50 protein-coding genes and 1 pseudogene (1 of these 51 running past the window's edge) are annotated in these 57,671 nt (G+C 71.5%); 15 read left to right on the top strand and 36 right to left on the bottom strand.

Annotation, left to right across the window (positions count from 1 at the left end; translation table 11 throughout):
• Positions 1–215: 215 nt before the first annotated feature.
• The 4 genes and pseudogenes from IE275_RS25030 to IE275_RS46090 all read right to left on the bottom strand — a co-directional run.
• Positions 216–1,898, bottom strand: a complete 1,683-nt coding sequence (locus IE275_RS25030; RefSeq protein WP_189713658.1) for a ribonuclease J — start codon at positions 1,896–1,898, stop codon at positions 216–218.
• A 128-nt stretch (positions 1,899–2,026) separates the two neighbouring features.
• Positions 2,027–2,926 (bottom strand): 4-hydroxy-tetrahydrodipicolinate synthase, encoded by a 900-nt coding sequence (dapA, locus tag IE275_RS25035; protein ID WP_189713659.1) that lies wholly within the window; start codon positions 2,924–2,926, stop codon positions 2,027–2,029.
• 212 nt (positions 2,927–3,138) lie between these two features.
• Positions 3,139–4,518: an FAD-dependent thymidylate synthase gene (thyX, locus tag IE275_RS25040; RefSeq protein WP_229870569.1), complete on the bottom strand. Its 1,380-nt coding sequence runs from the start codon at positions 4,516–4,518 to the stop codon at positions 3,139–3,141.
• A pseudogene (locus IE275_RS46090) lies at positions 4,498–4,788 on the bottom strand (FAD-dependent thymidylate synthase); the annotation flags it as partial. The pseudogene IE275_RS46090 and the gene thyX, both read right to left, overlap by 21 nt.
• Before the next feature lie 198 nt (positions 4,789–4,986).
• Between IE275_RS46090 and IE275_RS25045 the strand changes: the two are divergent.
• Positions 4,987–5,223, top strand: a complete 237-nt coding sequence (locus IE275_RS25045; protein WP_189713661.1) for a hypothetical protein — start codon at positions 4,987–4,989, stop codon at positions 5,221–5,223.
• A 123-nt stretch (positions 5,224–5,346) separates the two neighbouring features.
• Positions 5,347–5,901 carry an SCO5741 family PH domain-containing membrane protein gene (locus tag IE275_RS25050; protein ID WP_189713662.1) on the top strand — a complete coding sequence of 185 codons (555 nt, stop codon included), beginning with the start codon at positions 5,347–5,349 and terminating at the stop codon, positions 5,899–5,901.
• Positions 5,902–6,054: 153 nt separating this feature from the next.
• On the opposite strand, the gene IE275_RS25055 is transcribed toward IE275_RS25050, so the two are convergent.
• The 5 genes from IE275_RS25055 to rpsO form a co-directional block, all read right to left on the bottom strand.
• A complete protein-coding gene (locus tag IE275_RS25055; RefSeq protein ID WP_189713663.1) occupies positions 6,055–6,510 on the bottom strand; it encodes a tetratricopeptide repeat protein in 456 nt (151 codons plus the stop codon).
• A gap of 1 nt (position 6,511) precedes the next feature.
• Positions 6,512–7,264, bottom strand: coding sequence for a 4-hydroxy-tetrahydrodipicolinate reductase (gene dapB / locus IE275_RS25060; RefSeq protein ID WP_189713664.1), 753 nt, complete (start codon positions 7,262–7,264; stop codon positions 6,512–6,514).
• Between the two features lie 26 nt (positions 7,265–7,290).
• The gene (locus IE275_RS25065) at positions 7,291–8,670 is read right to left on the bottom strand and encodes a M16 family metallopeptidase (protein ID WP_189713665.1); all 1,380 of its coding nucleotides are present in this window, start codon (positions 8,668–8,670) and stop codon (positions 7,291–7,293) included.
• Positions 8,667–10,886, bottom strand: a complete 2,220-nt coding sequence (locus IE275_RS25070; protein WP_189713666.1) for a polyribonucleotide nucleotidyltransferase — start codon at positions 10,884–10,886, stop codon at positions 8,667–8,669. Before IE275_RS25070 ends, IE275_RS25065 begins: the two co-directional genes overlap by 4 nt.
• A 350-nt stretch (positions 10,887–11,236) precedes the next feature.
• On the bottom strand, positions 11,237–11,524 hold the full coding sequence (rpsO, locus tag IE275_RS25075) for a 30S ribosomal protein S15 (protein WP_037741887.1): 288 nt from the start codon (positions 11,522–11,524) through the stop codon (positions 11,237–11,239).
• 273 nt (positions 11,525–11,797) lie between these two features.
• Here rpsO and IE275_RS25080 point away from each other — a divergent pair, with 273 nt between their 5' ends.
• Entirely contained in the window at positions 11,798–12,106 is a 309-nt protein-coding gene (locus IE275_RS25080) for a DUF397 domain-containing protein (RefSeq protein WP_189713667.1), read from the top strand.
• A gap of 320 nt (positions 12,107–12,426) precedes the next feature.
• Here the strand turns inward: IE275_RS25080 and eccD are convergent, their stop codons facing one another.
• Positions 12,427–13,932 (bottom strand): type VII secretion integral membrane protein EccD, encoded by a 1,506-nt coding sequence (gene eccD, locus IE275_RS25085; RefSeq protein WP_189713668.1) that lies wholly within the window; start codon positions 13,930–13,932, stop codon positions 12,427–12,429.
• A 327-nt stretch (positions 13,933–14,259) separates the two neighbouring features.
• On the opposite strand from eccD, the gene eccCa reads away from it, so the two are divergent.
• The 6 genes from eccCa to IE275_RS25115 all read left to right on the top strand — a co-directional run bounded on the left by eccCa (position 14,260) and on the right by IE275_RS25115 (position 22,834).
• Positions 14,260–18,231, top strand: a complete 3,972-nt coding sequence (gene eccCa, locus IE275_RS25090) for a type VII secretion protein EccCa (RefSeq protein WP_189713669.1) — start codon at positions 14,260–14,262, stop codon at positions 18,229–18,231.
• Positions 18,232–18,296: 65 nt separating this feature from the next.
• Complete coding sequence (locus tag IE275_RS25095; RefSeq protein WP_189713670.1) at positions 18,297–18,527, top strand: DUF6199 family natural product biosynthesis protein; 231 nt, start codon at positions 18,297–18,299, stop codon at positions 18,525–18,527.
• 178 nt (positions 18,528–18,705) lie between these two features.
• Positions 18,706–19,227 (top strand): hypothetical protein, encoded by a 522-nt coding sequence (locus tag IE275_RS25100; protein WP_189713671.1) that lies wholly within the window; start codon positions 18,706–18,708, stop codon positions 19,225–19,227.
• Positions 19,227–21,557, top strand: a complete 2,331-nt coding sequence (locus tag IE275_RS25105) for a hypothetical protein (RefSeq protein WP_189713672.1) — start codon at positions 19,227–19,229, stop codon at positions 21,555–21,557. The genes IE275_RS25100 and IE275_RS25105 overlap by 1 nt, the downstream gene beginning before the upstream one ends.
• 29 nt (positions 21,558–21,586) lie before the next feature.
• Positions 21,587–22,135 carry a hypothetical protein gene (locus IE275_RS25110; protein ID WP_189713673.1) on the top strand — a complete coding sequence of 183 codons (549 nt, stop codon included), beginning with the start codon at positions 21,587–21,589 and terminating at the stop codon, positions 22,133–22,135.
• Between the two features lie 177 nt (positions 22,136–22,312).
• On the top strand, positions 22,313–22,834 hold the full coding sequence (locus tag IE275_RS25115) for a hypothetical protein (RefSeq protein WP_189713674.1): 522 nt from the start codon (positions 22,313–22,315) through the stop codon (positions 22,832–22,834).
• 71 nt (positions 22,835–22,905) lie between these two features.
• Here IE275_RS25115 and IE275_RS25120 read toward each other — a convergent pair whose 3' ends face one another.
• The 13 genes from IE275_RS25120 to eccB form a co-directional block, all read right to left on the bottom strand.
• Positions 22,906–23,208, bottom strand: a complete 303-nt coding sequence (locus tag IE275_RS25120) for a WXG100 family type VII secretion target (RefSeq protein ID WP_189713675.1) — start codon at positions 23,206–23,208, stop codon at positions 22,906–22,908.
• Between the two features lie 79 nt (positions 23,209–23,287).
• Positions 23,288–23,626: a WXG100 family type VII secretion target gene (locus IE275_RS25125; protein ID WP_189713676.1), complete on the bottom strand. Its 339-nt coding sequence runs from the start codon at positions 23,624–23,626 to the stop codon at positions 23,288–23,290.
• A 76-nt stretch (positions 23,627–23,702) separates the two neighbouring features.
• A complete protein-coding gene (locus tag IE275_RS25130) occupies positions 23,703–24,869 on the bottom strand; it encodes a S8 family serine peptidase (RefSeq protein WP_229870545.1) in 1,167 nt (388 codons plus the stop codon).
• Positions 24,870–24,993: 124 nt separating this feature from the next.
• The gene (locus IE275_RS46850) at positions 24,994–26,724 is read right to left on the bottom strand and encodes a WXG100 family type VII secretion target (RefSeq protein WP_189713678.1); all 1,731 of its coding nucleotides are present in this window, start codon (positions 26,722–26,724) and stop codon (positions 24,994–24,996) included.
• Positions 26,724–27,158, bottom strand: a complete 435-nt coding sequence (locus IE275_RS25140; protein ID WP_229870546.1) for a DUF2563 family protein — start codon at positions 27,156–27,158, stop codon at positions 26,724–26,726. Before IE275_RS25140 ends, IE275_RS46850 begins: the two co-directional genes overlap by 1 nt.
• A gap of 263 nt (positions 27,159–27,421) precedes the next feature.
• Positions 27,422–28,114, bottom strand: a complete 693-nt coding sequence (locus IE275_RS25145) for a contact-dependent growth inhibition system immunity protein (RefSeq protein ID WP_189713679.1) — start codon at positions 28,112–28,114, stop codon at positions 27,422–27,424.
• A gap of 16 nt (positions 28,115–28,130) precedes the next feature.
• Positions 28,131–28,430, bottom strand: coding sequence for an RNase A-like domain-containing protein (locus IE275_RS25150; RefSeq protein ID WP_189713680.1), 300 nt, complete (start codon positions 28,428–28,430; stop codon positions 28,131–28,133).
• Positions 28,431–28,487: 57 nt separating this feature from the next.
• Positions 28,488–29,051 (bottom strand): hypothetical protein, encoded by a 564-nt coding sequence (locus IE275_RS25155; RefSeq protein WP_189713681.1) that lies wholly within the window; start codon positions 29,049–29,051, stop codon positions 28,488–28,490.
• Between the two features lie 17 nt (positions 29,052–29,068).
• A complete protein-coding gene (locus tag IE275_RS25160) occupies positions 29,069–30,820 on the bottom strand; it encodes an RNase A-like domain-containing protein (RefSeq protein ID WP_189713682.1) in 1,752 nt (583 codons plus the stop codon).
• A complete protein-coding gene (locus IE275_RS25165) occupies positions 30,820–31,134 on the bottom strand; it encodes a WXG100 family type VII secretion target (RefSeq protein ID WP_189713683.1) in 315 nt (104 codons plus the stop codon). The genes IE275_RS25160 and IE275_RS25165 overlap by 1 nt, the downstream gene beginning before the upstream one ends.
• Before the next feature lie 39 nt (positions 31,135–31,173).
• Positions 31,174–31,578, bottom strand: a complete 405-nt coding sequence (locus IE275_RS25170; RefSeq protein WP_189713684.1) for a WXG100 family type VII secretion target — start codon at positions 31,576–31,578, stop codon at positions 31,174–31,176.
• 43 nt (positions 31,579–31,621) lie between these two features.
• Positions 31,622–32,860 (bottom strand): type VII secretion-associated serine protease mycosin, encoded by a 1,239-nt coding sequence (mycP, locus tag IE275_RS25175; protein ID WP_189713685.1) that lies wholly within the window; start codon positions 32,858–32,860, stop codon positions 31,622–31,624.
• Between the two features lie 14 nt (positions 32,861–32,874).
• Positions 32,875–34,401: a type VII secretion protein EccB gene (eccB, locus tag IE275_RS25180; protein WP_189713686.1), complete on the bottom strand. Its 1,527-nt coding sequence runs from the start codon at positions 34,399–34,401 to the stop codon at positions 32,875–32,877.
• A gap of 197 nt (positions 34,402–34,598) precedes the next feature.
• On the opposite strand from eccB, the gene eccE reads away from it, so the two are divergent.
• From eccE to IE275_RS25195, 3 genes are all read left to right on the top strand, one after another.
• On the top strand, positions 34,599–35,915 hold the full coding sequence (eccE, locus tag IE275_RS25185; RefSeq protein ID WP_189713687.1) for a type VII secretion protein EccE: 1,317 nt from the start codon (positions 34,599–34,601) through the stop codon (positions 35,913–35,915).
• The gene (locus IE275_RS25190; protein WP_189713688.1) at positions 35,912–36,688 is read left to right on the top strand and encodes a hypothetical protein; all 777 of its coding nucleotides are present in this window, start codon (positions 35,912–35,914) and stop codon (positions 36,686–36,688) included. The genes eccE and IE275_RS25190 overlap by 4 nt, the downstream gene beginning before the upstream one ends.
• A 291-nt stretch (positions 36,689–36,979) precedes the next feature.
• Positions 36,980–40,408: an SCO5717 family growth-regulating ATPase gene (locus IE275_RS25195; protein WP_229870549.1), complete on the top strand. Its 3,429-nt coding sequence runs from the start codon at positions 36,980–36,982 to the stop codon at positions 40,406–40,408.
• 77 nt (positions 40,409–40,485) lie between these two features.
• Here the strand turns inward: IE275_RS25195 and IE275_RS25200 are convergent, their stop codons facing one another.
• From IE275_RS25200 to rimP, 9 genes are all read right to left on the bottom strand, one after another.
• Positions 40,486–41,439 carry a bifunctional riboflavin kinase/FAD synthetase gene (locus IE275_RS25200; protein WP_189713689.1) on the bottom strand — a complete coding sequence of 318 codons (954 nt, stop codon included), beginning with the start codon at positions 41,437–41,439 and terminating at the stop codon, positions 40,486–40,488.
• Positions 41,440–41,678: 239 nt separating this feature from the next.
• A complete protein-coding gene (locus IE275_RS25205) occupies positions 41,679–45,371 on the bottom strand; it encodes a trypsin-like peptidase domain-containing protein (RefSeq protein ID WP_189713690.1) in 3,693 nt (1,230 codons plus the stop codon).
• A gap of 233 nt (positions 45,372–45,604) precedes the next feature.
• Positions 45,605–46,510, bottom strand: a complete 906-nt coding sequence (gene truB / locus IE275_RS25210; protein WP_189713691.1) for a tRNA pseudouridine(55) synthase TruB — start codon at positions 46,508–46,510, stop codon at positions 45,605–45,607.
• A complete protein-coding gene (gene rbfA / locus IE275_RS25215) occupies positions 46,507–46,956 on the bottom strand; it encodes a 30S ribosome-binding factor RbfA (RefSeq protein ID WP_189713692.1) in 450 nt (149 codons plus the stop codon). The genes truB and rbfA overlap by 4 nt, the downstream gene beginning before the upstream one ends.
• Before the next feature lie 45 nt (positions 46,957–47,001).
• Complete coding sequence (locus IE275_RS25220) at positions 47,002–47,295, bottom strand: DUF503 domain-containing protein (protein WP_189713693.1); 294 nt, start codon at positions 47,293–47,295, stop codon at positions 47,002–47,004.
• A gap of 184 nt (positions 47,296–47,479) precedes the next feature.
• Positions 47,480–50,584, bottom strand: a complete 3,105-nt coding sequence (infB, locus tag IE275_RS25225; protein ID WP_189713694.1) for a translation initiation factor IF-2 — start codon at positions 50,582–50,584, stop codon at positions 47,480–47,482.
• 148 nt (positions 50,585–50,732) lie between these two features.
• The gene (locus tag IE275_RS25230; protein ID WP_189713695.1) at positions 50,733–51,047 is read right to left on the bottom strand and encodes a YlxR family protein; all 315 of its coding nucleotides are present in this window, start codon (positions 51,045–51,047) and stop codon (positions 50,733–50,735) included.
• 124 nt (positions 51,048–51,171) lie between these two features.
• A complete protein-coding gene (nusA, locus tag IE275_RS25235) occupies positions 51,172–52,158 on the bottom strand; it encodes a transcription termination factor NusA (RefSeq protein WP_189713696.1) in 987 nt (328 codons plus the stop codon).
• Positions 52,159–52,160: 2 nt separating this feature from the next.
• Positions 52,161–52,718 (bottom strand): ribosome maturation factor RimP, encoded by a 558-nt coding sequence (gene rimP, locus IE275_RS25240; protein WP_189713697.1) that lies wholly within the window; start codon positions 52,716–52,718, stop codon positions 52,161–52,163.
• Between the two features lie 240 nt (positions 52,719–52,958).
• On the opposite strand from rimP, the gene IE275_RS25245 reads away from it, so the two are divergent.
• From IE275_RS25245 to IE275_RS25255, 3 genes are read left to right on the top strand one after another with little or no spacing between them, the layout of a single operon-like run.
• The gene (locus IE275_RS25245) at positions 52,959–53,540 is read left to right on the top strand and encodes a hypothetical protein (RefSeq protein WP_189713698.1); all 582 of its coding nucleotides are present in this window, start codon (positions 52,959–52,961) and stop codon (positions 53,538–53,540) included.
• The gene (locus IE275_RS25250; protein ID WP_189713699.1) at positions 53,537–54,022 is read left to right on the top strand and encodes a ferritin-like domain-containing protein; all 486 of its coding nucleotides are present in this window, start codon (positions 53,537–53,539) and stop codon (positions 54,020–54,022) included. Before IE275_RS25245 ends, IE275_RS25250 begins: the two co-directional genes overlap by 4 nt.
• A gap of 28 nt (positions 54,023–54,050) precedes the next feature.
• On the top strand, positions 54,051–54,962 hold the full coding sequence (locus tag IE275_RS25255) for an aminoglycoside phosphotransferase family protein (protein WP_189713700.1): 912 nt from the start codon (positions 54,051–54,053) through the stop codon (positions 54,960–54,962).
• A 155-nt stretch (positions 54,963–55,117) separates the two neighbouring features.
• Here IE275_RS25255 and IE275_RS25260 read toward each other — a convergent pair whose 3' ends face one another.
• The 4 genes in view from IE275_RS25260 to IE275_RS25275 are tightly spaced (at most 28 nt apart) and all read right to left on the bottom strand, a layout consistent with a single transcriptional unit that may run on beyond the window.
• Complete coding sequence (locus tag IE275_RS25260) at positions 55,118–55,747, bottom strand: hypothetical protein (protein ID WP_229870550.1); 630 nt, start codon at positions 55,745–55,747, stop codon at positions 55,118–55,120.
• A gap of 28 nt (positions 55,748–55,775) precedes the next feature.
• Positions 55,776–56,381, bottom strand: a complete 606-nt coding sequence (locus IE275_RS25265) for a WhiB family transcriptional regulator (protein WP_189713701.1) — start codon at positions 56,379–56,381, stop codon at positions 55,776–55,778.
• Positions 56,378–57,373 (bottom strand): BN159_2729 family protein, encoded by a 996-nt coding sequence (locus tag IE275_RS25270; protein WP_229870551.1) that lies wholly within the window; start codon positions 57,371–57,373, stop codon positions 56,378–56,380. Before IE275_RS25270 ends, IE275_RS25265 begins: the two co-directional genes overlap by 4 nt.
• Positions 57,370–57,671, bottom strand: partial view of an RNA polymerase sigma factor gene (locus tag IE275_RS25275; RefSeq protein WP_189713702.1) — the 3' portion only. The gene runs 289 nt beyond the window's last position; the window shows 302 of its 591 coding nt (coding positions 290–591); the start codon falls outside the window, past its right edge; its stop codon occupies positions 57,370–57,372. The genes IE275_RS25270 and IE275_RS25275 overlap by 4 nt, the downstream gene beginning before the upstream one ends.

Consider the following 57,671-nt stretch of genomic DNA (forward strand, 5'->3'; position numbering starts at 1 on the left):
GTTCCCGCTTTTGTTTCGCGGTTTCCTTTCCGGCGGTTCCGACTTTATCAGAAGTTCTGAGTCGGTTTTCCCGGCCCCTCCCGGGGACTGGTTCCGAAGCACGAAGCTTCCGGGTTCCCGTTCAGGCGGAGCCGTAAACGTACTGGAGCGGGGCGCCCCGATGCAAATCGAGGAGCCCCGCTCCGGGTTCACGCGTACAACCGGTCCTGCGTCGCTCAGACCTCTACGACGACCGGGAGGATCATCGGCCTGCGGCGATAGGTGTCCGAGACCCACTTGCCGAGGGTTCGGCGGATGAGTTGCTGCAACTGGTGCGGCTCGACCACGCCGTCCTGGGCCGAGCGTTCCAGGACCTCGGCGATCTTCGGCATGACATCGCCGAAGGCCGAGTCCTCGATACCCGAGCCGCGGGCCTGGATGTGCGGGCCCCCGGTGATCTTGCCGGTGGAGGAGTCCACGACGACGAAGACCGAGATGATTCCTTCGTCGCCCAGGATCTTCCGGTCCTTCAGCGCCGGCTCGCCGAGGCCGACGGAGAGGCCGTCGACGTAGACGTAACCCGCCTGGACCTTGCCGGAGATTCTGGCCTTGCCCTCGACGAGGTCGACGGCGATGCCGTCCTCGGCGATGACGATGCGGTCGTGCGGGACGCCGGTCAGGGCGCCCAGCTCGGCGTTGGCACGCAGGTGGCGCCATTCGCCGTGGACCGGCATCAGGTTCTTCGGGCGGCAGATGTTGTAGAAGTACAGCAGCTCGCCGGCCGAGGCGTGGCCCGAGACGTGGACCTTGGCGTTGCCCTTGTGGACGACGTTCGCGCCCCAGCGGGTCAGGCCGTTGATCACGCGGTAGACCGCGTTCTCGTTGCCCGGGATGAGGGACGACGCCAGGATCACCGTGTCGCCGGGGACGATACGGATCTGGTGGTCGCGGTTGGCCATGCGGGACAGGGCGGCCATCGGTTCGCCCTGGGACCCCGTACAGACCAGGACCACCTCGTGGTCCGGGAGGTCGTCGAGGGTCTTGACGTCCACGACCAGACCCGGCGGGACCTTCAGGTAGCCCAGGTCACGGGCGATGCCCATGTTGCGGACCATCGAGCGGCCCACGAAGGCGACCCTGCGGCCGTACTCGTGCGCCGCGTCCAGGATCTGCTGGATGCGGTGGATGTGGCTGGCGAAGCTCGCCACGATGATCCGCTTGCGGGCGTTCCCGAAGACCTGGCGCAGGACGTTCGAGATGTCGCGCTCCGGCGGGACGAATCCCGGGACCTCGGCGTTCGTGGAGTCGGTGAGGAGGAGGTCGATGCCTTCCTCGCTCAGCCGTGCGAACGCGTGGAGGTCCGTGAGCCGGTTGTCCAGCGGAAGCTGGTCCATCTTGAAGTCGCCCGTGTGGACGACCATGCCGGCCGGGGTGCGGATCGCGACCGCGAGGGCGTCCGGAATGGAGTGGTTGACCGCGATGAACTCGCAGTCGAAGGGGCCGATGCGCTCGCGGTTCCCCTCCACCACCTCGAGGGTGTACGGGCGGATGCGGTGCTCCTGGAGCTTCGCCTCGATGAGCGCGAGGGTCAGCTTGGAGCCGATCAGCGGGATGTCCGGCTTCTCCCGGAGGAGATAGGGGACGGCGCCGATGTGGTCCTCGTGACCGTGCGTGAGGACGATGCCCTCGATCGCGTCGAGACGGTCCCGGATGGACGAGAAGTCGGGCAGGATCAGGTCGATTCCGGGCTGCTCCTCCTCGGGGAAGAGCACTCCGCAGTCGACGATCAGCAGACGGCCGTCGAACTCGAAGACCGTCATGTTCCGGCCGATCTCGCCGAGGCCGCCGAGCGGGGTGACCCTCAGGCCGCCCTTGGGAAGCGGCGGGGGCGGGCCCAGTTCGGGATGCGGATGACTCAAAAGACTCTCCTCAAACACGCGCGCCACGTACCGGTGGGCACGTGGCGCGCATGACGTTCGTGCAGAAGCAGTTGTCGTGTGGGATCGCAGGCACCGGTGGCCTGCCTATTCAGTTGTGAAGTCTGTTGTCAGAGCTGTACCCCGCCCGCGGCAAGATCGATCTTGAGCTGTTCGACCTCTTCGGAGGAGCACTCCACCATGGGCAGCCGCAGCGGCCCGGCGGGCAGGCCCTGGAGGGCGAGCGCGGCCTTGGTCGTCATGACGCCCTGGGTGCGGAACATACCGGTGTAGACCGGGAGCAGCTTCTGGTGGATCTCGGTGGCCTTCTGGACGTCACCGGCGACGAAGGCGTCGACGAGGGCGCGCAGGTCGGGCGTGACGACATGGCCGACGACCGAGACGAAGCCGACCGCGCCGACGGAGAGGAGCGGGAGGTTCAGCATGTCGTCGCCGGAGTACCAGGCGAGGCCGGAGCGGGCGATGGCCCAGCTGGCGCGGCCGAGGTCGCCCTTGGCGTCCTTGTTGGCGACGATCCTCGGGTGCGCGGCGAGGCGGACCAGCGTCTCGGTGCTGATCGGGACGCCACTGCGGCCGGGGATGTCGTAGAGCATGACCGGCAGCTCGGTGGCGTCGGCGACGGCCGTGAAGTGGCGGTGCAGGCCCTCCTGCGGGGGCTTGTTGTAGTACGGCGTGACCACGAGCAGGCCGTGCGCGCCGGTCTTCTCGGCGGCCTTGGCCAGATCGATGCTGTGGTGGGTGTCGTTGGTGCCGACGCCGGCCACGATGTGGGCCCGGTCTCCGACGGCCTCCAGGACGGCTCGTACCAGGTCCGATTTCTCCGCGTCGCTGGTGGTGGGGGACTCGCCGGTGGTGCCGTTGACGATCAGGCCGTCGTTGCCTGCGTCCACCAGGTGGGTGGCGAGCCGCTGTGCGCCGTCGAGGTCGAGTGCGCCGTCCGCCGTGAACGGCGTGACCATGGCGGTGAGGACCCGCCCGAAGGGGGTCTGCGGAGTGGAGGTCGGAGCCATGGGGAACACGCTACTCGTTGCTCACCCCGTGGTCTTCCCTCGGGGGGTTGCGAAAAGTCAGGACAAATGTGGAGCCCGGTACTGCCTGCTCGGGGGTTCAAGCAGTACCGGGTCCGTTTGATCAGGCTAGATGAACTTCTCTAAATGCCGCAATACGGACACTTCGCTCGGATGACCCGCACATGTGTGCCTGGCCCCAGAACATGCCTTCGCTACGGGGCGACGCGACCGTTGGCATTGAAGGCGGCGTGCGTCAGAGGCATGAGCTTCATCCACTCGGCCTCCATCCGCTCGCCCACCATCTCGATCTCCCGCTGCGGGAAGGACGGCACCTTGGCCAGCTCGTGCTGGGTGCGCAGGCCGAGGAAGTGCATCAGCGAGCGGGCGTTGCAGGTGGCGTACATCGAGGAGAAGAGGCCGACGGGGAGCACGGCGCGGGCGACTTCACGGGCGACGCCGGCGGCGAGCATCTCCTGATAGCGCTCGTACGCCTGAATGTACGACTCCTGCATCGAGCGTTCCATGATCTCGTGCTGTGCTTCGCTGCCCGGCACGAACTCGTACTTGCCCGGACGTCCCTGCTGGACGAGCTTGCGGTCCTCGCCGGGGACGTAGAAGACCGGCTGGAGTTCCCGGTAGCGCCCCGACTCCTCGTTGTACGAGTTGTGCACGACGATGTCGTTGGCCAGGAAGTTGTGCCAGGGACCTTCCACGGAGAGGTCGTAGGTCATCTCCTCGCCGGCCTCCTCGATGGCGACGACCGGGTCCGCGACCGCCTTGGCGCTGTGGCCGCCGCGCTCGGCCCGTGCCTGTTCGCCACCGCTCCTGGCGGTGTGGCAGGGCTCGCACGCGGGAGCGAGATTGCTCTCGTCGAGGGCTCGCGCCAGGTCGCCCGCGACGGGGACGACGTGGTCCAGGGCGAGCTGGTCGCGCGAGAACTCCTGGTCACACAGGTGGCAGGTGTCGACGTCCTTGATCAGCCGCTGTCGCTGCGCGGAGGTCCACACCCCGATGCCGCGGTGCAGGCTCGGCGGGATCGGCGCCTTGGACGGCTCGGGGGCGGTGCCCGCCACCATGACGGCGTCGCCGACGGTGAGCTCTCCCGCCTTGACCCAGCCCTCAGGGGTGAACACGGCGTGATCGACCGTGCAGCGGAGCGCCTTGCCGGAAGCGGTGGTGATCTTGATGAGCGGCTTGACGCCCGACTCGATCACATCGACGATCCTGCCCCGCTGGGCGAGCAGGGTCTCCTCGTCGTAGCACCGCACGTGGTTGCGGCGCACCGACTCGAGCTTGCGAAGACGCGTGCCCGGGTGTTCCTCGCGGAATTCGGCCACGGCGGACTCGGCCGCCTCGCGGTTCTCGTACAGGCCGAGGTAGTGATCGCTCTCCTCGTGCCGGACCTGGGCCGCCCACCTGCCCGCCCGGCTGTTCCACGTCACTCCGCCGGCGGAGTGCGGCAGGCGGTCCTCCGCGCCCAGGTGCCACAGCTCGTGCAGTTCGGCGATGGTCCGTCGACGGGGCCGGCCCGCCTCGCTCTCCAGGGTGATCTCGGTGTCGCCCGCCACGCACCAGCCGACGCGGTGCCGCATGAACTCGCGGAAGACGAAGATCGGGGCGCTGATGAAGAAGGTCATCGAGTTGTGCTCGAAGGGGCTGCCGTGCCGGTCCCGCATCAGGTAGTTGATCAGGCCCTTCGAGCGCTCGGGGTCCTTCGTCAGCTCTTCGAGGGACTGCTCGCCGGCCGTGGAGACACGAGCGGCCCACAGCACGTCGGAATCTGCGGCGCTGTGCTTGACCAGCTCGACGGTGACGTCACTGCGGAAGCTGGGCTTGAGGTCGTCGGCGGGGGTGTCGGTCACGGGTCGGAGGGTCCCTTCCATCACTTCTCTGGGCGGCGCCCACTCTACGGGCCGCCTCTGACATCGGGGCGTTCGGTGCCGGGACCCGACATCTTCGAAGAATTTCCGTGGATTCGGGACAAGCAGGCACCATTCGCGTCACTCGTTCGTCTGTGTCGGTGAAAGCCGTTCGATCACACCGAAAGGAGCGGCACCCCGATGTTCCGCCGGCGCGAACCCGTCCCGTTCGCCTTCCTCGCCGAAACCGACAGGTTCCGCAGCAATGTCACTCGCCCGCCCCGTGAGCGCTCGTCCATGGGCCAGATGGCCGGGGGCTGGCTCCTGGGGCTCACCATCGTCTCCGCGCTGGTGGGTTCGCTGGTCATCGGGATGCCGGCGCTGACCCTCGATCACACCGCGGACACACCGCAGTCCCAGGCGTCCCAGGGACGCTGACGCCTCCACCACCGCCCGAATGCCGTGGGAGATACCCCCATGGCCCCCCGATGGTGGTGAGCGCGGACACGGGCGGATAGCCTCACCGGGCACAGCCCACGCATGGACGAGTGAGGACCAGCCGTGCCCCTGCCCTTCCTGACGGCCGACCGCGCATTCGAGGCTGCGGACGACGTCGCGTTGCCCTTCGAAGACCGTGAGCGCTGGCGGCGCCCCTACCGCCCCGGGCCCTGGCGCGTGGGTGTGGCCGCGCTGGCGCTGCTGCTCGCCTCCTACGTGCTGTTCGCGGCGGTGATCATCGCCGTGACCGGTTCGGTCACCGAGGCCGGTGTGATCCTCGGTGCCTCGCTGCTGGTGATCCTCTGTGCGCTGCGGCTGCTGCGCATGGGTGTGTGGGTGAGCGAGCGCGGGCTGCGGCACGTCGGCTTCCTTCTCACCCGGACGCTGCCCTGGGACCGGGTCGTGGCCGTGCGGACCGTGCAGCAGCCGGTGCGTTGGCTGGGGCTGCCGCGGACCGTGCAGGGCCAGGCGCTGACCCTCGTACGACGGGACCGGGAGGCGGCGGACGTCATGCCGCTGCTGACCACGCACGGGGCGGACTTCCTGGCGCGGGCCGAGGCGTTCGAGCGGGCGGCGGACACCATCGAGGCGTGGGCCTCGGAGAACCGCCGCGTCTGAGCGCCCGTCCGAAGAGTTCCGACACGCCGAAGGGGCCGGTCCGCAGGGGATGCGGGGCGGCCCCTTCGGCGTGGGCAGGCACACGTGCGCGGCCGGCACGAGCAGGGATGAGCAGACGGAGCGGGTGCGCGCGTGCGCGTCACTCGGGTCGGCTCAGGCCGTCTCGATGCGCCTGCCGTCGTGGAGGCTGATCGCGCGCTGCATGGCCTTGCGGGCGCGGGGGGTGTCGCGGGCGTCGTGGTAGGCGACGGCGAGCCGGAACCAGGTCCGCCAGTCCTCGGGTGCGGCCTCGGTCTCCGCCTTGCGGCGGGCGAAGGCCTCGTCGGCGGCATCGCGGTCGATCCGGCCGGCGGGAGTGCGCGGCAGGTCGTCGACCGGGAGGCCTCCCTCGGAGTCCAGCTCGGCGGCGAGGGCGTTGGCCCGGCGGACGAACTGGGTGTTCTTCCAGAGGAACCAGACACCGATGACCGGCAGGATCAGCACCGCGACACCGAAGGTGACGGTGATGATCGTGCCGGACCGTATGAGCATCACACCGCGGCTGCCGACCAGGACGAAGTAGAAGACCAGGACGGCGGCCGTGACGGCGTAGGAGAGCTTGGCGCGCATGTCAGCCCAGGTCCAGGAAATGCTCCAGGCCGAAGGTGAGACCCGGAGTCGTCACCACCCGGCGGGCACCGAGCAGGATGCCCGGCATGAAGCTGCTGTGGTGCAGCGAGTCGTGGCGGACGGTGAGGGTCTCGCCCTCGCCGCCCAGCAGGACCTCCTGGTGGGCCAGCAGGCCGCGCAGCCGGACGGCGTGCACGGGGACGCCGTCCACGTCGGCGCCGCGCGCGCCGTCGAGGGCCGTCGTCGTGGCGTCCGGGGCCGGTGCGGTGCCGGCCGCGCGGCGGGCCTCGGCGATGAGCTGGGCGGTGCGCGTGGCGGTGCCGGAGGGGGCGTCCACCTTGTTCGGGTGGTGCAGCTCCACGACCTCGACGGACTCGAAGTAGGGCGCCGCGATCTGCGCGAACTTCATGGTCAGGACCGCGCCGATGGAGAAGTTCGGCGCGATGAGCACACCGGTCTCCGGGGAAGCGGCCAGCCAGCCCTTCAGCTGCGCGAGGCGCTCGTCGGTCCAGCCCGTCGTACCGACGACGGCGTGGATGCCGTGGCCGAGGCAGTACTCGAGGTTCTCCATCACGGAGGCCGGCGTGGTGAGTTCCACGGCGACCTGGGCGCCGGTCTCGGCCAGCGTCTCCAGCTTGTCGCCCCGGCCCAGGGCGGCCACCAGCTCCATGTCCTCGGCGGCCTCGACGGCCCGGACCGCCTCGGAACCGATCCGGCCCTGGGCGCCGAGGACCGCCACGCGCAGCTTGCTCATCTGTTGTGCTTCCTTACTGGAGTGGATTAGGCGACCGCGTCGTGCAGCCGGGCGGCCTGCTTGTCCTTGAGCGGGCCGATGACCGACAGCGACGGGCGCTGTCCCAGGATGTCGCGGGCCACCGAACGGACCTCGTCCGGGGTCACCTCCGCTATCCGGGTCAGCATGTCGTCGACGGACATCTGCTCGCCCCAGCACAGCTCACTCTTGCCGATGCGGTTCATGATCGCGCCGGTGTCCTCCAGACCGAGGACCGTGGAGCCCCTCAGCTGGCCGATGGCGCGCCCGATCTCTTCGTCGGACAGGCCGTGCTCGGCCACCTGGTCCAGTTCGTCGCGGCAGATCTTCAGGACGTCGTGGACCTGCGAGGGCCGGCAGCCCGCGTACACGCCGAAGAGGCCGCAGTCGGCGAAGCCGGACGTGTACGAGTACACGCTGTAGGCCAGGCCGCGCTTCTCGCGGACCTCCTGGAAGAGCCGGGAGGACATGCCGCCGCCGAGGGCGGTGTTCAGCACGCCGAGCGCCCAGCGGCGGTCGTCGGTGCGGGCCAGGCCGGGCATGCCGAGGACGACGTGGGCCTGCTCGGTCTTGCGGCCGAGCAGTTCGACGCGGCCCGCGGTGCGCAGGGTGCGCCGGCCGTCGCGCGGGGCGATCGGGCCGGCGTCCGGGCTCTTGAGGGCGCCCGCCTTCTCGAAGGCCGCGCGGACCTGGCGTACGACCTTGTTGTGGTCGACGTTGCCGGCGGCCGCGACCACCAGGTGGGTGGGGTCGTAGTGCTTCTTGTAGAAGCGGCGGATGCGGTCGGCGGTGAGGGCGTTGACCGTGTCGACCGTGCCGAGGACGGGGCGGCCGAGGGGGTTGTCGCCGAACATCGTGTGCGCGAACAGGTCGTGCACACAGTCGCCCGGGTCGTCCTCGGTCATCGCGATCTCTTCGAGGATCGCGCCGCGTTCGACGTTGACGTCCTCTTCGCGGATGAGCGAGCCGGTCAGCATGTCGCAGACGACGTCGATGGCGAGCGGGAGGTCGGCGTCGAGCACGCGCGCGTAGTAGCACGTGTACTCCTTGGCGGTGAACGCGTTCATCTCGCCGCCGACCGCGTCGATCGCGGAGGAGATGTCCAGCGCCGACCTGCGGGTGGTGCCCTTGAAGAGCAGGTGCTCAAGGTAGTGCGTGGCGCCGTTCAGGGAGGGGGTCTCGTCACGGGAGCCGACGTGGGCCCAGATGCCGAAGGTCGCCGAGCGGACCGAGGGAAGGGTCTCGGTGACGATGCGCAGGCCGCCCGGGAGGGTGGTCTTGCGGACCGTGCCGATGCCGTTCTCGCCCTTGATCAGGGTTTGGGTACGGGCGACGGCCCGCGCCTCCGAAGAGGTGCGGGCCGTCGCCGTGGAGCTACGAGACGTCACTTGTCGGTGTCGTCCTTCTTGTCGTCGTCCGCTTCCTCGCCCTCGACCACGGGGATCAGGGAGAGCTTGCCGCGGGAGTCGATCTCGGCGATCTCGACCTGGACCTTGGAGCCCACACCGAGAACGTCCTCGACGTTCTCCACGCGCTTGCCGCCGGCGAGCTTACGGATCTGCGAGATGTGCAGCAGACCGTCCTTGCCCGGGAGCAGCGACACGAACGCGCCGAAGGTGGTGGTCTTGACGACCGTACCCAGGTAGCGCTCGCCGACCTCCGGCATGGTCGGGTTGGCGATGCTGTTGATTGTGGCGCGGGCGGCCTCGGCCTGCGAGCCGACCTGGGCACCGATGTAGATGGTGCCGTCGTCCTCGATCGTGATCTCGGCGCCGGTGTCCTCCTGGATCTGGTTGATCATCTTGCCCTTGGGGCCGATGACCTCACCGATCTTGTCCACGGGGATCTTGACGGTGATGATCCGCGGGGCGTTGGGGGACATCTCGTCCGGCGTGTCGATCGCTTCCATCATCACGTCGAGGATGTGGAGGCGGGCGTCACGGGCCTGCTTGAGGGCCGCGGCCAGGACGGAGGCCGGGATGCCGTCCAGCTTGGTGTCGAGCTGGAGGGCGGTGACGAACTCCTTGGTGCCGGCGACCTTGAAGTCCATGTCGCCGAAGGCGTCCTCCGCACCGAGGATGTCGGTGAGGGCGACGTAGTGCGTCTCGCCGTTGATCTCCTGGGAGATCAGACCCATGGCGATACCGGCGACGGGGGCCTTGAGGGGCACACCGGCGTTCAGCAGCGACATGGTGGAGGCGCAGACCGAGCCCATGGACGTCGAGCCGTTGGAGCCGAGGGCCTCGGACACCTGACGGATCGCGTAGGGGAACTCCTCGCGCGTCGGCAGGACCGGCACGATGGCGCGCTCGGCGAGGGCGCCGTGGCCGATCTCGCGGCGCTTGGGGGAGCCCACGCGGCCGGTCTCGCCGACGGAGTACGGCGGGAAGTTGTAGTTGTGCATGTAGCGCTTGCGGGTCACCGGGGAGAGGGTGTCCAGCTGCTGCTCCATCCGGAGCATGTTGAGGGTGGTGACGCCCAGGATCTGGGTCTCGCCACGCTCGAACAGCGCCGAGCCGTGCACGCGCGGGATGGCCTCGACCTCGGCGGCGAGCGTACGGATGTCCGTGACGCCGCGGCCGTCGATGCGCTTCTTCTCCTTGATCACGCGCTCGCGGACGAGCTGCTTGGTCAGGGAGCGGTAGGCGGCGGAGATCTCCTTCTCGCGGCCCTCGAACTCCGGCAGGAGCTTCTCGGCGGCGAGCGCCTTGACGCGGTCCAGCTCGGCCTCGCGGTCCTGCTTGCCGGCGATCGTCAGCGCGGAGGCGAGCTCCGGGCGGACGGCGGCGGAGAGCGCCTCCAGGACGTCGTCCTGGTAGTCGAGGAAGACCGGGAACTCGCCGGTCGGCTTGGCGGCCTTGGCGGCGAGGTCGGCCTGGGCCTTGCAGAGCACCTTGATGAAGGGCTTCGCGGCGTCCAGACCGGAGGCGACGACCTCCTCGGTGGGCGCCTCGGCGCCGCCCGCGACGAGCTGGATGGTCTTCTCGGTGGCCTCGGCCTCGACCATCATGATCGCGACGTCGCCGTCCTCGAGGACGCGACCGGCGACGACCATGTCGAAGACGGCGTCCTCGAGCTCGGTGTGCGTCGGGAAGGCGACCCACTGGCCGTTGATCAGCGCGACGCGGACGCCGCCGATCGGGCCGGAGAAGGGCAGGCCGGCCAGCTGCGTGGACGCGGACGCGGCGTTGATGGCCACGACGTCGTACAGGTGGTCGGGGTTGAGCGCCATGATCGTGGCGACGACCTGGATCTCGTTGCGCAGGCCCTTCTTGAAGGACGGGCGCAGCGGGCGGTCGATCAGGCGGCAGGTGAGGATCGCGTCCTCGGACGGCCGGCCCTCACGGCGGAAGAAGCTGCCGGGGATCTTGCCGGCGGCGTACATCCGCTCCTCGACGTCCACCGTGAGGGGGAAGAAGTCGAGCTGGTCCTTGGGGTTCTTGGAGGCGGTGGTGGCCGACAGCACCATGGTGTCGTCGTCCAGGTACGCCACGGCGGAGCCGGCGGCCTGCTTGGCCAGGCGGCCCGTCTCGAAGCGGATGGTGCGGGTGCCGAAGGAGCCGTTGTCGATGACGGCCTCGGCGTAGTGGGTCTCGTTCTCCACTAGCGTTTTCTCCGTTACTTTGTCGTCTTTCGTCCCGCGGCTGCCCGTGTGGCAGGGGGACGGTGGCGGAGAAGCGCTCCGGGCGGTGCGGGCCGGTCTTCGATCGAAGCACCCGGGGCTCACTTCCCCCGGGGGCCACTACCGAGGACCGGCGGCGGCGAGGTGCGCTTCTCCTCGTGCGATGTGCGTGGCTGACGGCCTACCCGCTACGGGTACGGGTCATCACGCTGTGTCGTGCGTATGGCGTTGTGCTACCACACTACAAAGGGGTGGTGACAGTCCGCACGTTTCCGTACGTACAGCAAAAGGGAGCGGCCCCCTCGAACGGGAACCGCTCCCTGCACAGCGACTTACTTGGCGCCGGCCGCACCGCGGCGGATGCCGAGGCGGTCGACCAGCGCACGGAAGCGCTGGATGTCCTTCTTGGCCAGGTACTGCAGCAGGCGGCGACGCTGACCGACCAGGATCAGCAGACCACGACGGGAGTGGTGGTCGTGCTTGTGGGTCTTGAGGTGCTCGGTCAGGTCGGAGATCCGACGCGACAGCATGGCGACCTGGACCTCGGGGGAGCCGGTGTCGCCCTCCTTCTGGCCGAACTCGGAGATGATCTGCTTCTTCGTAGCGGCGTCGAGCGACACGCGTACTCCTCGTAGTCTTTGATGCGCCACCGAGTGCCCCCGGTCTCTTTCTCGGGGGAGCTTCCGTGACTCGGGAGGCAGGGATCCGCTGGGCGCGCCCTCCGGGGATTCCCTTACGGGGCTCCGGGGGTGCGTACACAAACGGCCGAAAGCCAGGGTACCAGCAGGTGGGTACCGCCCTCGCCCCGATTTCCGAAGCCCATGGCCGGCGGGGGCTCTGCCACTAGGGTGACCGATCGGATCATCCGTACGTCGGGAAGGGGTCGCTTCGTCATGGCGGAGGAAGTGAACGGGGCCGGGGCCGGGGACGTCAGGGCGCGCAAGGAGCGCGAGCGGGACGAGTTGTACGCGCTCGACATCTCGGGCGTCGCGTGGGAGTGCGCGCCGGGTACGGAGCAGCACGAGGAGCGCGTCGAGATCGCCCACCTGCCCGGCGGGGCCGTGGCGATGCGGTCGTCCCTCGACCCCGGCACGGTGCTGCGCTACACGGAGGCGGAGTGGCGGGCGTTCGTGCTGGGCGCGCGGGACGGCGAGTTCGACCTGGAGCCGGCACCGCGGCCCGGGGGGCCGGCGGCGGGGTGACGCAGGGCCGGGCGGCGGGGCTGCCCGGCCCCGGCGGCGGGGCTGCCCGGCGGCGCGGCTGCTGGTCCCGGCGGGCCGGCCTTCGCGGCGGGACGACGGCCGTCCGTGTGGGCCGCCACGCGCGCGTGGTCACGGTTTCCGCTTCGCTGTCGTGCTCGGGAGGCCGGTGACCGGGTCGGTCGGAGACCGGATCGGTCGGAGACCCGGGCGGCCGGTGACCGGGCGGCCGGAGACCCGGTCGGCCGGAGACCGGGCGGGCCGGAGACCGGGCCGGTGACCGGGTCACCGCACCCCGCACCACCCCGCCCCACCCCGCACTCTCAGCTGGTCATCGCCCGAGCCGCCGCGTACACGTCGAAGACGGCCAGGGCCAGCGGCACCAGGGTCAGCAGGACGAAGCCCTCGGCGATCTCCATGAAACGGCCCCAGAACGGGGTGACGCCGCCGCGCGAGGCGACCAGGCCGATCGCCGTGACGATCGCGGAGGTGGCCGCGATCGCCGCCACCAGCCAGATGGTGCGCAGGTCGAGGTCGCTGCGGTCACCGGTGAGGGCGTCGCGGAAGACCGACAGGGGCGGGTTGAGCGCCAGCCCGAGTCCGAGCAGGACGAGGGAGGCGAGGCCCGCCGCCAGGACCGGGGCGACCTGGGCGGTGTAGCGGAAGAGGTGCGCGCGCATCAGCAGGGCGACGCCCACGGCCAGGGCGAGCAGCTGGGCCCAGGAGCCCTCGGAGAAGCCGAGGACCGCGCAGGCGCCGGCCGCGATCAGCGCGCAGCCGCCGACCAGGCCGACCAGGAGTTCGTGGCCGCGGCGGGCCTGGGCGGTGATGCGCTCGACGTCGACCGGTTCCTGGGGCGCGGGGTCGGCGCCGTAGCGGCTGCGCGGGGTGGCGTCCGGGGCGTCGAAGCCGATCGGGAGCCGGGCGAAGCGCATGGACAGGCCGGGCAGGAAGGCCAGGGCGCCCACCGCGACGGGGGCGCACAGGGCGGCGATCTCGGACGGCGTCCAGTGCGCGAGCATCCCCGCGAACACCGCGAGGAGCGCCAGGCCGGAGGCGAACGTGCAGGCGACGAACGGGCCGTCGCCGCCGGGCGAGCACAGGGTGAGCAGGACCGCGGCGAGCAGTACGGCCGCGCAGGCCAGCAGGAACTGGAGCTTGCCGATGCCCTGGCCGTCGGCGAGCGGGAGGAGTCCGGAGCCGGCGACGCCCACGTTCGGCAGCGCGCCGAGTCCCAGGGCGACCGCGGAGGGCCGGTCGTCGTAGACGCGGGCGCGGACGCAGGCGAGGGTGACCAGGAGGACGCCGACGACCGCGGCGAGGACGCCCGGCAGCGAGTTCATGTCGTGGTGGGGGTCGCCGGTCCAGGCCACGAAGGCGAGCAGGGCCGGCAGTACACCGCCGCCGACGAGGCCCGCCGCCCGGGTGAGGTCGCCGCTCCACAGGGTGTGTTCGCGGGTGACGGCCGAGGCGACCGCCTCGGACACGTCGTCGTAGACGGCCGGCGGCAGCGACTCGGAGAAGGGGCGCAGTGTGAGGAGTTCGCCGTCGAGGATGTGCTGGGCGGAGAACGAGCGCGAGCCGTCGAGGACGCGTCCGTCGCGGCGGACGAGGTGGTAGCCGACCGGCGCGCCCTCGGCGGGGCTCTGCCGGGAGAGCCGGAGGATCTCCGGATAGATGTCGACGACGGGGATGTCGTCGGGCAGGGCCACGTCGATCCTGCTGTCGGGCGCGACGATGGTGACCCGGCAGAAGCCGAGCCCGGTCCCGGAGGCGGCTCCCGTTCCGTGCCCTCCCCCGGTGGCTGCCGCGGAGGCCGTGATGCTCACCTGCTGCTCCCCCTCAGTGATGGTTCCGCGTTGGCGGTGTGAAAGTCCTGCGCCGGTTCGCGCCCCGGCGGACCGGTGGGTCCTGGCGGGCGGCGGAACAGACGCCGCAGGGCGGCCGACGGGCGCCGAAGCATCCCGAATCCCAACGGAATGTCCGGGCCGCCGTGGCCCCCGTCGCATGTGCTCACGCGAACATCCGGCACCCTACCGCCCTCTCGTCGCACAAGAAGTCAGTAGGATCACGCGGCGGCCTTCGTCCGCCTGACACGGGGTGGCGGACGGTCTTTACCCGGAACTGCCCGGGGCCGCTGAGGGAATTGGTGAGCAGTGAGCCACATCGTCGTGAAGCGACCGCCTCGGTCGCTGCCGTCCGAAGTGCCCACGGGCGAGATCGCCGTGCAGCCTCCGCCCGAACTGCCGCGGGGGCATCAGGAGAGCGTGCTGATGCAACTCCTGCCGACGCTCGGCATGGGTGGCTCGGTGGTCTTCTTCTTCACAAGCGGCCAACCGTTCATGAGGATCATGGGCATGATCATGATCGCCTCGACGGTGGCCATGTCCATCGCGATGGTGGTGCGCTTCCGGCGCGGCTCCCAGGGGCAGTTGGCGGACATGCGCCGCGACTACCTGAGCTATCTCGCGCAGACCCGCCGCGGCACGCTGGACACCGCGCGGGCGCAGCGGGACGCGCAGTACTTCCTGCACCCCTCCCCCGAACAGCTGTGGGCGCTGGTCGCCGAGGGCAGCCGGGTGTGGGAACGGCGGCCCGGGGACGAGGACTTCGCGCAGGTCCGCATCGGGCTGGGCGCGCAGGCGCTCGCCACGCCGCTCGTCGCGCCCGAGACCGGGCCCGTCGAGCAGCTGGAACCGCTGACGGCGGGCGCCCTCCAGCGCTTCCTCGCCGTCCACGGCTCCCTGGACGACCTGCCGATGGCGGTCTCCCTGCGGGCCTTCTACCACGTGACGGTCAGCGGCGAGCCGCAGTCCGTACGGTCCTCCGCGCGCGCCCTGGCCGGTTCGCTGGCCGCGCTGCACTCCCCCGAGGACCTGGTCCTCGTCGTGGCGGCGGGCCGGGAGGAGCTGGCGCACTGGGAGTGGGCCAAGTGGCTGCCGCACGTGCAGACCCGGGACGCCGTGGACGGGGCGGGCAGCCGCCGGCTGATCGGCGCCGACGCGCGCGAGCTGGAGAACCTGCTCGCGTCCCGGCTGGCCGGCCGGCCCCGGTTCCACCCCAACGCCGCGCCGCTGCCGGACGAGCCGCACATCGTCGTCCTCCTCGACGGCCTCTCGCTCCCCCCGGACTCGCTCCTCGCCAACCCCGAGGGCCTTCAGGGGGTGACGGTCCTCGAGGTCGTCCCCGGCGAACTGACGTCGGCCGGCGGCGAACTGAACATCGTCGTACAGCCCGGCGCGCTGCACCTGGAGTCGGGGCACGGGGTCGTGTACGAGGGGACGCCCGACGTCCTGTCGCAGGAGTCCGCCGAGGTGCTCGCGCGGCAGCTGGCGCCGCTGCGGATGGCGTCCGGCGGGGACGACGACGAACCGCTGCTGGCCAACCTGGAGTTCACCGATCTGCTGAGCCTCGGTGACGCGGCCTCCGTCGACCCCCGGCGCACCTGGCGACCGCGGTCGCTGGCGGAGCGGCTGCGGGTGCCGATCGGTCTCGGCGAGGACGGCCGGCCCGTGATGCTGGACCTCAAGGAAGCGGCGCAGGAGGGCATGGGCCCGCACGGACTGTGCGTGGGCGCGACCGGTTCCGGCAAGTCGGAGCTGCTGCGCACGCTGGTGCTCGGCCTGGCGGTCACCCACTCCTCGGAGACCCTGAACTTCGTGCTCGCCGACTTCAAGGGCGGCGCGACCTTCGCCGGGATGGCGCAGATGCCGCACGTGGCGGCCGTCATCACCAACCTGGCGGACGACCTGACCCTGGTCGACCGGATGGGCGACTCCATCCGGGGCGAGCTGAACCGCCGTCAGGAGATGCTGCGGGACGCGGGCAACTACGCCAACATCCACGACTACGAGAAGGCGCGCGCGGCGGGCGCCCCGCTCCAGCCGATCCCCTCGCTCGTCCTGGTCATCGACGAGTTCAGCGAGCTGCTCACCGCCAAGCCGGACTTCATCGAGATGTTCGTGCAGATCGGCCGGATCGGCCGTTCGCTCGGGGTGCACCTGCTGCTGGCCTCGCAGCGCCTGGAGGAGGGCCGGCTGCGCGGCCTGGAGACGTATCTGTCGTACCGGATCGGTCTGCGGACCTTCTCGGCGGCCGAGTCCCGGGCCGCGCTGGGCGTGCCGGACGCCTACGAGCTGCCGAACGTGCCGGGTTCGGGCTTCCTGAAGTTCGGCACGAACGAGATGGTGAGGTTCAAGGCGGCGTACGTCTCCGGTGTCTACCGTTCGGGCAGCCAGCGCGCGTCGCTGGGCGGCGGCCCGCTGCCGGTGGACCGGCGCCCGGTGCTGTTCACGGCGGCCGAGGTGCCGGTGCAGTACGCGCCGGTGCCGCAGCAGCGGCCCGGCGCGGACGAGCCGGAGGTCGACGAGGCCCTCGCCGACACCGTGCTCGACGTGATCGTGCGCCGGTTGGAGGCGCAGGGTCCGGCGGCGCACCAGGTGTGGCTGCCGCCGCTGGACAGCCCGCCGTCGCTCGATGTGCTCCTGCCGGGGCTGGCGGCGGTCCAGGGCCGCGGTCTCACCCAGCCCGGGTACGAGGGCGCGGGCCGGCTGGTCGTGCCGGTCGGCCTGGTGGACAAGCCGTACGAGCAGCGCCGCGACGCCCTCTGGGTGGACTTCGCCGGCGCGGCCGGCCACATGCAGATCCTCGGTGGCCCCCAGTCCGGCAAGTCGACCCTGCTGCGCTCCCTCATCTGCTCCTTCGCGCTCACCCACACGCCGCACGAGGTCCAGTTCTACGGCCTCGACTTCGGCGGTGGCGGTATGGCGGCCGTGGCCGGGCTGCCGCACGTCGGCGGGGTGGCCTCGCGGCTCGATCCCGAGCGCGTGCGGCGCACGGTGGCCGAGGTGTACGGCGTGATGACCCGCCGCGAGGAGTACTTCCGCTCGGCCGGCATCTCCTCCATCGCCGACTTCCGGTCCAAGCGGGCCCGCGGCGAGATCTCGGTGACGGACCAGCCCTGGGGCGATGTCTTCCTGGTCATCGACGGCTGGGGCAACTTCCGCGCCGACTACGAGGCGATGGACCAGATCGTCCACGAGATCGCGGCACGCGGCCTCGGCTACGGCATCCACCTGGTCCTGACGGCGTCGCGCTCGATGGAGGTCAGGGCGGCCCTCAAGGACCACCTGATGAACCGGCTGGAGCTGCGGCTCGGCGACACGATGGACTCCGAGCTGGACCGCAAGGTCGCCGCGAACGTCCCGACGGGCGTTCCGGGCCGTGGTCAGTCGCCGCAGAAGCTGCACTTCATGGCGGCGGTCCCGCGCATCGACGGGCTCGCCTCGGACACGGACCTCTCCGACGCCACGCAGGCGCTGGCCACGGAGGTCTCCCGCCACTGGCAGGCGGCGCCGGCCCCCGAGGTACGGCTGCTGCCCCGGGAGTTCCCGGCCGCGGACCTGCCCCCGGGCGACCGGTTCCCCCGGCAGGGAGTCGCCTTCGCGCTCGACGAGAACAACCTCGAACCGGTCTACGTCGACTTCGAGCAGGACCCGTTCTTCCTGGTGTTCGGCGAGAGCGAGTCGGGCAAGTCGAACCTGCTGCGGCTGCTGATCAAGCAGCTCAGCGAGCGCTACTCCGGCGACGAGTGCAAGCTGTTCGTGGTCGACAACCGGCGCTCCCTGCTGGACGTCACGCCGGCCTCCCACCTGGCCGAGTACATCCCGATGTCCAACGCCATGGACCACCACATGTCCGCCCTGGCCAACCTGATGCAGCGCCGCACCCCGACCGCGGACGTGACGGCGCAGCAGCTGCGGGACCGCAGCTGGTGGCAGGGACCGACGGTGTTCGTCGTCGTCGACGACTACGACCTCGTGGCCACGTCGAGCGGCAACCCGCTGGCGGGGCTGACGGAGATGCTGCCGTTCGCCCGGGACGTGGGTGTGCGTTTCATCATCGCGCGCTCCACGGCCGGCGCGGGGCGGGCCGGGTACGAGGCGTTCATGCAGCGGATCAAGGAACTGGGCGCGCAGGGCGTGGTGCTGGCCGGCGATCCCGGCGAGGGCGATCTGCTCGGCGGGGTCCGGCCGCGGCCGATGCCGGCGGGGCGGGGCATCTTCGTCTCGCGGCGCCGGGGCAAGCCGCTGGTCCAGGTGGGGTGGGCGCCGGAGGGGGCGTTCTGAGTGGCGTACGGATGCCGGGAGCGGCGCACGACGACGACGTACGAGGCGTCTGAAGGGATGTGCTGATGGCCGGGGTGGGGGTCTTCCTGATCCTGCTGGCTCTGGTGCTGGTCGGGCTCGGCGCTGCCGACCAGCGGGCGCTGTGGTGGCGGTTCCAGGCCCGCCGGTTCCGGGATCCGGAGGCGAACGAGCCGTCGGACTCGGAGTACCGGTCGAAGCGGGTCGTGGCGTTCCTCTGCGCGGCGTTCATGCTGGGGTTGGCCGTGTGGACGTTTCAGCTGGCCGCCCAGATGTGAGCCCGGGGGCCTCGGGCCGTGCCTCACAGCGTCGAGGCGTACAACCCTGCTGGGGAGCAAGTTGGTGAGATCCGTGAACTCGCTTGAATCGCGTACACGGATCTGACCTGTTGATAGCTGACGGGACCGGCCCGCAGACTGCGCGGGCTTCACGGGGACACGGGGAAGGGACGCGCTCATGGCGTGGGACGAGTGGGAGCAGCTGAAGTCGGAGGCTGCCGCGGACAGTGAGACCCATATGCGGCTCAACCAGCTGGACCCCGGCTCCGGCCCGGTCCGCCCAGCGCCCGACCCCGGGCAGTACGGCGATCTGAAGGTGAACCAGCAGGACCTGGCGAAGATCGGCACCAACGCGTTCAAGCTGTACAACGACCTCTGGGACAAGGGCCGCAGGGCCGTGCCCACGAGCGAGAGCGCCGCCGGCAAGCTCACGACCGCCGGCTTCGCCCTGGGCGGCGCGCTCCAGCACGTGGCGCTGCGCTGGGACGAGCAGCTGGGGTCGCTGCGGGACGCGTGCGCGCACATCTCGAACCACATGACCGTCACGAAGAAGCTGCACTCCGGCGACGACCACTACATCCGCCGTCAGATGAGCAGCATCGACCTGCTGGACGCGGGCTTCGACGAGCGCGTCGGCGAGCCCGGCAAGCAGAACCCGGTGTACGGCGAGAAGGACGACAAGAAGGGCAAGAAGGACTGATGGATCTCGACGCCCTTCGCACCGCCGACTTCGGCCTGCTCGACGACGCCGTCGAGGACTGGTCGACCATGGTCGGCGACCTGGAGACCCTGACGGACGCCGCCGAGAAGGGTCTGCGCGGCGCCGCCAACGCGGCCAACTGGGCCGGCTACAACGCCACGGTGTCGAAGGAGTTCATCGGCAAGACGTCCGGAGAGTTCGGCGACGCGCACAGCCAGGCCTCGTCCATCCACAAGATCCTCCGGGACACCCGGGACGAACTGAAGAAGTTCAAGGGTCAGCTGACCGACGCCATCGAGCGGGGCCGTCAGCAGAACCTGACCGTGATCGGCTACGAGGGCGGATTCACGGTCACCACGAACGTCCCGCCGGAAGGCCGCGCCACACAGGACCAGGAAAACAAGAGCAAGATCACCGCCCTGCGCGACGAACTCCAGAAGATCCTGGACCAGGCCACCGAGAGCGACTCCTCGGCCGGCACGGTCCTCACGGCGATCGCGGACCGGAGCAGGCTGGGCTTCTCGGACGTGGACTATGCCGACCGGGACGAGGCGGCCGACGCACTCAAGAAGGCCGATGAGCTGGCCGAGATCGTCAAGAAGAACCCCGAGGATCTCACGACCGCGGAGTTCGACCGCCTCAACGCCGGCCTCAAAAAATACGGGAACGATCCACTGTTCGCCGAGCGATTCGCCACGGATCTCGGCCCGCAGAAGACCCTGGAGTTCTGGACGGGAGTCACCAGCCCGTACACCAACTCCGACGTGTTCCGCAGCCGTCTCGACCAGCTCGACGACATGCAGCGGAACCTCGGCCTCACTCTTGCCGCCGCCTCACAGAGTGATTCCGCTGCGATGACCGAGTGGAAGAACAACGTGATCGACCTCGGCGAGAAGCGCATCGGCAGCTCCAGTGGACCCATGGGTTTCCAGGTGATGAGCAACCTCATGCGCGTCGGCGACTACGACGACGCGTTCCTGAACAGGTACGGCACCGAACTCATGGCCACCGAACGGAAACTGACGGGCAACGGCGCACACCCGAACCTCGCCTGGAGCTTCGGCGGAGCCGCCGGAGCCACGCAGTACCTCAACCGCATCGGCGAGGACAGTGGGGCCGACCCGCTGACGGGATTCCTGAGGGGACTCTCCAACAGTCCGGACGCCGCGACACAGTTCTTCAACCAGGAGTACGTCTCGAAGGACAATCCGGACAACCCCTTCGAGCGAGACTCGGACGACGCGAACACATATAAAGGGAAAGTCACCCTGTCCAACTTCCAGTATCTGTTCGAAGAACGGGACTGGCCTCAGGAAATGGACTCCCACGGAGACGATCTCTACACCGGACAGAACAATCTGGCGCTGGCACTGGAGGCGGCCACGACAGGGCATCCGGCGGGCGAGCTGCCGACCGTGGACACGCCTGCCCACAACAGGGAGCAGGCGAAGCTCTTCGAGAGTCTCGTGTCCTCCATCTCGGACGATCCCGGACGGCTCACCGATCACGGCTACATGTCCGACAGCATCGGACAGATCACGTCGGAGTATCTCCCGGACATGAACCGGGCCATGACCGACGTACCAAGGGTGGACTCGCACGGCATCGAGACGGACAAGTGGCGAGACGTTGAGAAGCTGTATCCGGTCGCCGGCTCCGAGGCCGAACTGCAGCACAACGATGTGACCAAACTCCTCTTCGCCGTCGGCCAGAACGAGGAGGGGTACGCCGCGGTCGAGGTCAGCCAGAAGGCGTACATGGGCAAGCTGATGGACTATCACTTGGATCCCAGCCTCCCCGAAGCCGAGCGGGTCTCCGACGATCACAAGCTCGTCATCGAGCAGATCGCTTCGAGGTCGGGTGAGGTCTCCGGCACTCTCAACCTCGGCGCGCGGGAGGCCATCGGATCCGAGGCCTCGGACAAGGACAAGGAGTACGAACACTCCGTGGCTCAGCGCAAGAACTGGATCTCCGGCGGAGTCGGCACCGCCGTCGGCGTGGGAACCTCGTTCATCGCAACCCCATGGGTCGGAGCACTGGCCGGCGGCGCCGCAGGAACGGCGACCAGCGTCATCATGGAATCGGTGTTCCAGGACGCCGAAGGTCACGCCCTGGAGAATGCCCAGAAGACCGGCGGTCAATTCTGGGCGGACGGCCAAGGGAGAAACCAGGCCATCGCAGAGGATGGAGCGCGAGCCGCGGCGGAAAAATATAAATCAATGGATGTCGGCGATGCCGGAATGACTGCACGCGAGGCCGCGAAGCAAGGCTATTTGAACGCGCAGGCAATCGTCAACGGCGGGGCTCCCGGCAGTAATACGGCCTTCTGACCTTGCCGGATCCCACAGAGAGACATCCAATGAAAACTCACCGCACAATTGCGAGAAAGTCCAGTGCGGCCTGGGCCACCATACTCGCGGCTGCCTTTCTCCTGGTGGCATGCAGCGGCGAGGAGCAGAAACGAGAGTACGCACTTCCTGACACACTCTGCGGAACGGCCGTCGACCGTGACGCTCTTGCCCCGTTCCTGCCGACAGGGAGCAAGATCGCTGTCAAGGACAAGTCCTATTCGGGAAGCAAGGGCTGCCAAGTCGTCGTCGACAAGAAGCTGATCGTGACCAGTGCTCAGATGTGGATGGAAGAGGGTAGAACAACAGCCTTCGTAGCGGCCCGGCAGTCGCTCAGCACCCTCGACGAGACTGCGGAGGACGGGCGGTTCGTGTACTCGGGAAATGAGGCATTCGGCAAGACACGCGGCTGCGTCGACACCAAATACAAGCAGGAGCTGTACACGGTGATCCAAGCAGAGGGCTCAGAGTACAAGGACGCCAAAGCCATGAAGCGGCTCATCATCTCTTTCACTGAGGCGGTCGAGAAGTCGGCCGAGTGCACGGCGGGCGCGCTGTAGATGCAACCTCACCGAATGATCAGGAGTCGCGACAGAGAGCTTTGGTCGAGAGTGAGGCGCTCGCTGCCGAAATCACTATCTCTCGCATGCGCCGTTCTTCTTTCCCTCTCCGGATGCGGGGGCAGCGGCGGCAGCGAGAGTGTGGATTCCTCGCTCTCGTTGGCGGAGACCCAGGCGGTGCTGCCGAACGAAAAGGCCGTTCCCGACTGGACCGTGGCGGCCGAACCCATGGCGTACCCGCTGAAGAAGGCGGTCTCGCAGGGCCTGATGAGCTGCTACACGGACGAGGCCTGCGAGGACGTCCGCTACTCCGGACGATCCATGCTGATGGAGAACCGGAAACCGCAGATCAGCTTCGTGATCCTGGCCTATCCGGACACGGAGACCGCTAAGTCGGCGTTCGCGCCGGTGTGGAAGGCCTGGAGCGGGCGGGTTCCCGACGGGAAGTCCCTGGATCTCGGTGACATCGGGGAACAGAGCGACGCCGTCTCAGGAGCGGACGCGTCCCTCGTCCCCGGGTCCAAGGGAGTTCTCTCCCAGGCCCGGGTCGGCAGCGTCATCCTGCTCACCCACGGTGCGGCGGCGCCCAAGGTCGAGATGGAGGACTCGCTCATCGCCGAGTTCGCCACCATGTTCGCGGAGCGGGCGCGCCAGGCGGAGAAGGGCGAGACGCCCTCGGCGGCCATGGCAGGGACCTGACGCCTGCCGACGGACAGCGGAGGGTGGGCACCTCCCGTGCGTGCCCACCCCCGGTTTCTGCGTGTCTACCCCTACTGGAAGTAGCTGGCGCCCTTCAGGTCGCCGCCGCGGTAGTCACCGCCGGCCGTGTGGACCCGCTGGGAGATCTGGACCAGCGCCGCGTGGATGGCGCGGGCGTGCCGGTCCCACTCCGCGGACTTGCCCTGGAACGCCGAGTACGCCTCGCCGCCCCAGCCCTGGGACACGTTGAGGACGGCCTGCTTCAGCGCCTCGAGGTCCTCCTCGAGCTTCTTGGCCTGGTCGCCCAGCTCGGTGGCGAGCGCGTCCATCGTGCCGTACGTGACGGCGAGCTCGTCGTAGTGGACTCCGGACATGGTTCCCTCGTTTCGTCGAAGATGTCAGCCGGGCCGCGCGGCCCGGAGAAGCGTGTGACGGGGTGCCGTCGACGGCTCGTCAGTAGCTGTTGAGCGCCGAGGTCTTGCCGCCGAGGTCCTCGACCGAGATCTTGGTCAGGTCGGCTTCGACCTGGTCCTCGAGGTTGCGCTTGTCGGTCTTGTTCATGTTGATGCCCTCGAGGAAGTCGTCGAGCATCTTGCCGATCGAGACCATGTGGCCGTTGATCTCGGTCTGCTTGGTGTTGAACGCGTTGGCGCCCTGACCCGTCCAGGCCTTCTCGATCATGTCGATCGTGCCCTGGAGCTTCGCCAGCGACCCCCGGATGTTGTCGTAGCGATCGATGACCTCGGTCTGAAGCTTCTGTACGTCGCCGTCATTGAGCTTGCGGTCGACCATGTGGGGCACTCCTATTCGTGAGAGCTGTGGTTCATTTCCGCGCGCCACCAAGTGGTGCCGCGCCGAGTGGGGATCGTCAGGCTCGTCGCCGTGCACGGATCACCGCGAAGGCGCCGCCGCCGATCACCAGTACGGCGGCCGCGGCTCCGAGGGTCACCCACATCGTGGTGTCGTCGGAGGACTCCGAGCTTGATCCTGCCGCCGAAGCCGCGCCGCCTGAAGTGTCCTTGGGGGCTTGTGACGAGGTTGATGCGGAGGGAGAGGCCGAGCTGTCGTCGACACCCGCGGCGTTCTCCGTGGCCAACGGGTCGGTGCCGGCGGCCGCGGGCTTGTAGCCGCTGTCCTCCAGCACCTTACGGGGACGGATCAGGCCGTATCCGAGGTACGTGCTCGGGTCGTCCTTCGCCCAGTCCCGCCCTGCGGTGTCGATCAGGCTGGCCAGCACCTGGTTGGCCGTCCAGTCCGGGTGCGCGGACCAGACGAGGGCGGCGGAGGCGGAGGCGATGGCGGTGGCTTGGCTGGTGCCCTCGCCGTTGCAGTAGGACTTGAAGGTGTTGTCGCACCAGAGCGGGACGTTCAGGCCCGGAGACGCGAGGTCGACGTAGTTGCCGTGTTCGGAGAACTTGCCGACGGTGCCGGCCTTGTCGGATGCAGCGACGCCGACAACGTAGGGGTAGGCGGCGGGGTAGCCGATGAAGTTCTTCGTCTGAGCGTCGTTGCCGGTGCCGGCGATCATCAGCTTGCCCTTGGACTGGGCGTACTTGACCGCCGCCAGTTCCTCGGTGTCATCGATGTCCGACGTGACGGACATGCTGATGATCTTGGCGTCGCTGTCCGCGATAGCCCTGATCACATCCGCCAGCTCAGGGGCCTTCTTTGCGTCAGCCTTACCCACCAGGGCATTCGTGGCGATCCGATACGGGACGATCTTCGCGTCGGGAGCAAGTCCCTTCAGGCCTCCACCCGCACCGGTACCGGCGATCAGTTCCGCCATGCTGGTGCCGTGACCGTCGTAGTCCTCTGTCGCCTTGTAAGCGACAGCCGCGGGCGCCTCGGCAAGCACCTGTCCCTTGAGGGAGGAGGTGTTGGGGTTGACCCCCGTATCGACAACGGCCACCTTCACGCCCTTGCCGGTGCTCACCTTCCACATCTCGTCGGCCTTCATCGCCGACAGGTACCACTGCTCGGACTGCGCATCGATGGCCGTCGCACTCGGCGCCAGCCCGGCCGACAGCACGGCCAAGGCGCCGAGCGCCGAGCAGACGGTGGAGACCCGTCTCCCGTTTCGTCCCGCGAAAGACGCGCTCCACCCACCGCGTCGGCTGATCCCTGACACCATTCCTCTGCCTGTCCTCGCTCTTGTCCGGTCAGTCGGTCGCCGACGTCCCGTCGCGCCGCTCCTCGCGACGCGAACGGGTCTCACCGGAACCCTGCTTGCCCCCGCGACCACGGGGCGCGCCGGCACCGCCCTTGGGCGTTCCGACCACACCCTCGGGACCACCGGCAGGACGGCGAGGCGTCTGCCCCGTGTTCGTCTTGGAGGTGTTGGCCCCGATCACTCCACGCTGGCCGGGCCGCTCCCCCGTGGCGCGTGCGGACGGTGTCCCCTCACGGCCGATGACCGTGCCACGCGGCACCGTCGGGCCCTTGGCGCCGGGGGTGGTGCCGCCGACGGGCTTCCCGCCGACTACCCCGGGGCGACCGGTGCCGTTGCGGCCGGTGTTCATGGCACTCGTGCCGTTGACGGGCCCGCGAGGGGCGCCCCCAGGCTGTTTCCCAACCGGTCCTCCCGGCTTGGGCGTTCCGCCCACCACGCCTCGGCCCATGGGACCGCCGGTACGACCGGCCGCCTGACCGGGCATGCCACCGCGCCCCATGGGACCACCCGTACGACCGGCCGCCTGACCAGGCATTCCGCCACGCCCCATGGGACCACCCGTACGACCGGCCGCCTGACCGGGCATCCCGCCACGCCCCATGGGGCCGGTGCCGGTGCGTCCTGCCGCCGTTCCGCTCTGCGTACCGCCGGTTCGCCCCTGCGCCGAGACAGGCCCTCTGCCTCCACCGAACCCCGTCGTACGGCCGGTCTGGCCGCGCGCAATGGGCGGCGTCCCGACCGGACCGATCGGAGGGTTCGTGCCGACGGGGGGACCGCCGGTGGTCGTCGTCGGCGGTGTCACCGGCGTCGGCTTGGTGGTGTCCTGCGGTGGCAGGGTGCCGACGCTGTCGATCTCCGTACCGATGTGCTCCTTGGGAGGCAGGACGGAGTCGTCCACGCTCGGATGCGACGACGGGTCCGTCGGCCCGGGCCGGGTCGTTCCCGACTCTACGGTGGAATGCTGCGTGCTCCGCGAGTTGCTCGCCTTCGACAGGGACGCGGGGGTCGTCGTCTTGCCGACGCCTTCGTGCCCGTAACCCGGCTCAGGCTCCGGCACCCCCACATCCGGCATCTTCGGAAACACCGGCTCCTCAGCCGTCTGCATCATCCCGCCGGACACGGTGTAGAAGGAGGCCAGCCGGTACATCTGGTTGATGGCTTCCTGACGGTGGCTCTCCGCCTTGACCGCCGCCGTGTACTCCTCGTTGCCGTCGACCCGCTTGGGCGTGGGGATCTCGTCCACCGTCTTGGGGTCGATACGGCTGTCGCGCGGCGGCATGGACTTGCGTACGGAGGCGAGGCCGGAGCTGGCCGCCATGACCTGCGTGCCCACGGTGTCGGCGTAGGTGGCGAGCGCGTAGGCGGTGGTGACCAGGTCGGTGCCCCAGGTGGAGAACGCGGTGTGGGCCTCGCCCTGCCAGTCGATGTCGCCCAGGTTGGTGCCGAGCTCTTCGGCGGCCTTGTTGAAGGCGTCGCGCGCGGCGACGAGGGCGTTGCCCGCGCCCTCCAGCAGCTCCGGGTTCGCCGACTCGACGATGTCGATCATGGCGTTGAGGTCGTAGCCCTCGAAGCTGGTCTTGCCGAAGTGGAAGCCCTGCCCGGACCCGAGACCGAACGGGAGCACCTTGGTCACGTTCATGAACGCGTCGAGGGTGCCGTTCTGCTGGTCGGCTTCCTGGTGTTCCGCCGCGTACTCGGGCTGTTTGTCGTCGCCGCTCATCAGTACCCCGCGTCCGTGTGGTCGGCGTTGTTGTCGCGCTTCTTCTGCTCGTTCAGCATGTCGTCGCGATCCTGGTTGACCTCGGTCCGGATCTCGTGGAACCGGTAGCGGAGGTCCTCTTCGAGGTTGTCGAAGGTGACGTCCACGCCGTGGACGGCGATCTGCATGGCCTCCAGCTGGAGACCGAGCGACTTGGACAGCGACGTGATGCGCTCGTGCACGCGCTCGTACTCCAGGTGGAGCGACTTCGCTTCCGGGAAGTTCCCCATCCCGAAAGCGTCCGCCGTGAGGCTGTGCGCCGCGACCTTCCCCGAGCCGCCGGCCGAATCCTCGAAGGCGGTGAGCAGGTCGTCCACACGCTTCTTGAACGTTGAAAGGGCCATCAGGCCGCGTCGCACGTCGGCGGCGCCACCGCCCATGTCAGCAGGAAGCACGAAGCTTTCCCTCCCCGTTGTCCGTTGCCTGTCCTGAGCAGCCCACGCCCCTCAAGTGTTCATGACCGCAACATGACCACTGTAATGACTTCCACCGACAGCCCCAACTGCCATATGCAACAGCTGTGCTACCGCTGCTGGAAGCTTCACGGGTTCTTCACGGCGGACGTCTGCTCTCACTTGGTTCGTCGTTCCTCCCGCCCCCCACGGGGGCCGAGCAGCACTCGATCAACTGTGTCCATTTCCACACACCGCCGGCACCGTCAGGGCGTGTCCCGACCGCCGGGGCCGTACTCCGCGCGCGGCGCGGCGAGCCGGGCGGCCGTGAGGGCCAGCCAGCCGCCCGGGGTGTACGGGGTCGGCGGTTCGACCTCCATGCCCAGCTCGGCGACGGCCACGGCGTGGTCCGACTCCTCCAGGTGCAGGGCGAGCAACTCGCGCAGTTCTCCGACGAGTCGGGCCACGAGGTGCGGGTCGGTGGTGGTGCGGTAGTCGTCGACGGCCGCGTCGTGGTCGGCGAACTCGTCCGGCATGTCCTGGGAGAACCAGCCGCCGAGGAACTGGGCGAGTTCCGGGAAGCGGGCGTTCCACTCCCAGTGGGTGGCCGGGGCGGCCGGGGGCGGGACCAGGCCCTCCTCCACGCTGCGCCGGATGTGGTCGGCGAGCAGCGTCAGCCAGTCCAGGATCTCCCCGTCGGGCAGGCCGACGTCCGGCAAGGCGTAGAACTCCCCGAGACGGACCTTCAGCCGTCCCGGCGGATTGCGGGCGTACTCCCGCAGCTGGGTCTCGGCGACGGCGAGCGCCCAGGGGCGGGTGTGCCAGGTGTGCCGCAGATAGGCCGTGAGGGCCGCACTCGGCTTCTCCTCGGTGTCGTCGGCCGGCTGCCCGGCGTACGCACGGACGACCTGGTCCAACTCGCCGTAACGGCGGTCGTGTTCAAGGGGTGTCAGCGCCACGGTGACTGCACTGCCTTCACAGGTAGACGGGGAAACTGCCGTGCACGGCGAACCCGTGCGCGGCGGAGGGCTCACGGCGCAGCACGACCCGGGCGGCACGGACGTCGATCGCGCCCCGGCCGGCCAGCGCCATCGCTTGGAGCAGCACCCTGCCGACGGGCTCCTCCCGGGAGGGCCAGGCCGCCTCGATGGTCAGCCGCTGCCGGGTGGACTCCGCCAGCCAGCGGTGGACGACCTGTTCGTTGCGGGTGACCACGTGCTGGGTCGCCCACTGCGCCGTGGCGCGGTCGGGGTAAGTGGCGGTTCGGGTGCGCAAGGGCTTCTCCATGGCGGGAACTACGAGGATCGGGGCAGCACGGCGGTTCGCGTCACATCAACGGAATGACCAGACCATCCCGACCTCCGTCTCCGAAACGAGCACCAATCCGAAATCAAAGGTGCGCGTGGAAAAGGAGTACCACCTCGAGACCCGCTGGTAATAGTCACGGGTAGCGCTGCCGTGCCCGGTGTTCGCGTAGAAATGCGAACCCTCAGGGAAGCGCGAAAGAATGACGCGGGCGTCCGCTTCCAGGGTCTCCCTGCGCTCCTTGAAATCCGGTTCCTTTGTGACATCGATCCAGGGTGTGGAAAGGGCCACCAGGAACCGTAGGGCTTGAGAACGCGGGAGCTCATGCAAGTAGGGCTTCCAGGCGTCAGCCGTCTCGACGGCCTGCGGGGGCATGACGAAGGGGTAGGACGGTTCGTCGAGCCTTTCAAGTTCGCCCTCCCACAGGTCCACCGTGCGCCAGCCGCGGACGTCGCGGGTGTCACCGCGCATCAGAGTGGAAACGTCGAGCACCCAGTTCTCATGCTCCCTGCTCGTCACCTTGGCGATGGTCGCCCGACGCTCGTACATGCCGATCGCCTCCGCCCACGACCGTTCGTCGAGTTCGGCCATCTTCGTCTCCTCGCACATCATTGGGGCATCGTCGTCAGAACCACGAACGGCGGGTCCAGGCTCGGTTCGTACTTGAGTACGGTCAGAACACCATGAGCGTCCTGTGGCGACGTCGGCCGATCGTTCACCACCGGCGCCGTACGCCCTGTCACCGCCGGAATCCCCAGCGGCCCCGAGGGCACCGCACCCACGGTGAATTCACTCTTCTCACCCGGCACCGGGGGCGGAGGACCTTGAATCCACTTGTCGATTTCTGCGGTGTTGGCGCGAACATTGTACTGAGTGTAATACTGGGCCGATTCCAGGTCGACAAACGAGGAAGCCGCAGGAATATCGACCTTGCCCGCACCATTCGCCTCGTCCCGCAACCGCTGCGTCAACTGCTCATCCGTCAGCCCGACATGCTTGTCGATGCTGTGCCCGCCGTACAGTTCCTCCTCGGTCGCGAGGTCGAGGCTGTATTTGTACGGAATTTGGCTCTCCGGCCGCTGCCAGCTGTGTTCCTTCTTGAAGTCGTTCAGGGTGCGGGCGCCGTACCCCGCGGCGCGGGCCGCCTCCGCGCGGAAGGTCGGGACGCTGAGGATCGCCTCGTCCAGTTCGGGGACGAGTCCCTTCACCTTGGTGGCGGCCTCGCTGAAAGCCTGGTGGTACGCCTCGACGGCCCGGTCGGCGGCCCCCTTGTCCATGTGTGAGCGGAACGTGAGCACGATCTCGCCGAAGGCGAGCGTGGCCGTGAGCCGGGTCAGCTCGAACAGGTCGAGGCCGGTGGTCAGGTCCTTGACCGTCGCCTTCGTGGCGTCGATGCCGAGCTGCGTCGTCGTGTCCCTGGTCTTCTTGCACACGTCGGCCAGGTGGTTGAGCGTGTCCTTCAGTGTGGTCGCCGTGTTGCGGAGGATCTCGATGACGGGCCGCTGCTTCGCGGGGACGACGTTGCGGTTCGTCTTCCAGCTGCGGCCGATGGAGACCCGGTTCATCTGGGGGTCGTAGGTCCGGCCCCATTCGGTGGTGCCCCAGATCGTCTGGCAGAACGCCTTCATGGCGCCCTGCCACTCGTCGTTGCCCTTGTTGTTGGTGATGAACTTGATGGCGCTGTTGAAGTTGTCCGAAGCGGCCTTCGCGGACTTCTCGACCGCCTCCCAGCCGGTGGCCATGCCCTTCAGCTCGTCGTCCCGGGCCCCCGGCGTGATCTCGTGCATCTTGCCGAGCCGGAGGCCGTGCTCGATCGCCGGGCGGATGACGTCCGCGAGGAAATCGGGGATCTCGCCGAGGACTCCGGAGATCGCCCAGGAGTCCGCGTCCTCACCAGTACCGGTCCACTTGATGTCGTTGAGCGGTCCGTACGTGGGCACGTTCTCGATGACGGCGGGCGGCTGCTTCTCGACCGGTGGTGGGCCGTACATCCGGCGGGCCTGCCAGTCGGCCTGGACGTATTTGTTCGTCGTGTCCGTAAGACCGACGGCGACGCCGCCCACGCCGACCACGCTCTTCGCCCACAGCTCCAGGAACTTCCCGCTGACCGTCGTGTACGCCGCCGAGAACTGGTCCGCCCCCCAGCCGGTCCCCGCCGACTGGCTGTACTCGTTCAGGACGTCGACCAGGGACCGGGCGCCCTTGTCGTAGTCGAACTGCCCGTCCCGCACCACGAGCGCGGTGTAGTACACGTGCTGGGGCTGTACGTCGAACCCGCCGCCGCTCGTCTTGGGCGAACGGGGACGGGCGGCGGCGGCCTCCTTCGCGCGTTCCTCGTCCGAGGGCAGGTCCTCCGCCATCAGGCGCCGCCCCAGCCGCGCAGCACCGCGAGATGCGCGGCCGCGTAGTCGGCGTGGCCCGTGGTCACGTACTCGTGCAGCCACTTCTGGGCCGCTTGCAGGTCCTGGGCGGAGCGGTCCCACTCGTCGAGCTTGTCGACGAAGACGTCACGGGTCTCGCCCTGCCAGGACAGCACCACGGGCACGACGCGGTCGTAGAGGCCGTCCAGTTTGGTGTTGAGCTGTTTGAGGATGTCCTCCAGATCGGCGGCCAGTTCCTGGAGGGCCGAGAAGGACACGGATATGTATTCGTCAGGTTCGTTGCCGGTCGACATGTTTCCCCCTGTTCGTCGGCGACTTCGGTGCTGGACGGTCTACAGGTCGTCGAGGCTGCTGCGGGGCGCCGTCGGGTCCTCGGTGTTCGGGGTCGACAGCCGGTTCACCTCGCTGTCGACGTCCACCTGGATCTGTCGCATGTGCGCCAGTACGTCGAGGTCGTGCCGGGAGAAGCCGTCGCGGCTGAGCCGTACGGCCTCCTCCAGGAGCTTCATCACCTCGCGGATGCGTACGGCGTCCTCGGCGGCGGCGCGGTGGAAGTCCCGGTACGCCGAGGCGGCCGGGCCGCTCCAGCCGGCCTCGATGCCGTCGACGATCGCGTCCATGCGCCGGACCTGTCGGTCCAGGTGGTCCTGCATGTCGTCGAGGTCGTCGGCGAGTCTGGTGAGGTCCGCGCCGGACACCTTCAGGTTCGGCCGGGCTCCCGTTCCGTGCTGAGCCATGGTGCTGTTCCTCCCCCTGTCCTGCTCCTGTCCCGCATCGGGCCTACTCCGCCCGTGCCACCCTCCGTGCCCGGCGTCGGGCGTCGCGGATGGCCACCGCCGTGCCGCTCGCGCCCGCGACGAGGACCGCCGCGGCGACGGCGACGTAGGTGGCGAGGCGGGTGTTGCGTTCGTCCGGGGTCTCGCCGACCTGGAACTTGGCGGCGGTGGGGGCCTCGGCGTGGGAGAGGCCGTTCTGGGGGTCGGGGGACTCGATGGGGTGGTCGTCCTCCGTCAGGGCGCGGACCGGGTCGACCACGCCCCAGCCGACCAGGATGTCGTGGCCGGTGATGGTGCGCTCGGCCGTCTGTTCGATCTGGGCGACAATCTGGCGGGCGGTCCAGTCCGGGTGCTCGGCCTTGAGCAGCGCGGCGACGCCCGCGACGTACGGCGCGGAGAAACTCGTACCGTTGTCGGAGCAGTGGCCGCCCTGGGGAACCGTGGAGATCATGTCGACGCCGGGTGCCGCGACGCCGACGAAGTCGCCGGACTGGGAGAACGCGGCGCGTTCGTTGTTGCGGTCGGAGGCGGCGACGGCGAGGACACCCTCGTAGGAGGCGGGGTAGGTCTTCTTGACGTTGCCGCCCAGGCCGTCGTTGCCGGCCGAGGCCACGACGACGATCTTCTGGGCCAGGGCCTCGTCGATCGCCTTCTCCAGGTCGGAGGTGGGTTTCACGGCGTTCGAGGTGTCCTGGGAGATGTTGATGACGCCCGCCTTGGCCTGGATGGCGTAGCGGATCGCCGCGGCCAGGGTGTCGGTGGTGCCGTGGCCCTCGGCGTCGTTCTGCTGGATCGGGATGATCGTCGCCTCGGGGGCCAGGCCCACGAAACCGGTGCCGCCGACCGGGCGGGCCGCGATGATGCCGGCGACCTTGGTGCCGTGGCCGACGGTGTCCGTCGTGCCGTTCTCCTTGCCCCGCTCGATCGGGTCGCCGTTGTCGTCCTTGAGGCCCTTGGGCAGCAGGTTGCGGCCGCTCTTCGCGTCTACGGCGGCGGTGAGCTGCGGGTTCTTCACGTCCACGCCCGTGTCGATGACGGCCACCCGCACGCCCTCACCCTTGGAGCGGCTCCACAGCTCGTCCAGCAGGACGCGCTGGAGGGACCAGGGACGGCCCGGGTACAGGCCGTTGGGGAACTGGCACTGGTCCGAGTAGGGCAGCTTCTCCGCGGCGGCCGCGGGCGGGGCGAGGACGGTCGCGGTGGTCAGCAGGGTGGCCGCCGCCGCCAGTGTCGTACGAAGCACGGTCGCCGTCCTCCTCAGGAGCCCTGCGGCTGGCGGGCCGCGGCGGTCGACAGGCGCGGGCCGGTGGGCAGGAACTCCGACCAGGTGGCGGGGATCGGCGCCGGGTCCACGTCCTTGTAGCCGAGCAGGGTCTGGGCCTGCTGGGCCTCCTTCTGCTGCTGCTCGCGCTGCTTGGCCGTGGTGCCGATGCCCGCGTCGTCGGTGGCGCTGTCACCGTTGGACTGCAGGACGTACCGCAGGCCGGTGTCGGTGACCAGGAACACCGGTCCCGCCTTGGTCGCGTTGCCCTGGAACTGGCGGTAGAGCTGGCCGGAGCCCGGTGTGACGTAGGCGCTGGAGGAACCGGCCGGCAGCTTCTCCGGGAAGTCGGTGCCCGCCCACGTGCTCAGGGTCGTGGCGCCCGTGTCGCCGTTCACGCCGCGCAGGACGGAGCAGACGGTGCTGCGGCTCCCGGCGGTCGACGACGCCTCGTTGACGGGCGTGGGGTCGCCGGTCGGCCAGCTGTGCTCGGTGCCGAACGGCTTGTCCGGCGTGATCGCGCCGGGGCTGACCTCGTGGGCGTGACCGGCCTGGCCGAGCGGCGCCAGTTCCTCGCTGAACAGCAGGAGCTGGGCGACGAACGCGGAGACGGGCGCGACCCGGCCGGGCAGCACCACGTAGTACTGCTCCGCGTTGTTGTCGAACGCCTTGAGGACCGTGCCGACCTTGTTCGTCGCGTCGTCCAGCTGGCCCGGCGCGCCGGCCGGGGCGCCCGGCGTCCCCTCGATGTCCGGGAAGGTGATCGCGTCGCCCCGGTGCAGGGTCGCCAGCCACTCCGCGGAGACCCGCTGCGGCTTCCGGTTGGAGCCGACCACGGCACGCAGCAGCAGCTCGTCGCCCTTGTCGACCGGGTAGGCCCGGCCCTCCGCGTCGGCGACGTACTGCTTGCCGTCCGGATCGGCGACGTACAGCAACTGGCCGCCGCTGAGGCGGCCCTTGCCGTCGGTCGCCTTCATCTCGTCGCCGGAGAGGACCAGCGCGGCCTTCTGGACGGAGTCGCCGCCGCCCGCGCTCGGGCGCTCGCAGACCGCCCAGCGCTTCGTCCGGCCGGCCTCGGAGGCCGAGGGCAGCCGGTCGGGGGCGTACGGGATGCCGATGGTGACGCCGTGCGGGATCTTGCCGTTGTCGAGCACCGACTCGGCGACGGTGACGACGTCGCCGCCGCCGGCCTCCAGGAGCAGTTTCGCGGAGGCCATGTTGAGGACCGGGTGGAGCTGGACCTCGTTGTCGGTCTTCAGGACGACGTACCGCGTGGTCGACTTGCTGGCGATGATGACCTTGGCGTTGGGTTGGTCCCAGCCCTTCGGCGCGGTCGGCTTGAACATGCCCCACGCCCCGAAGACCGCCATGACGATCACCCCGACGATGATGCCGGGCAATATCGCGCGCAGTGGTCGCGGCGCCCCCTCCTCCGAGCCGTCGGGCGACGACTGGAGAAAGGCCGCGAGCATACGGCGCTTCGCGAAGGTGTAGGCATTGAGCTGATCGCGCCGGGATGCCATCTGTCTCTGTCTCTCCCCGTTGTCCGTCCTGGCCGCAACTGCGACGCCACGGTCCCCCGCCCCCGATGTCAGAGCGGCCCCCTACTATGCCTGGTATCCGCCGTGGCTTGGGGAGCGGGTAGGGTTCCCGGGCCGTCAAGTGCCCTGTGCGGTGCTGAAATGCGGGTGAGTCGTGAGCGATACGGGGGGATGGAGTGATGGCTTCGGGAACGCGCGAACGCTCCGGTGGCCGAGCGCGGACGCGGGGCTCCTCGGCCCCCCGGCCGCCGGCGCCGCAGCGCGCGTCGGGATCGGGAGCGCTTCAGCTCAAGGCACGTTCGGGGCACGGCGGGGCATTCCGGCTGCAACGCCTCGTGCTGTGGGAGATCGCGGCCGCGGCGCTGCTGGTCGGCTGGGCGATCGGCCCGGTGGGGCTGGGGGTGGCGGGAGCCGTCGCCGTCGTGCTGGTGGTGCTCTCGGTGGCCCGCCGCCGCGGGCGTTCCCTGCCCGAATGGCTGGCCACCGCACGCGAGTTGAAGGCCCGTCGGCGTCTCGCCGAGAAGCTGGAGATACCGGCCGGGACCGAGCCGGGCTTCGGTCCGGCCCTGGAGTGCGACCCGAGCCTGCGGACCTACACCTACGGCGGCCGTGACCGCCGTCCCGTCGGGATCGTCGGCGACGGCACGTTCGTGACGGCCGTCCTCCAGGTCGAGGCCGACGCGACCGCGCTGCGGGCCGAGCGCGACCGGCAGCCGCTGCCGCTCGCCCTGGTGCACGACGCGCTCGACGTGGACGGCATCCGGCTGGAGTCCGCGCAGATCGTGCTGCACACCCAGCCCGCGCCCGCGCTGCACCTGCCCCCGCAGTCCGTCGCCGTCTCCAACTACGCCCCCCTTCAGGAGCAGACCGGCGCCCCGGCCGTGCGCATCACCTGGATCGCGCTGAAGCTGGATCCGGAGCTGTGCGCGGAGGCCGTGGCGGTGCGCGGCGGTGGTCTCGTCGGCGCGCAGAAGTGCGTGGTGCGGGCCGCCGACCACCTCGCGAGCCGGCTCACCGGCGCCGGGTTCCGGGCGACCGTGCTGGACGAGGAGCAGCTGACGGCGGCCATCGCCACGTCGGCCTGCGCCAACCCGCTGGTGACGGCGGAGGCCGGGCGGACCGGTGCCCTGGAGCGGCGGACCGAGGAGTCCAGCCGCAGCTGGCGTTGCGACAACCGCCGGCACACCACGTACTGGCTGCGCCGGTGGCCGTCACTGGGCGGCGGCAACGGGCCGTCGCTCCCCCAGTTCATCGCCCTGGTCACGGCGGTTCCCGCGCTCGCCACGACGTTCAGCGTCACCCTCGCGCGCGGCGAGCGGCAGGAGGTGTCCCTGAGCGGGCATCTGCGGGTGACGGGGCGCAGCGACGACGAACTCGTGGCGGCCCGGCGCGCGGTGCAGGGCGCGGCCCGGCACACCGGCGCCGGACTCGCCCGCCTGGACCGCGAACAGGTGCCCGGCATTCTGGCCACTCTGCCCCTCGGAGGTGTTCGGTGACGGCGACGACGACACGGGCGGCCACCGCTCCCGGTGAGCCGGAGCCCACCACGGGCCGGCGGGGCGACCGTTCGCTGCGCAGCGGCTTCGGTCTCCTCGGCCCGCGGCACGGCCGCCACTCGGTGACGGTGGAACAACTGGCGTCGCTCGCGCTGCCCATCGGGGACGACGGTGTCGTCATCGGCGTCGACGCGGAGGGGCGGCCCGCCGTCCTGGGCCTCAACCGGCCCACGCCGTACGACGTCGTCCTGATCGGCGGTCTGTGGACGGCCCAGGTGCTCGCGCTCAGAGCGGCGGCGACCGGCGCCCGGGTGGCCGTGGAGACGGGACGGCCGCAGGCCTGGGTACAGATGGTGCACGCCATGGGCGGCGGGCAGAACGGCCTCGCGGTGTACGAGGTCGGCCGGGTCCCTCCGCAGGGCGCGTCGGCGGGCACGCCCGTGCTGGTGGTGCGGGACTGCGGGATGCGCCCGCCGCGCGGACGTGTGGCGTCCGGTCCCTGGCAGGCCGTGCTGACGCTGCTGCCGTATCTCAGCCCGGTCGCCCCGCGGCTGCTGCGGCAGGCCCGGCTGGTGGGCGTCCAGCGGATCTCCCCGGACGAGGCCACGGAGCTGGGCCGCGCGCTGACCCTGCCCGGCACCGACGTGGAGGCGCTGCCCACGCTCTCCGACGGCCTCACACTGTGGTGCGCCGACCGCGACCGGCAGTATGTGATGACCCAGCCCACGGATGCCGAGATCGGACTGCTGGGAACGCCTCGGCGGATGGACTGACCGCGCTTTCCCCTTGCGGTGTGCGGCACTTCCGCTGCTTTGACCGGTTTACGGAGTGGGGTGACCCGCGTGACTGACCTGTGCCGAGGGGTGGGCGGGCCTGCCGGGGCGGGGCATCTGATGATTAGGCTGGTACGGGGCGCGACACCGAGAACCCAGGGGGTGGGTGTCGACGTCCCCGGGGAGGGCCGGCACATCGGACGACCTCTGACGGCCTCGAAGCCACTTCGTACGACGAGAAATGGTCGCCCCGGCACGGCATGAGGGTGCTCGACCACACCAGGAGGAATTGTGAGCAGCGATCGGGACGGGATGCGCGGGGGCTGGGCCACACCCGGCGATGACCAGCCCGACGCGGAGTCCGCCATCGAGACGACGGGCGAGTTCACCATCGACTACGCACCGCCCGCCTGGTACACGCAGAACGCGGGCGGGGGCCCGGGCGCCACGGCGGCTCCGGCGCCCACGCCGGCCCCGACGCCGGCCCCGACGCCGGCTCAGGGTGCTCCGGGTGTTCCGGGTACCCCGGGTACGCCTCCGGGGGGTTTCCCCGCGCCCGCCGGTGATCCGGTGCCGGGGCTCGCTCCGCCCGCACCGGCGAACGCGGCGCCCGGGGCGCCGTTCGCTCCGCCCGGCCCGCCCGTCTCGCCCGCGCCTCCCGCACCGCCGGTGGCCGGGCAGCCCGGACAGGCGCCCTTCGCGCCGCCCGCGGCCCAGACTCCGGGAGCCCCGTTCACGCCCCCCGCGCCGCCAGCGCACGCCGTGCCGCCCACCGGGGAACCGGTCGCCGTACCGGGTCTCCCGACGGGCAGCGGATTCGAACCGCAGCAGCCCCGGCCGGCCCAGCAGCCTCAGCCCGTCCAGCACCCGCAGGTTCCGGCTCCGGCGCCCGTGGCGCCGACGGCCGCCGAGGAGAGCGGTGCCGGGAACGGCGACCTGGAGAGCGGCGCGACCATGCGCATCTCCTCGGTGGCCCTGAAGCGGCAGATCGCGGAGCGCGCGGCCGCGGCGGAGGCCGGGGCCGAGGAGTCCGCGGAGCCGGAGCACCGGGCCGCCGTACCCGCGGAGACCGACGGCTCGGTGGAACCCTCGGAGCCCGAGGAGCCCTCGGCGGACGGTTCGGAGCCGGAGACCGAGGCCGAGGCGCAGGCGCAGGCGCAGGCGCAGGCGCAGGCGCAGGCGCAGGCGCAGGCGCAGGCGCAGGCCGAGGGTGCCGTCGCCGCCGAGGAGGCGGTGTCCGAGACGGACGCCTCCGCCGACGCACCGTCCGACAGCACCGAGGACACCCCTTTCACCGACGACGCCGAGGCACAGGGCGCCCCGTCCGCCGGCGCGTCGACGGACGCGGGCCCCGCGGACTCACCGGACGCGGCGGATGCCGCGGATGCCGCGGACGCACCCGTCCCCCCGGCGGAGGCCGCGCCGCGGGACGACGCCGCGCAGGACGGCGTGCCTCAGGGCGGCGCACCCGCCGCGCCGCCCGCCTGGACTCCCCCGCCGGCCCCGCAGAGCGGTGTGCCGCCGCTGCCGCCGTCGTACCAGCCCGCCGCGCCCGCGCCGGCGGCCGAGTGGCCGGCCCAGCCGCAGCCCCAGGCCCAGCCGCAGCAGGTGGATCCCGTGGCGGCCGCACCGGCCGGGCCGCAGCACGTCCCCGCTCAGCCGGCACCGCCCGCCCCGCAGCCGGGCTACGGCTTCCCGCAGCCCCCCGCGCCCGTACCGGCACCGGACCCCGCCGCACAGCAGCCCGGCTACGGCTTCCCGCAGCCGCCCGCGCCCGCACCAGCACCGGACCCCGCCGCACAGCAGCCCGGCTACGGCTTCCCGCAGCCGCCCGCGCCCCACGCCCAGGCCGGCTACGGCTTCCCGCACCCCGGCGGCGCCCCGGCGCCCACTCCCCCGGCACCGCCCGGTGGTTACGGCTTCCCCCAGCCCACCGGCGCCCCGGCACCGACCCCTCCCGCACCGGCCGCGCCCGGCGGTTACGGCTTCCCCCAGCCGCCCGCCCAGGCCGGCTACGGCTTCCCGCAGACCGACCAGGCCCAGCAGGCCCAGCAGCCGCCGCAGGCCGCCCCCCAGCCGCACCCGGGCATCCCCCCGCAGGCGGACGGGCAGCCCCCGGCGGCCGCACCCGCCCCCCAAGGCTTCCCCGGCGGGGCCCCGCAGCAGTCGGCCCCGCACGTCCCGCAGCCCCCGCACGTCCCGCAGGACGCACACGCGCCTCACGACACGCCCCCCGCGCCCCAGATCCCGCACCAGGCCGTCGACCCCCGGATCGGGGCCGCCTGGCCGCAGCCGATCCAGCACGACCAGCGGCAGCCGGTCAACCCCGGTGCCGCGCCGCTGGGTTACACCGCGGCCGTGGAGCTGTCCTCCGACCGTCTGCTCAACAACAAGAAGCAGAAGGCGAAGAGCAGCCGTCCGACCGGAGGCTCCTCCCGCTTCAAGATCGGCGGCAAGAAGGAGGAGGCCGAGCGGCAGCGCAAGCTGGAGCTGATCCGGACGCCGGTGCTCTCCTGCTACCGCATCGCCGTCATCAGCCTCAAGGGCGGCGTGGGCAAGACGACCACGACCACCGCCCTCGGCTCCACGCTCGCCACCGAGCGGCAGGACAAGATCCTCGCGATCGACGCCAACCCGGACGCCGGCACGCTCGGCCGCCGGGTGCGGCGCGAGACCGGGGCGACCATCCGTGACCTCGTCCAGGCGATCCCGTACCTCAACTCGTACATGGACATCCGCCGGTTCACCTCACAGGCGTCCTCCGGGCTGGAGATCATCGCCAACGACGTCGACCCGGCCGTCTCCACGACCTTCAACGACGAGGACTACCGGCGCGCGATCGACGTGCTCGGCAAGCAGTACCCGGTCATCCTGACCGACTCCGGCACCGGTCTGCTCTACAGCGCCATGCGCGGGGTGCTGGACCTGGCCGACCAGCTGATCATCATCTCGACGCCGTCGGTCGACGGGGCGAGCAGCGCCAGTACGACCCTGGACTGGCTGTCCGCACACGGCTACGCCGAGCTGGTCTCCCGGTCCATCACCGTCATCTCGGGGGTGCGCGAGACAGGCAAGATGATCAAGGTGGAGGACATCGTCGGCCACTTCGAGACGCGCTGCCGGGGCGTCGTCGTCGTGCCGTTCGACGAGCACCTCGCCGCCGGTGCCGAGGTCGACCTCGACATGATGCGGCCCAAGGTGCGGGAGTCGTACTTCAACCTCGCGGCGATGGTCGCGGAGGACTTCGTCCGCCACCAGCAGATGCACGGCCTGTGGACGAACGACGGCAACCCGCCCCCGGTCGCCGCGCCCCCGATGCCGATGCCGGGCCAGCCCATGCCGGGCCAGCCGTACCCCGGCCAGCCCCTGCCCGGACAGCAGACGCCGGGACAGCCGTACCCGGGCCGGCCCCTGCCGGGCGGGCAGACGCCGGGACAGCCCCTGCCGGAGCAGCCGTACCCCGGCCAGCCGTACCCGCCGCAGGCGGCCGCCCAGCCGGGTCAGCCGTACGGCCAGCCGCACCCGGGCCAGCCGTATCCGCAGCAGCCGTACGCCCCGCAGGGCCAGCAGCCGTACCCGCCGCAGCCCGGGCAGCCCTACCCGCAGCAGCCGCAGCCGCCGGCGGGCTACGGCTACCCCCAGGCACCCCAGGCGCCCCAAGGACAGGCCCCTCAGCCGGACGGGCAGCCGCAGACCCCTCCCCCGCCTCCCCAGCAGTAGCCGCACCACGGCAAGAGGGGCGGCCGGTGTCCGAAGACACCGGCCGCCCCTCTGTCGTCGACTCTCCGGACCCGCCGCTACCGCGCGGACGCCGCCGCCACCAGTTCCCGGCAGCGCTGCACGTCCTGAGCCATCTGCTCCAGCAGTCCCTCGAGGGAGTCGAACTTCGCCTGGCCGCGCACGAACGCGAGGAAGTCCACGGCGACGTGAAGCCCGTACAGGTCGAGGCCGATGCGGTCGATGGCGTACGCCTCGACCGTGCGCTCGGTGCCGTCGAACTGCGGGTTGGTGCCGACGGAGATCGCGGCCGGCATCACCTCGCCGCCCGCGTGCAGCCAGCCGGCGTACACGCCGTCGGCGGGGATCGCGGTGTGCGGCAGGGTCTCGACGTTGGCGGTCGGGAAGCCGAGTTCCCGTCCCCGCTGGGCGCCGCGCACGACGACGCCCTCGACGCGGTGCGGCCGGCCCAGGATCTCCGCCGCGCCCGTGAGATCGCCCTCGGCGACCAGACGGCGGGTCAGGGTCGAGGAGAACGGCTCCCCGCCGCCCGCCTCACCGCGCACGAACAGGTCGACGACCTCGACCTCGAAGTCGTACACCTTGCCCTGCTCGGTGAGGAACTCGACGTTCCCGGCGGCCTTGTGGCCGAAGCGGAAGTTCGGGCCCTCGACTACGGCCAGGGCGTGCAGCTTGTCGACGAGGACCTTCACCACGAAGTCGGCGGGCGAGAGCTTCGAGAACTCGGTGGTGAAGGGAAGGATGAGGACCGCGTCGACGCCCAGTTCGGTCATCAGCTCGGCGCGGCGGTGGTGCGGGGAGAGCAGCGGCGGGTGGCTGCCGGGGCGGACGACCTCGCTGGGGTGCGGGTCGAAGGTGACGACGACGGCGGGAACGCCCAGCTCACGGGCGCGGTCCACGGCGTGCCGGATGATCAGCTGGTGTCCGCGGTGGACTCCGTCGTAGGAGCCGATGGTGACGACGCTGCGTCCCCAGTCCTCGGGGATGTCCTCCAAGCCACGCCAGCGCTGCACTGTGACCGCTCCTCGAACCCTTGTCCGTGTCCATCGTTGACCCTTACGCAGGTCTAAGGGTGCCATGCCGGGTGCTCGCCGCCCGCATCGGCATGGTGGCTGTGACTCGACCCACGCCTTCGACCCGCGCCTTCGGCCCCCATCCGGGCCCCATCCAGGCCCCGTCCGGGCCCCACCCGGACCCCCCGGGGCTCACGTCAGGGGCGCATACCAGGGGCTCACACCCCTGCCCCCAGGGCTCACGCAGGCACCCGCGCCCCCGCCAGGTTCTCCAGCATCCGCCGTGCGCTGGGCCCGACCACGGCCGCCCATTCCTCCGGCGCCCCGGTGAGCCAGCCCGTCACCTGGGCGGCGAAGCCGGGGACATGGCGGCCCAGGTCCACGAGCCCCCGGTCGAAGCGGGCCGCGCCCTCCGGCGTCCGGACGAGCAGCAGGCCGGTGCGGTGGACCAGCGCGCGCAGTTCCTCCCCGCTCCACTGGGCGGCCGCGTGCAGGACGGCGTCCAGCACGGCCGTGGCCCGCTCACGCGACAGGAGGAACTCCAGCAGTTCGCGGCGCAGCGGCCGGGAGCCGGGCGCGCCGGGAGCGGCCAGCACGGCGGCCACGGCGGCCCGCACCGGCTCGGTCCCGCCGTCGGCCAGCAGGCCCGTGACCAGCGGGACCAGTACGGCTCCGGCGGCCGGTCCCTGGTCGAGCCGCAGATCGACGTACGCGGCGACGTCCCCGGCGGCCTCCGGATGCCGTTCCACCGCCTCCCGGACGAGCGCGGCGACCGGCCGGGCGAGCACGGGCGTGGTGGCCTCGGCGAGCGCGCGCAGCGTACGGCCCGCGCTCGCGTCGGGGCGGCGCAACCGGGTCCGGACGGCGTCCAGGACCGGCTCGGGATCGGTGTCCAGCGCGCTCAGGAGCGCGGTCAGCAGTGCGTTCGGCGGCAGCTGCGGATCACCGGCCGCGAACCGCCGGAGTGCCTGCGGCAGATACCGGGCCCGGGTCCTCGGGTCATGGACGAGGAGGCCGAGGGCGCCCGTGTGCAGGGTGCAGTCGGCGGGGCGGGCGAGCAGGGCGAGGGCCGCGTAGCGCAGCAGGCTGCGATCGGCGTCCGTCGACACGTGGGGGGCGGCGCGCAGCCCGTACGCCACCGCCGCGACCCGGCGGGCCGGGCGTTCGTCGTGCGCCCACCGGTCGACGGCCCGGCACAGGGCGGAGGGCTCCTCCTCGGCGAGGACGGCGAGCAGCTCGTCGGCCCGCCGGTGCGCACAGCCGACCAGGGTCTCCATGAGGTCGTCCAGGGCCCCGTGCCGGTGGGTGTGCAGCAGCGCCTGCGCGGCGGTCGCCACGGTCGCGTGCGGCGCCGCGGGCAGCGGCCGCTCGTCGTCGAACCAGCGCGTCAGCCACGGCTGTACGGCGGCCGGGTCGGCGGCGAGGAGCCGGGCCACGACGTCGAGGTGGCGGGGGCCGCGGAGTTCGTCCGCGTCGGGCGGGGCCGTGTCGGCGAGGACCAGGCGGCGCAGCAGGTCGAGGAGGTGGCCGGGCGGGAGGGCGAGGCCGGTCCAGAAGGCGGGGCCGAACTCCGGGCACCGACCCGCACCCCAGCCGTCCGGTCCCCCACCACCGGCTCCCCCGCCGTCCCCTCCCCCATCACCGGCTCCCCCGCCGTCCCCTCCCCCGCCACCGGCTCCCCCGCCGTCCCCTCCCCCGCCACCGGCTCCCCCATCGGCGCCGCCCTCGCCGCCCGCCGCCGCGACGCGGTCGGCGAGCAGACGCAGGACCGCGGTGTACGGGGTCGCGTCCGGGACCCGCAGCAGGGTCTCGGCGAGCAGTCGGGCGGCCCACCAGGAGCCGGGGTCGGCGTCCAGCGCGTGGGCCAGCTCCGCCAGGCGGTCGGCGAGCCGGCCGGTGCCCTGGTGGCGGGCCAGGAGCAGCAGCGCCTGGACGACGGGGCCGATGCGGTGGTGCGGGACGGGGAGGGGGTGGCCGCCGTCCGGGGTGCGGCGGCGGTGGACCAGGGCGCGCAGGGCCTCGTCCAGGTCGAGGTGGAGGCCCTGGATCCAGTCGGCGAGTTCCTCGTGGGCGAAGCGGTAGCCGCCGCCCGCGGGCACCAGCAGTCCCTCGGTGAGCACGGCGGACGCCCAGCCGGTGCCGCCCCCGAGACGGGCCGGTGCCGGGCCCCACGGGAACACCGCCTCGAAGGACGCCCGGTCGAGCTCGCCCTGTCCGGGCCCGAGGCTGCGGCGGGCGGCCTCGTGCACCTGCCCGGCCACCTTCGCCGCGAGCCGCCGTACGGCGGTGCCGCGCAGGCCGTTCCCGGCGGCGAGGCGGACCGCGATCCGCAGGCACATCAGGTCGAGGTAGGCGCTGAGCACGTCGTCGCGGTCGACGGGGCCGGCGGGCGGGGCGGCGGGGAGCGCGGCGCGGACCTCGCCGAGGAGCCGGAGGGTGAGGGGGTGGCGGGCGTCGGACGCGGCGAGCGCGGTCTCGGGCACGGCGTACCGGGTCCGTGCCTCGTGGGCCTCGTCGGGGGTGAGATCGCCGAGGCGGACGCAGGGCGGCAGCGCGCCCGCCGTCGTGTCCCCGGTGCCCCGGTCGCTGCCGTGCAGCTGCTCCGCCGGGAACTCCGCCCCCGCCCGCTCCCAGTACTCCGCGCGGCAGGCCACCACCAGCCGTGCGCCGGCCTCCCGCAGCCACCGCGCGGTGCCCTGCGTCCATTCGGAGAGCCGGTGGGCGAGGACCGGCGGCATCTCCTCGGGGCCGTCGAGGAGCAGCAGCAGGGGGCGGCCGGCGGCGCGGGCGAGGCGGGCCAGACGGGCGGGGCCGAGGTCGCCGAGGGCGGTGGCGGAGAGCCCGGTCGACGCGGTCACGATCCGGGCCGCGCGGTGCAGCGCCCGGTGGGCCGCGTCGGCGATCGAGTCGTCGTCGCCTTGGAGGTCGGCGCCGCGCAGCCAGAGCGTCGGGGCGGGTTCCGTGCCCCGGTTGCGGCGAGCGGCGAGCGCCGCGAGTTCGGTCGTACGGCCGCTGCCCGGTGCTCCGACGAGGCCGAGGACGGTCGCGGGGCTCGTGGCGAACGCGGTGAACTCCCGTGCGGGAGCGGCGCGTTCGACGGGCGGCACCAGGGTGTGGGGGCCCGGGTCCGCGGCGGTTCGGCCGAGGTGGCCGGCGAGGGTGCCCGGGGGGCCGTCCGAGCCCACCGAGGTGGCGGTGAGTTCCAGGACTCCGGCGAGGTTGAGGTCGGCGCCGTAGGCGGGGACCGTGGCCGCGTTGCGGGCGAGGAGTTCGGCGAGCGGGCCGTCGGTGGCGGGGCGCAGCGGGACGGCGAAGCCGGCGTCACGGGCGCCGCACCGGAGGGCGGTGCCCAGGACGGCGACGACGGCGCCGGTCGTGGCGTCGAGCACCGGTCCCCCGGCCGCGCCGCCGCCGAGCCGCAGCGCGTCCCGGCCCGCCGTGCCGATGGCCAGCTCCAGCGCGTCGTCGAGGAGGTGGACGCGGTCCGTGGCCGTGTAGGTGACGGGTGTCTCGGCCAGCACGCGCGCCTCGCGCCAGCAGCCGGCCTCCAGCCGGACGTACGTTCCCGGCCCGACGGCCTCCCGGACGGTCAGCGGCAGCGGGTCCGCGCCCAGGCCCTCGGTGCGGACGAGGGCCAGGTCCGACTCGGGGAGCGGGGTGACCGCGTCGGCGGTGACGACACAGCCGCGGTTCCCGGCGGCGTACAGGACGAGCCGGGGCAGGCCGTCGACGGCCTCGTGGCTGGTGACGACCGTGCCGTGGTGGTCGGCGACGAAGCCGGTGCCCCGGGGGCGCCCCGCGAGGTCGCGGATGCGGACGAGGGAGGCGTCGGCGGTGGGCCGGTCGTCCGGGGCGTCGGCCGGCGGCGGGACGCCCGGGGATTCGGTGGGTGCGTGGTGGCCGCCGTCCGGCCGCGGGATCCGTGCCGCCATCGCCGTACCTCCCCGCCGTGCCCGTCCGCCTGACTTCGACGGTAGGGGCGGGATGATCAGCGGGACAGATCTTGGGACGAACGCGCCCCCTCACGCTCCCTCGGTTCACTCCGAGCGCCTGCCCGGACGGGTGAATGAACCGGGGCCGTTGGATACACCCTAGGGGTGGGGGAACCGAGGGGGGACCGTGGAGCGGCGAACACCCCGTGTTCGCCGCTCCACGGACAGATCCCTCAGCTCATGACGGCGAGGCTCCTGGCCTTGCCCTTCTGCTCCTCGACCAGGGCCAGGAAGCGGCCCTCCGGGTCGAAGACGGCGACGGCACCGGCGCCCGCGTACTCCTCGGGCATCTCCAGGCGGACACCGTTGGTCAGCAGCCGGGCCCTCTTGTCGTCCACGTCCCAGCGCGGGAAGGCGGCCGCGGCGGCCTCCCCGATCGGCATCACGCTCAGCTCCTGCTGGAGCTGGTCGAGCGTCTTCGCCGCGTCCAGCTTGTACGGGCCGACGCGGGTGCGGCGCAGGGCGGTGAGGTGGCCGCCCACGCCGAGGTCCGCGCCCAGGTCGCGGGCGAGGGCGCGGATGTAGGTGCCGGAGGAGCAGACGACCGACACGACCAGGTCCATGACGGGCGTGCCGTCCTCGGCGACGGCGTCCCGGACGTCGTACACGGCGAAGGAGGAGATGGTGACCGGGCGGGCCGGGATCTCGAAGTCCTCGCCGTCACGGGCCCGCTTGTAGGACCGCACGCCGTCGATCTTGATGGCGCTGACCTTGGACGGCACCTGCATGATGGCGCCGCTGAGCTTGGCGATGCCGGCGTCGATGGCCTCGCGGGTGACCTGGGAGGCGTCCACGGAGGCGGTGATCTCGCCCTCCGCGTCGTCCGTCAGGGTCGTCTGGCCGAGGCGGATCGTGCCGAGGTACTCCTTCTCGGTGAGGGCGAGGTGACCGAGCAGCTTGGTCGCCCTCTCCACGCCGAGGACGAGGACGCCCGTCGCCATCGGGTCGAGCGTGCCGGCGTGGCCGACGCGGCGGGTCTTGGCGATCCCGCGCATCTTGGCCACGACGTCGTGGGAGGTGAAGCCCGACGGCTTGTCGACGATGACCAGGCCGTCGGGCGCGGTGTGCTTCCGGTTCATTCGGCGGTGTCGTCCGTCTCGTCGTCACCGGGCTTGCGGTACGGGTCGGCCTCACCGGCGTAGCCGGCGCCCGCGGACACCTCGCGCACCTTCGCATCGGCGGCACGCGCCTTGTCGAGGAGGTCGTCGATGGTGCGGGCGTTGTCCGGCAGGGCGTCGGCGACGAAGGCGAGGGTCGGCGTGAACTTCACCCCGGCCGCGCGGCCCACCTCGGAGCGCAGGATGCCCTTGGCGCTCTCCAGGCCGGCGGCCGCGGCCGCACGCTCCTCGTCGTCCCCGTACACCGTGTAGAAGACCGTGGCCTCCCTGAGGTCACCCGTGACCCGGGTGTCCGTGATGGTGACGTGGGAGCCGAGCCGCGGGTCCTTGATCCCGCGCTGCAGCTTCTGGGCCACCACCTCTCGGATGAGGTCCGCAAGCCTCTTGGCGCGCGCGTTGTCGGCCACTGGTCCGTCTCCCGTTCTTATCTCTATCTTGCGTTCTGTGGTCGGTCAGTCGTGTTCGCCGTGGAAGCGGCGTCTGACCGACAGCAGCTCCACTTCCGGGCGGCCGGCGACCAGCCGTTCGCACCGGTCCAGTACGTCGGTCAGATGCTCGGCGTCACCGGAGACCACGGCCAGGCCGATGACGGCCCTGCGGTGGAGATCCTGATTGTCCACCTCGGCCACGCTCACCGCGTACTTGCGCTGGAGCTCGGCGACGATGGGGCGGACGACGGAGCGCTTCTCCTTCAGCGACCGTACGTCGCCGAGGAGGAGGTCGAAGGACAGAGTCCCCACGTACATGTATGTGCCGGTTCACCCGCCGGTACGGGATCGATGACCCTGTCGTCCGTGTGGGACAGGGGCATCAAGAACGGTACAACGATCCCGGCGGGGGCTCGACGGGGTTTTCCCCGCCCGCCCGTCGCCGGACGCCGGACCGGCCGGCGGGGAATGCTCCCCGCCGGCCGGCACGTACCGCAGGTGGTCACACCCGCGGCTTCTCGCGCATCTCGTACGTCGCGATGACGTCGTCGATCTTGATGTCGTTGAAGTTGCCGAGGTTGATACCGCCCTCGAACCCTTCGCGGATCTCGGTGACGTCGTCCTTGAAGCGACGCAGGCCCTCGATGTTGAGGTTCTCCGCGACCACCTTGCCGTCGCGGATGAGTCGGGCCTTGGTGTTCCGCTTGACCTCGCCCGAGCGGATGAGGACACCGGCGATGTTGCCCAGCTTGGACGACTTGAAGACCTCGCGGATCTCCGCCGTACCGAGCTCGAACTCCTCGTACTCCGGCTTCAGCAGACCCTTCAGGGCCGCCTCGATCTCCTCGATCGCCTGGTAGATGACCGAGTAGTAGCGGACGTCCACGCCTTCGCGCTCGGCCATCTGCTGCGCACGGCCGGCCGCGCGCACGTTGAAGCCGATGACGATGGCGTCCGAGCCCATGGCCAGGTCGATGTCCGACTCCGTGACCGCACCGACGCCGCGGTGCAGGACGCGGATGTCGACCTCTTCGCCGACGTCCAGCTGGAGCAGCGAGGACTCGAGAGCCTCGACGGAACCAGACGCGTCACCCTTGATGATCAGGTTCAGCTGCTGGACCTCGCCGGCCTTCAGCGCCGCGTCCAGGTTCTCCAGGGAGAACCTGCGCGTGCGCTTGGCGAAGGCGGCGTTGCGCTCGCGGGCCGCACGCTTCTCGGCGATCTGGCGGGCCGTACGGTCTTCCTCGACCACGAGGAAGTTGTCGCCGGCGCCCGGGACGTTGGTCAGACCCAGGACCTGGACCGGCGTCGACGGACCGGCCTCGGCCACGTTGTTGCCGTTGTCGTCGAGCATGGCGCGCACTCGGCCGTAGGCGTCGCCCACGACCATCGTGTCGCCGACCCGCAGGGTGCCTCGCTGGACGAGGACCGTCGCCACGGCACCGCGGCCGCGGTCGAGACGGGACTCGATCGAGATGCCCTGCGCGTCCTGGCTGGGGTTGGCCCGCAGGTCGAGCGAGGCGTCGGCCGTGAGGATCACGGCCTCCAGCAGCGAGTCGATGTTCAGACCCTGCTTGGCGGAGATGTCGACGAACATGGTGTCGCCGCCGTACTCCTCGGCCACCAGACCGAACTCGGTGAGCTGACCGCGCACCTTGGTCGGGTCCGCGCCCTCGACGTCGATCTTGTTGACCGCGACGACGATCGGGACGTCGGCCGCCTTGGCGTGGTTGAGCGCCTCGACCGTCTGCGGCATGACGCCGTCGTTGGCCGCGACGACCAGGATCGCGATGTCGGTCGACTTCGCACCACGGGCACGCATGGCGGTGAACGCCTCGTGACCCGGGGTGTCGATGAAGGTGATCTTGCGCTCTTCGTCGTTGACCTCGGTCGCGACCTGGTAGGCACCGATGTGCTGGGTGATGCCGCCGGCCTCGCCCGCGATGACGTTCGTCTTGCGGATGGCGTCGAGCAGTCGGGTCTTACCGTGGTCGACGTGACCCATGACGGTGACGACCGGGGGACGGACCACCAGGTCGTCCTCGTCGCCCTCGTCCTCGCCGAACTCGATGTCGAAGGACTCGAGCAGCTCGCGGTCCTCCTCCTCCGGGCTGACGACCTGAACCTCGTAGTTCATCTCGCCGGCAAGGAGGTGGAGCGTCTCGTCGGAGACGGACTGGGTCGCGGTGACCATCTCGCCGAGGTTCATCATGACCGCGACGAGCGACGCCGGGTTGGCGTTGATCTTCTCCGCGAAGTCGGTGAGCGACGCGCCACGGGAGAGACGGATCGTCTCGCCGTTGCCGCGCGGCAGCATCACACCGCCGACCGACGGGGCCTGCATGGCCTCGTACTCCTGGCGACGCTGACGCTTCGACTTGCGACCACGACGCGCCGGACCGCCGGGACGGCCGAACGCACCCTGCGTGCCACCACGGCCACCGGGACCACCGGGACGACCGCCGAAGCCGGGACGGCCACCGCCGCCACCGAAGCCGCCGCCACCGCCGCCGGGGCCACCGCCACCGGGACGACCGGCGAAACCGCCGCCGCCACCCGGACGGGCACCGCCGCCACCGGGACCGGCCGGACGGCCGGCGAAGCCGCCGCCACCGGGACGACCGCCGCCGCCGCCGGGACGACCCGCACCGCCCGGACCGCGGCCGCCGGGGCCACCGCCGGGACGCGGGCCGGCAGCGGGACGCTGCGGCATCATGCCGGGGTTCGGACGCGGACCGCCCGGACGGGGACCGCCGGGACCCGCACCCTGCGGGCGAGGCATGCCGCCCGGAGTCGGACGCTGGCCACCCGCACCCTGCGGACGGGGACCGCCACCGGGGGCGCCGGGCGCCTGGGGACGGGGACCGCCGCCGGGGGCACCGGGGCCGCCGGGACGCGGAGCGCCCTGCGGACGGGGGGCCTGCGGACGGGCCATACCGGCGTTGCCACCGGAGGTGAAGGGGTTGTTGCCCGGACGCGGACCGGCCGGACGGGCACCGGGACGCGGGGCGCCGGCGCCACCGGGGCGAGCGCCCTGGCCTGCGGCCGGACGCTGGCCACGGTCGTCACGGCCACGGTCCTGCTGACCCTGGCCGGGACCGCCGGGACGGCCGCCGGGGCGAGGCGCGCCGGGGCGCGGGCCCTGGGAGGCCGGACGGGGCGAGGCCGAGGCGGCCGGGGCGGCCGGAGCCGACGGCGGAGCGGTGAACTCCGGAGCGGCCGGGGCCGGACGCGGCGCGGGCTTGGGACCCGGACGGGGACCGGAAGCCGGGGCCGCGGGCGCCGCCGGGGTCACCGGAGCGGCGGGAGCCGCGGGTGCCGCGGGCGCCTGGGCCACGGGAGGCTTCGGGGCCGCCGGACGCGGGGCAGCCGGACGGGCCGACGGCGCCGGGGACGGCGCGCCGGGCTTGGGGGCAGCCTTGCGCGGGGCGGGCTTGGCAGACTTGCCGCCGCCCTGGAAGGCGTCAGTCAATTTACGGACTACGGGCGCTTCGATGGTCGAAGACGCCGAACGGACGAATTCACCGAGTTCTTGGAGCTTGGCCATGACGACCTTGCTCTCAACCCCGAACTCCTTGGCGAGTTCGTATACCCGGACCTTAGCCACTTCGCTCCTTTTAGGTCCGGGTTTGCGTCCGGACCGTCGCTACTTCATGGGCGTACTCATCGCGTGCTCATCGAGTGCTCATCGCAATCTCGACCTACTTCCAACTCGCGGGGTACCTGAGCCGCGCGAACGTTCCGCGCGACGGTTCTTACGGTGTCGCCTGATCGGCAACTGTTGCCTGGGCGGCAACTGTCGTCTGCTCGACGTACTGGCGCAACGCCTTTGTGTCGAGCGCTCCCGGGGCGCGCAAAGCCCTCGTGAACGCCCGCCGGCGTACCGCCTGATCGAGACAGACCAGTGCGGGGTGTACGTACGCACCCCGGCCGGGCAGCGTACCGCGAGGATCGGGGACGCATGCGTCCTCGATCGCCACGGTGCGCAGCAGATCCGTCTTGGCCGCCCGCTCCCGGCACCCCACACAGGTGCGTTCAGGGCATGCTCCGGCGTGCGTCCGGCCAGACACAGTTAAGTCTACCTCCCCGCGGCCACCTCACCCCTTTGGGGCAGGATTCGAACAGTTGCCGCGATACATCTGACGTGATCTGAGCGGGCTGCGGTCCGGATCTATTCCCCGGCCCGCGGACGGGTCACTCCGACGTCTGCTCGGTGTCCGGTCGGATGTCGATCCGCCAGCCGGTCAGACGGGCGGCGAGGCGGGCGTTCTGCCCCTCCTTGCCGATCGCCAGCGACAGCTGGTAGTCCGGCACCGTCACCCGCGCGGAGCGGGCCGCCAGGTCCACCACCTCGACCTTGGAAACCCGGGCCGGGGACAGGGCGTTGGCCACCATCTCGGCCGGGTCGTCCGACCAGTCGACGATGTCGATCTTCTCGCCGTTCAGCTCGCCCATCACATTGCGCACCCGGCCGCCCATGGGGCCGATGCAGGCACCCTTGGCGTTCAGGCCCGAACGGGTGGACCGTACGGCGATCTTGGTGCGGTGGCCGGCCTCGCGGGCGATGGCGGCGATCTCGACGGACCCGTCGGCGATCTCCGGCACCTCCAGCGCGAACAGCTTCTTCACCAGATTGGGGTGGGTACGCGAAAGCGTGACCGAGGGACCCCGGACGCCCTTCGCCACCCGGACGACGTACGACCGCAGCCGCATGCCGTGCGGGTACGTCTCGCCCGGGACCTGCTCCTGCACCGGCAGGATGGCCTCCAGCTTGCCGATGTCCACGAGCACGTTCTTCGGGTCGCGCCCTTGCTGGACCAGACCCGTGACGATGTCGCCCTCGCGGCCGGCGTACTCGCCGAGCGTCGCGTCGTCCTCGGCGTCGCGCAGCCGCTGAAGGATCACCTGCTTGGCGGTGGTGGCGGCGATACGGCCGAAGCCGGACGGGGTGTCGTCGAACTCGCGGGGCTGCTGGCCCTCCTCGAGGTCCTCCGGGTCCTCCTTCGCCCACACGGTCACATGCCCGGTCTCCCGGTTGAGCTCCACGCGCGCGTGACGGCGGCTTCCCTCGGTGCGGTGGTAGGCGATGAGGAGGGCCGACTCGATCGCCTCGACCAGCAGGTCGAAGGAGATCTCCTTCTCCCGTACCAAGCCCCGCAGGGCACTCATGTCGATGTCCACGGCTACGCCTCCTCTTCCTTCTCGTCGTGATTCTTGCTGTCTGCGCTGTCCGCGCTGTCCGCGCTGTGCACGGCGTCCGCGCTGTCCTTGCGGTTGAACTCGACCTGCACGCGGGCCTTCTCGATGTCCGGGAAGCCGACTCTGCGGGTCGTGGCCTTGCGGCCCTTCACACCGGGCACTTCGAGGTCGAGGCCGTCGTCGTCGGCCTTCAGGATCCGGGCGACCAGTTCGCCGCCCTCGGCCAGCTGGAACCTGACCAGCCGGCCCGTGGCGCGCACGTAGTGGCGGTGCTCGGTGAGGGCGCGCTCGGCGCCCGGGGTTCCGACCTCGAGGGTGTACTCGCCCTCGCCCATCGCGTCCGTGTCGTCGAGCTTCGCCGAGAGCGCGCGGCTCACATCGGCGATCTGGTCCAGGTCCGCCCCGGTGTCGGAGTCCACGACGACACGCAGCACGCGCTTGCGTCCGACGGAGTCCACGGCGATCTCTTCGAGATCCAGGCCCTGGGAGGCGACGAGCGGTTCCAGGAGCTCTCGCAGCCTCTCGCTCTGGGTGGTGCTCATCCGGGTGACTCCTCGGCCGCGTGTGCTGTTGTGGGATGGGTCGCGTGTCTGGTCAAAGGGTATCCGGTCGCGGGGAGTGTTGCCGTCCACCTGTGCACGGAGGGTGGCCGGGCCCTCGCGGGACGGTGCCGCCCGAGTGGTGCCGCTGAGTGCCGCCGGTCCGGGGCGCGGGTACGGTGATCACGGGCCTGCCACCCTTCTTGGTGTTTCTTTCGTACGAGTTCCCCGAGGACGTCCGCCGTGCCGCTCCCCCTCCCGTCGCGCGCCCCCTCGGGGCCGCGCAGAAGAACCCTGTTCGCGTCGGCCGCCGGTGCCGCGCTGCTCGTGGGCTGCTCCTCCGGTCCCCGGGACACCGAGAAGAAGGAGAGCGCGGGCGGCAGTCCGTCGGTCACCGAACGGGCACGCGCGCGTGCGGCCGGGGAGAGCGTCGGGCTGGCCGAGCGGTACGACGCCGTCCTGGCCGCCCATCCCACGCTCACCGAGCGGCTCGCACCGCTGCGGGCGGAAGTCGTCCGGCACGTGCAGGCGTTCGGGGGCGCACCGAAGGCGTCGGCATCCGGATCTCCTTCCCCCGCCCCCTCGACATCCCTCTCCCCGTCCGCCTCCGCCTCCGCCTCTGCCTCCGCCTCCGTCTCGCCTTCGCCCGCCGCACCGGCGACCGCGAAGGAGGCCCTCGCCGCCCTGGCCGCCGCCGAGCGGACGCTCGCGGACCGCAGGGCGGTGGCACTGCTGGACGTCCCGGGCGAACTGGCCCGGCTGCTGGCCTCGGTGGCGGCGGCCGGCGCGGCCCACGCGTACCTGCTGACGGAGGATGCCCGATGAAGAAGGCGCGCGAGGCGACCGCCACGGAACTGACGGCGCTCCAGGCGGCGCTGGCCGCCGAGCACGCCGCGGTGTACGGGTACGGCGTGGTCGGCGGGCGGATCGGTGAGGCGCGGCGCACGGAGGCCAGGGCGGCCTACGACGCGCACCGCGCGCGCCGGGACGCGCTGGTGCGCGAGGTGCGCGGTCTGGGCGCCGATCCGGTCGCCGCGAGCGCCGCGTACGCGCTGCCGTTCCCGGTGGCGGACACCGCCGCGTCGGTACGGCTCGCCGCCGAACTGGAGGACCGGGTGGCCGGGGTGTACTCGGACCTGGTGCGGGCCTCTTCGGGCACGCGGCGTCAGGAGGCCGCCGGGGCGCTGCGCGAGGCGGCGGTGCGGGCGGTGCGCTGGCGCGGCGGAAGCGTAGCCTTCCCTGGTCTCGCCGAGCGGGCCGGTACGGAGCCGTCCGCCTCTGGGGCCTCGGCGACACCGACCGCGTGACCGGGAGACGGAAGGGAACGACTCGCGCATGGCTTTCGAACCGCCGCAGCGTCTGGTGCGGGCACTCGGCGAGACCGCGCCGGACGGTGACGACTGGCTGGGAAAGCTGCCCGAGGCGGCCCGACAGGCGGTGTCTCTCCGTGAGTTGACCGTCGAGCGGACCCAGGTGCCGGGCGGCCGGAGCAGTCTGGTCGTGCTGGTGCGGCGCGCGGACGGGACGCCCGCCGTGCTGAAGCTGGCCCCGCCCCGGTTCCGGCCGGAGGCGGAGCGGGCCGCGCTGGCGCACTGGGACGGCCTGGGCGCCGTTCAGCTGCTGGACGGGCCGGTGACGGAAGGCGTGCTGCTGCTCGAACGACTGCATCCGGATGTGTCGGTGCGGTCGCTGCCGGAGGCGAAGGCGCTGCTGGAGGCGGCGGGGACGCTGCGACGGCTGTGGGTGGAGCCCCCTGTCGACAGCGGCGCCGACGGCGCGCACCCCTTCGAGAGCGTGGCCGAGCGGACCGGGCGGCAGGCGGAGGCGATGCGGGCGGGTGCCGACGCGGAGGTGCGCGCCCTGGTGGACGCGGCGCTCGTGGCCCGGGAGGAACTGCTGGCCGCGCCGCCCGAGCGACGGCTGCTGCACGGGACGTTCCGGCAGAGCAAGGTGCTGGCGGGTGAGCGGGTGCCGTGGCTGGCCGTGGGGCCGGATCCGGTGGTCGGTGAGTGCGCGTTCGATCTGGCACGGCTGGTGCGGGACCGGGTGGAGGATCTGATCGCCTCGCCGTCGGGGGCGGCGACCGTCCGGCGGCGGGTCCGGAAGCTGGCGGAGTCGCTGGAGCTGGATCAGGAGCGGCTGCGGGGGTGGACACTGTTCCGGGCCGTGGAATCGGGGGTCAGGGCACGGCGGGTGGGACGGGCCCGGGACGCCGAGCTGCTGCTGGAGTTCGCGGGCTGGCTGTAGGGCCGTCACGGGCGGGACCTCGCCCCGGTGGCCGGCAGCCGGCGCGGGCTCCGGACCGGGAGCGCCCCCCTGCCGGGGGTCCTCGCAGGGGGGCGCTGTGGGTCCGGCCGACGTGCCTCCCGAGCCTGCCGGCCGGAGTCTCGCGGGGTACGCCGTCAGCGGTCGCCGGGCCGCACTCTCGGCCGCCGTTCCCCGGAGGCCGGGGCGGGAACGGTGAACAGGGTGCCCTCGATGGCCAGCAGACGGGTGTGCCTGCGGATGTGGGCGGCCTGGTCCAGGAGCCGGTGGGCGTCCCCTCCCGGGAGTGCCGCGGGGAGCTCCGCGTACGGGACGTGCGTGAACAGCGGGAGGTCGGCGGGCGGCAGACGCCAGGTCAGCTGCCGTTCCCCGGCCACGAACCGCAGCAGGTGCGTGCCGTCCGCTCCGGGACCGACGGCCGGGCTGACGACGGCGCTCGACGGGTGCAGTGCCGCCAGCCAGGCCAGGAGGTGCGCGCGTTCGAGGGAGACCAGGTTCAGCTCCCGTTCGTAGGAGTCGGCGTGCCGCCGCCAGCGGTCCCGCTCCTGGCGGCAGTTGTCCAGGTCCAGCGTCAGGCGGTGCCCCGGATCGGATTCCGGCCGGGTGGTGCGGCCGTGTTCCCACCGCGTTCTTCGGCCGCGCGGGCGCAGGACGCGGAGGAGGGCGGCGGCCGTCCGGCCGAGGGGACCGGCGGTCCGGGGCCGGCGGCGCCGGGAGCCTGCGGCCCCGGGCTCGTCGGGCGGCGGGGCCGTCGGGGATGAGGGCATCAGGTACTCCGGTGGCGGTGAACGGGGGTCAGTTCCGCGGCGGGGCGTCGGGGGTCATGGCTGCGCCCGGGTCGCGGGCCCGGGTGTCCTCCTGGCGGGCACGGGTGGAGCCGGTGCGCCGGTAGCGGCCGGCGCCCCGGGCGTTGGCGGCGCGGCAGGCCTCGTCGACGGGTTCGCGCCGGCGCAGATGCCGCTGGTAGCCCGCCCGGGTCCCGCACGGCGGGGGCTGCCCTCGCGGGGGTCCGGCCGGGTCGTGGGCCGCGCCGGGGTCGGCGGGCGGCGGCGTCCGGGCCTGCGGCCGGCGGTTCGCCTGGCGGTTCGGCTGCGGGTTCGCACGGCTCTCCAGGGCGTAACGCTGAGGTCCGGTCAGGCCGGCGATGACACCGTTGCGACGGCACCGGGGAAGTCCCTTCTCGCGTTGCAGTACGGCGGCCCGGCAGGGGGCGAGCACGGGACAGGCCGCGCAGATGGCCATGGCCCTGGACCAGGAGCGGCGGGAGAACCAGAGGTCTCCGTCCTGGTGCCGGCAGGCGGCACTGAACTCCCAGGCCCGCGAGCCTCCGTCCCCTCCGACGTCCCCGCCGTCCACCCCGCCGCCGGCGCCGGTCCGCCCGCCCGGCCGGCCGCGGCTCACCGGGAGGGCCCGGCCGGGCCGGGCGCGGGAGCCGGTGGCGGGTCCGGGGGACCGGGCTGCGGGTCGTCGGCAGCGCCGCCGTCCGGGGCCGGGAGGGGGGTCGGGAGGGGGGTCGGGAGGGGGGTCGGGAGGGGGGTCGGGGAGAGGGCCGGGGAGAGGGCCGACTCCGGCGCCGGTAACTGTGCGGGTACCGGTTCCGGTTCCGGTTCCGGTTCCGGTTCCGATGTCGGCACCAGCACCGGCGCGGCCACGGGCACCGGCACCGGAGTCACCGGCCGTACCGGCTGTACCTGCCGTACCGGTGCCAACGGCCCGAGGTGCGCCGCCACATTGGCGAGGGAGCACCGCTCGGGCCGGCCGTCGAGGGACATCAGGGGCATGCCGTCGCGGGTGCGGAAGCCCTGGAAGTACCAGACGTCCCCGTGGGCGTCGCACTGCGGAAGGGCCAGGTCGTACGTGATCCCGCCGAGCCGGAACGGGCGGACCGCCGCCCTCGCCGTGGCCGGCGGTGCCTGGGCACGGCCGCGGGCCACCACCGAGACCCGGACGCCGCCGCGTTCCCCCTCGGCGGTCACCGTGTGCGGACGGATGCGCTCCCCGGCGGCCGTGATCCCGAAGTAGGCACGCCAGCGGTCCCATTCGGCGGCGTCGTCGACGCGGAGCACGACCCGCACCCGGTCGCCGTCCACCCGGATGCCGTACGGGCCCGCATGCCCCGCCAGATGGCGTTCGATGGCGCGCGCCACGCACCGGGCCCGTTCGCAGGAGGCGTCCCAGGCCAGCGCCTGCCGCTCCAGGTCGGTGACCGGGCGCAGATCGCGGGCCCAGCCGCCGTCCGGCGTGCGGTGCAGCACCGCGCCGAAGGAACGCTCGGGGTCGACCAGGAGCCGGGCCGAGTCCAGCGCGTGCGCGACGACGGTCGCCTGTTCGGGCCGGACGGACTCCAAAACCGCGCGGATCACACCCGCGGCATGCGGCAGGTTGCTGTTCACGCGGACACCGCCTCGGTCGCCCAGCGCAGCTTGCGCAGCGCGCGGTAGGTCAGTGTCTTGACGGCGCCGACGCTCCGGCCCATCGCCAGGGCCGTCTCCTCCGGCGTCAGTTCGTCGAGGAAGCGGAGCTGTACGCAGTGCCGCTGATGGGCGTTGAGCGTGTGCAGGGCGGTGCGGACCGTCTCGTGGGCCTCCACGGCCTCCAGTTCGCGCAGGGCCAGCGACTCCGGGCCCCATCCGGGTTCCTGCGGGTCGTGGAACTCGGCGACCGGGGTCTCCAGCCGGGTGCGGCCGCGGC

Origin of the sequence: Streptomyces phaeofaciens (assembly GCF_014648915.1) — a bacterium.
In the GTDB taxonomy this organism is placed as follows: Bacteria; Actinomycetota; Actinomycetes; order Streptomycetales; family Streptomycetaceae; genus Streptomyces; species Streptomyces phaeofaciens.

Excerpts from the sequence above, each read along its gene's own strand:
- dapA (WP_189713659.1), bottom strand. The coding sequence starts at position 2,926 with ATGGCTCCGACCTCCACTCCGCAGACCCCCTTCGGGCGGGTCCTCACC.
- thyX (WP_229870569.1), bottom strand. The coding sequence starts at position 4,518 with ATGCGGCACCGCGTCGGCTGGTGCGTGGCGGGCGACACCGAGATCACC.
- IE275_RS25045 (WP_189713661.1), top strand. The coding sequence starts at position 4,987 with ATGTTCCGCCGGCGCGAACCCGTCCCGTTCGCCTTCCTCGCCGAAACC.
- IE275_RS25055 (WP_189713663.1), bottom strand. The coding sequence starts at position 6,510 with ATGCGCGCCAAGCTCTCCTACGCCGTCACGGCCGCCGTCCTGGTCTTC.
- dapB (WP_189713664.1), bottom strand. The coding sequence starts at position 7,264 with ATGAGCAAGCTGCGCGTGGCGGTCCTCGGCGCCCAGGGCCGGATCGGT.
- IE275_RS25080 (WP_189713667.1), top strand. The coding sequence starts at position 11,798 with ATGGCGGAGGAAGTGAACGGGGCCGGGGCCGGGGACGTCAGGGCGCGC.
- IE275_RS25095 (WP_189713670.1), top strand. The coding sequence starts at position 18,297 with ATGGCCGGGGTGGGGGTCTTCCTGATCCTGCTGGCTCTGGTGCTGGTC.
- IE275_RS25100 (WP_189713671.1), top strand. The coding sequence starts at position 18,706 with ATGGCGTGGGACGAGTGGGAGCAGCTGAAGTCGGAGGCTGCCGCGGAC.
- IE275_RS25105 (WP_189713672.1), top strand. The coding sequence starts at position 19,227 with ATGGATCTCGACGCCCTTCGCACCGCCGACTTCGGCCTGCTCGACGAC.
- IE275_RS25110 (WP_189713673.1), top strand. The coding sequence starts at position 21,587 with ATGAAAACTCACCGCACAATTGCGAGAAAGTCCAGTGCGGCCTGGGCC.
- IE275_RS25120 (WP_189713675.1), bottom strand. The coding sequence starts at position 23,208 with ATGTCCGGAGTCCACTACGACGAGCTCGCCGTCACGTACGGCACGATG.
- IE275_RS25125 (WP_189713676.1), bottom strand. The coding sequence starts at position 23,626 with ATGGTCGACCGCAAGCTCAATGACGGCGACGTACAGAAGCTTCAGACC.
- IE275_RS46850 (WP_189713678.1), bottom strand. The coding sequence starts at position 26,724 with ATGAGCGGCGACGACAAACAGCCCGAGTACGCGGCGGAACACCAGGAA.
- IE275_RS25155 (WP_189713681.1), bottom strand. The coding sequence starts at position 29,051 with ATGGCCGAACTCGACGAACGGTCGTGGGCGGAGGCGATCGGCATGTAC.
- IE275_RS25160 (WP_189713682.1), bottom strand. The coding sequence starts at position 30,820 with ATGGCGGAGGACCTGCCCTCGGACGAGGAACGCGCGAAGGAGGCCGCC.
- IE275_RS25165 (WP_189713683.1), bottom strand. The coding sequence starts at position 31,134 with ATGTCGACCGGCAACGAACCTGACGAATACATATCCGTGTCCTTCTCG.
- IE275_RS25170 (WP_189713684.1), bottom strand. The coding sequence starts at position 31,578 with ATGGCTCAGCACGGAACGGGAGCCCGGCCGAACCTGAAGGTGTCCGGC.
- eccB (WP_189713686.1), bottom strand. The coding sequence starts at position 34,401 with ATGGCATCCCGGCGCGATCAGCTCAATGCCTACACCTTCGCGAAGCGC.
- eccE (WP_189713687.1), top strand. The coding sequence starts at position 34,599 with ATGGCTTCGGGAACGCGCGAACGCTCCGGTGGCCGAGCGCGGACGCGG.
- IE275_RS25205 (WP_189713690.1), bottom strand. The coding sequence starts at position 45,371 with ATGGCGGCACGGATCCCGCGGCCGGACGGCGGCCACCACGCACCCACC.
- truB (WP_189713691.1), bottom strand. The coding sequence starts at position 46,510 with ATGAACCGGAAGCACACCGCGCCCGACGGCCTGGTCATCGTCGACAAG.
- IE275_RS25220 (WP_189713693.1), bottom strand. The coding sequence starts at position 47,295 with ATGTACGTGGGGACTCTGTCCTTCGACCTCCTCCTCGGCGACGTACGG.
- rimP (WP_189713697.1), bottom strand. The coding sequence starts at position 52,718 with ATGAGCACCACCCAGAGCGAGAGGCTGCGAGAGCTCCTGGAACCGCTC.
- IE275_RS25250 (WP_189713699.1), top strand. The coding sequence starts at position 53,537 with ATGAAGAAGGCGCGCGAGGCGACCGCCACGGAACTGACGGCGCTCCAG.
- IE275_RS25255 (WP_189713700.1), top strand. The coding sequence starts at position 54,051 with ATGGCTTTCGAACCGCCGCAGCGTCTGGTGCGGGCACTCGGCGAGACC.
- IE275_RS25260 (WP_229870550.1), bottom strand. The coding sequence starts at position 55,747 with ATGCCCTCATCCCCGACGGCCCCGCCGCCCGACGAGCCCGGGGCCGCA.